This is a genomic window from Blautia parvula, from assembly GCF_020215665.1.
GTDB classification, from domain to species: domain Bacteria; phylum Bacillota; class Clostridia; order Lachnospirales; family Lachnospiraceae; genus Blautia; species Blautia celeris.
Window position 1 is genome coordinate 749,728 of sequence record NZ_CP084061.1, and the last position, 56,837, is coordinate 806,564.

Here is a 56,837-nt window from a genome sequence, read left to right on the forward strand (position 1 = left end):
TTGCGGCACTGGGCGTGGCCTTTTTTGCCGGTGTAAGGGCAGCGGCCCCGGATATGAATATGTCGGCAGACCTTCTGTATGACAAGAGCAATTTCATGGATATCCGCGTGCTGAGTGACCTGGGCCTGACGGAGAAGGACATAGATGCGATCCGGGATATAAAGGGTGTGGAGTCCGTGCGGGGCGGCTACAGCGCGGATGTGCTGTGCAGTACGGAAGAAGCACAGCTTGTTGTGCGCATGATGTCAGCCTATGAGGATATCAATAAGATAACAGTAAAGCAGGGCCGTATGCCCGAAAAAAAGGATGAATGCCTTGCGGATGAACGGTTCTTGAGTCTTTCCGGATATAAAATCGGAGATACGATCTCTGTGAAATCCGGTACAGATGATGACATAGCAGATACGCTTGCTGTCACAGAATACAAGATTGTGGGAAGCGGAACGACTGCCTATTATCTCAGCCTGGACAGGGGCACCAGCAAAATAGGAAACGGCGAGCTGAGCAGTTTCCTGGTCATTCCGGCAGAAAGCTTTTCCCTGGAGGTCTATACAGAGGCTGTGATACGGGTGGCGGGAGCAAAAGAGCTTTTATCAGGTTCAGATAAGTACGAGGATACCGTAAAAGAGGTGGAGGACCATCTGGATGCCATAGCGGACGGACGCTGTGATATCCGCTACGAGTCTGTCTATCGGGAAGGACAGGAAAAGCTGGATGATGCATCTGCAGAGATAGAGGAGAACCAGCAGAAGCTGGAGGATGCCAAAAAGGAATTGGATGACGGGGAAAAAGAACTTGCGGACGCCCAGCAAAAGCTTGACGATGCCAAAAAAGAGCTGCAGACAGCCAGGGATAAACTGACTGACGGGGAGGCTCAGCTTGCGGATGGGGAAGCACAGGCCGCAGACGGGGAGAACCAGCTTGCAGACGGCTGGAATACCTACTATGAAAATGCCTCCACACTGGAGGAGAAGAGCCGGGAGCTGGAGGAGGCAGAAGCCCAGACAGCGGACGGCGAGAATCAGATCGCAGAGGGATGGCAGGAGCTTGACGCACAGAAGGCAGCTCTTTCTGACGGTCGCAGCCAGTTGGAGGAAGGCAAAGCCCAGATCGCCCAGGGCAGGCAGCAGCTTACAGACGGCATTGCCCAGACGGAGGCAGGCATTGCCCAGGTAGAGCAGAAGATTCAGGAGATAGAGGCCGGACTCCCGGCTGTCCGGGACGGCATAGCAAAGGTTACGGACGGCATTCATCAGGCGGAAGCAGGGATCGCGGATCTGGAACAGAAGCAGGTGGTTGTTCAGGCAGGAATCGCCCAGTTGGAAGAGCAGCTTGCCGCTGTCCCCCCTGAGGCAGAGGATATCCGGCAGCAGTTGGAGGAGCAGTTAAATGAAGCCAGAGAGCAGGAAGCCCAGATTGAGGCAGGTATCTCTGCGGCCTCAGGACAGCTTGCGGATCTTCAGAATACCCTGCAGCAGTTAGAGGAGCAGAAAGCCCAGATGGACAATGCCTTACCTCAGTTAAAAGAGCAGCAGCAGACCTTGCCGGCTGCACTGGAGGAGCTGAAAAAGCAGCTCGACCAACTTGATGCCCAGGCGGAAACCCTGGCAGAAAAGGAGGCAGAGCTTGCAGACGGAGAGGACCAGATTGCCCAGGCAGAGGTACTGCTTACGGAAAAGGAAGCAGAACTTGCAGCGGGAAAGGCCCAGATAGAGGACGGGGCAGCTCAGCTTGCGGATGGAGAAAATCAGCTTGATGAGGCCAGGGAGCTTCTGGAATCCAAAGAGCAGGAGCTTGCGGACGCAAAGGCTCAGATCGCGCAGTCAAGAAAAGAGCTTGAGGATGGAAAGGCCCAGCTTGCGGACGGGGAGAAGGAGATCGCGGACGGGGAGTCTGAGATTGAAAAGAACCGGAAGAAGCTTGCGGACGGACGCAGGGAATATGAGGAAAAGAAGGCGGATGCGGATGAGAAGATTGCAGATGCCAGGCAGAAGGTGGCAGACGGGCAGAAGGATCTGGATGATTTGGAGGTGCCAAAATGGTATATTCTCAACCGTGATTTCATACAGACTTATGTGGAATACGAGCAGGATGCAGACAGGATAAAGGCCATAGGAGACGTATTTCCGGCGATCTTTTTCCTGGTCGCAGCCCTGATATGCCTTACCACCATGACAAGAATGGTGGAGGAGGAGAGAACCCAGATCGGAACGCTGAAAGCACTTGGATACAGCAAACTCTCCATCGCGGCAAAGTATCTGTGTTACGCGCTTCTGGCATCCCTCATTGGCAGTCTGGCGGGACTGGTGGCAGGGCAGAAGATACTGCCCCCTGTCATCATCAATGCCTATGGTATCCTCTACAACAATCTTCCTGAGGCGGTGGCACCGCTGCACGCGGGATATTCCATATCCTCCACTCTGCTGGCCATTGCCTGTACTACCGCGGCAGCCGGAATCGCCTGTTATAAGGAACTGATGTCCACACCGGCAACCCTGATGCGTCCCGCGGCTCCGAAGTCGGGGAAAAGAGTGCTGCTGGAACGTGTGGGAATCATTTGGAACCACCTGAGCTTTACCAACAAGTCCACGGTCCGGAACCTGTTCCGGTATAAAAAGCGGTTTTTCATGACGGTTCTGGGCATCGGCGGCTGTATGGGACTTTTGCTGGTGGGATTCGGCGTGAAGGATTCGGTCCGCTCCATCGGTACGATCCAGTACAATGACCTGTTGTCCTACCACGCAGAGATTGTATTAGAGGATAAAACCACACCGGAGGAAAAAGAGGAAGTGATGGACGCCATGGAAAAGGATAAGGATATCAAATCCTTTATGGCAGTTTACAAGACCTCCATGGATATCGAAAATGAGAAAGAGGATGTGACCAAAAGCGCCTATGTGATGGTGCCTGAGAATGCAAAGGAATTTAAAAAATATGCCGACCTGCGCAGCCGTACGACGAAGGAGCATTACGAGCTTTCCGATGACGGGATCATCATATCAGAGAAGCTGGCAAAGCTGCTGGATGTGAAGGAGGGCGACACTGTGGTTCTGAAGGAGGAGGAGACAGATCATTTTGAGGTGAAGGTTTCCCATATCACGGAGAACTATTTCCTCCATTACATCTACATCTCTCCTGAGCTGTACGGCAAAGTATTCGGGGAAACGCCGGAATTTGTGGACTATCTTACAATCAATACTTCCACGGACAGCGCATTTGAAGACAGCATGCAGGAGAAATATATGGCCTATGATCAGGTATCTGAGGTCTCATTTATTACAAAGACAGCGGACAGGATCGCCAATATGCTGAAAAGCCTGGATACGGTCATCTATGTGCTGGTCATCGCCGCGGGTCTTCTGGCATTTGTTGTTCTGTACAATCTGAATAATATTAATATCAGTGAGCGTATCAGGGAGCTGGCAACCCTGAAGGTTCTGGGTTTTTATGATATGGAGGTATCCAGATACGTGCTCAGGGAGAATGTGTGCCTGACTTTGATTGGTTGTTTTCTGGGAATTTTCTTCGGAAAAATCCTGCATCGGTTCGTGATTCTGACTGCCGAGACAGATATTATGATGTTCGGCAGAGACATAGAAATCATCAGTTTTGTGTACAGTATCCTGATCACTTTATTCTTTTCAGCAGTGGTAAATTTCTTCATGCATTTCCGTCTGAAAAAGGTGGATATGGTGGAGTCCATGAAAAGTGTAGAGTAAAAAACTTGAAATTTTCCCGGAAAAGGTATATGATTAACGGGAAAATCGAAATTTCAAAGGGTATGTAAAAGGAGGAGATTTATTATGCCTATTAAGAAATCAACGACAAAAGCAGCTGCGACAGAGGCTGTGAAGACAACGACCGAAGAGAAGAAGACAGAGGCAGCAAAAGCTGCAGAACCAGTAAAAGCTGCAAAAACACCAGAGAAAAAACAGCCTGTAAAACGTGCCGCTGCAAAGAAAGCCGTAGCTGAGAAAAAAGCAGCCGTAAAACCTGCCGCAAAAGCTGCGGAAGCAAAGAAATTTGTTTATGTTCAGTGCCTGGGCAACGAATACAAGGTTGAAGATATTGAAAACAGTGTAAAAAAAGCATGGATGGACGAGACCGGAAAAAAAGAGAGCGACATCAAAGAAATGCAGATTTACATCAAACCGGAAGAGAACGCCGCTTACTATGTGATCAACAATGAATACAAAGAAGGCGGAAATAAAGTGGATTTATAAGAACTTATTTTCAACGGGTTTTATGTAAAAGGAAAAGAGGGAGCTCCTTCATGCGGAAGAAGCGCCCTCTTTTTTGAATGAGTGATCATTCAACTTTTTTCTGAGAAAGTATGTTTCTCAGGCAGGACGAAGATTAAAGCTGAGTAGATCCGCTTGACATCTGTCTTTCCTGTGCTTCGATCATTTTCTTAACCATATAACCACCAACGGAACCGTTCTGTTTGGAAGTCAGGTTTCCGTTGTAACCGTCTGTAAGCGGTACACCTAACTCGTTGGCTACCTCATATTTGAAACGGTTTAATGCACTCTTTGCTTCGGGTACTGCTGCGCTGTTAGAAGAATTTGTGTTAGACATGTTTTTCTTCCTCCTTAAATGTTTTGTTTTTTTGTTACAATGGTAGTATGTGATTTATTACTTTTTTTACACCTAGAAGTTCTTTCAAGTTTTGACAAATTTTGTGAATTGTATTACAATAGTGATTCGGTGAATAAAACATTTAATTTGCGTAAGGGGATTTGTATAATTCTGTAAAATATGTATAAAATTTAAAATAATAATTGCAGTTAGTTGTTATATTTGCTATAATTGTTCTGATAAAAGAAAATGAGGATGATAGAATATGAATGTTGGTATTATAGCGCACAACAGTAAAAAACCTCTGATTGAAGATTTTTGTATTGCTTATAAGAATATTCTGGCAAAACACCAGGTCTATGCCACCGGAACCACAGGCAGAAGGATTGAAGAAGTGACCAATCTGCATGTGCATAAATTCCTTCCGGGAAGCATGGGCGGCGATAAGCAGTTTACGGAGATGATAGAACGCGGTGATATAGATATGGTGATCTTTTTCTATAACCCGGCTATGATCGATCAGAAAGAACCGGATGTCTACCAGATATCACGGTGCTGTGACCAGTACAATATCCCTATCGCTACAAACATCGCTACAGCGGAATCCCTGATACTGGGACTTGACCAGGGGGATCTGGACTGGCGTATGAATAAGTAGAGAAAAGGAATTACAACAAGATGAGAGTGATTGCAGGAAGTGCAAAGAGTATGCCCCTCAAGACAATCCCCGGTACGGACACCCGGCCGACCACCGACAGAATCAAGGAAACGCTGTTCAATATGCTGCAGCCGTATCTGTGTGACTGCCGGTTCCTGGATATATTTTCAGGCAGCGGTGCCATCGGGATTGAAGCATTGAGCAGAGGGGCATATTCGTGTGTCTTTATAGAAAAAAATAAAAAAGCGGCAGAGTGTATCCGGGAAAATCTGAAATTTACCCGGCTTGCTGACAGCGCAGAACTTTACTGCCAGGACGTATTTTCCGCCCTGGGTGTTCTGGAGGGCAGTGAGCCCTTCGGCTGTATTTTCATGGACCCTCCCTATAACAGGGAACTGGAAAAACAGGTGCTTTCGGTGCTTTCCAAAGCATCCTATGTGGATGAGGACACCCTGATTGTGGTGGAAGCCTCCTTAGAGACACCTTTTGATTATCTGGAAGAGTATGGCTTCACAATGGTAAAAGACAAGAGATACAAGACGAACCGGCACATTTTCCTGAGAAAGGCATGAGATACGAGCAATGGTGAGAGCAATTTATCCGGGCAGTTTTGACCCGGCAACTTTTGGACATCTGGACGTGATAAGGAGAGCAGCGGAACTTTTTGATGAGGTAATTGTTGGAGTTTTGATGAATTCTGAAAAAAGTCCGTTGTTTTCTGTGGAAGAACGTGTTAATATATTAAAGAAAGTGACGGCAGATATCCCGAACCTGAAGATAACATCCTTTTCAGGCTTGTCGGTGAATTTTGCCAGAAGCTGTGATGCCAAGGTGATTATCCGCGGTCTGCGGGCAATTACCGATTTTGAATATGAACTGCAGATGGCGCAGACCAACCGGGTGCTTGCCAGAGATGTGGATACCATGTTTCTGACTACCAGCCTGGAGTACGCTTATCTGAGTTCCACCACTGTAAAAGAAGCCGCCTATTTCGGCGCGGATATTTCCAAGTTCGCTCCGGAATACGTCGTTGAAAAAGTGAGAGAGAAATTCGCACAGAAGGAAAAAAAGTAAGAATACAATAAGGAGAATGATTATGAGTAGCAGAATTGAACAGATTATCGAAGAAATTGAAGAATATGTAGAGAGCTGCAAATATCAGCCATTGTCCACCACGAAAATCGTAGTGAACAAGGAAGAATTAGAAGAACTGCTTCGTGAACTGCGTATGAAGACTCCGGATGAAATCAAGAGATACCAGAAGATCATCAGCAATAAGGATGCCATCCTGGCTGATGCCCAGGCTAAGGCAGACGCTATCATCGCTGAGACAAAAGTGCAGGTACAGGAGATGGTAAAAGAGTCTGAGGTGATGCAGCAGGCATACGCGCAGGCCAATGAGACTGTGAATACTGCTAACCGTCAGGCACAGGATATCATTGACGCGGCAACAAACGATGCCAACAATCTGCGCCTCAGTGCAATTTCCTATACCGATGAAATGATGGCTAACATGGGTCAGATCATGGCGAATACTCTTGAGGATGCCGGTTCCAAATACAATGAGTTCGTACGTTCCCTGCAGGCTTCTCTGGATGTGATCAACAGAAACAGAAGCGAACTGCAGCCTCAGTTAGGAGGCGTTGCGCCGGTACAGGAGGCTGCACCGGAGACTGAGGGCGTTTCCCTGGATGACGATGATTTAGATGATTTCGACGAATAAGAATGCCAGAAGGCCTGTGAGCAGAAAGTTTGTAAGCTTTGCCCATACATAAGGCCCGAAGGACAGGTCTGTTCCCGCAAGCATGGACTTTGTCTGGGCTGCAACGCAGATGCCGCCGAAGGCGGTGATCCCCAGCAGCATGGGGTATAAAAAAGTAAGACTCCAGCCGGTGCCTGCCAGGGCAGTGATTCCGGTGGTCATTTCCGTGACACCGCACATGACATACATAACCGGCCCGAGAGGTGTAAATACTTTTTTGATGACACCCTGGAAGACAGAAAAGAGGATGATATATCCTCCCAGTTTTGTGATGGACTCAAATCCGTTCATAATAGAGGTATCCAGAATTTCTCCCAGTGGGGATTGGATGGATATCTCTTTTTCATTTCCTGCCGGGGGGCAGGTGTCAGCGGCAATGGCGCTGTGGTCTGCTTTCTTTCGGAAGAGAAGGCAGCACAGGTAGTTGGCAAGATAAATGATGCAGTAGGTGGGAAGGATCAGTGCTTTCTGTCCCAGCGCCTGCAGGCAGACATAGGAGGAGAGAAAGGACGGGCCAGGGTGATTGGCAAAGGTGAGAAGGTATTCTGCCTCTTTTTTGGAAATCCGGTTTTCCCGGTAGAGGTCAGCCGTCACCTTGGCGCCCATGGGATAGCCGCAGACAAATCCCAGAAGCAGTGCGTAGGCGCCGTCACAGGTAAGGGCAAAAAAGCGGTGCCACAGGCCTGACGGTATGCGGATCCATTTTTTCAGCAGGTCAGTCCGGATCAGCAGGTTTGAAATGATCATGAAGGGCAGCAGAGAAGGCAGCAGGGTCTCAAACCACAGCATCAGGCCGGAAGCTGCACAGGTAAATGAGGTGTCCGGGAATAGGAGGAGAAAGGATAGCATAATTAGGAAGGGGAGTAGGAATAGAAAACGTTTCATAGAGGGAGCTCCTGGGGTTTTTTTAATTATATGCGGGGGTATGAGGATGAATGCGGACGGAAGTGTATGGGAGGAGGATGTGTTTTGAAGGACTTACAGCGGGTGTAAGTTGCTTTGTTTTTGGTGCTTTTTGAATGTTTTACTATAGCTAAAAAGTTTATATGTTTTAGACTTCCGGAGAAAAGGAGCAGGGGTGGCGGGGGGAAGCTGTCTGTGTCAGTGAGGCTAAGTGGAGGAGGCTGTGAGATCCACCGATTACGGAGACTTAGGCGCGAAGCCTATGCTGAGCGTCTTAGCCGCAGTTATCGGTTAGCTCACTGCTTCCGGAACCTCGAGCGGACACAGACAGCTTCCCCCCGCCGCCCCGTCCGTGAGCCACCAAACTAAAACAGGTAAAAATCCCCCATCCCCTTGCCAAGCGGGGGAGAATGTGACAAAATAGAAGACAGCAGAGGAATAAAATTACAGGAGGAATCAATATGTCAGTATTAGAAAATCTGAAACCGGAAAGAGTGTTCCATTATTTTGAGGAGATCACAAAAATTCCTCATGGTTCCGGCAATACACAGCAGATCAGTGATTATCTTGCGGCTTTCGCCAAAGAACACAGCCTTCGCTATATACAGGATGAGAGAGGGAATGTGATCATTTTTAAGGATGCAGCCAGTGGATATGAGAATGCACCGGGAGTGATTCTGCAGGGGCATGTGGATATGGTGTGCGAGAAGCTTCCGGGCAGTACACATGATTTTACGAAGGATCCGCTCACACTTTTTGTGGAGGGCGATATTATACATGCGGACGGTACGACTCTGGGCGGGGATGACGGCATTGCCGTGGCCTATGAGCTGGCCATTCTGGAGGATGATAAACTGCAGCATCCGGCCATTGAGGCTGTGTTTACCGTGGATGAGGAAATCGGACTTCTGGGCGCATCCGCACTGGATACTGCCCCGTTAAAGGGAAAATACCTGATCAATCTGGACTCCGAGGAGGAGGGAATCCTCTGGGCAGGCTGTGCAGGCGGTATGACTAGTATCAGCGAGCTGCCTGTTAATTATCAGGAGAGGACAGGAATCCGCTATGATATCAAGGTGGATGGACTTCTGGGAGGGCATTCCGGAGCGGAGATTGATAAGATCCGGGCAAATGCCACACTGCTTCTGGCCAGATTTCTCCACGAATTCAGAGAGTTCGGAGAGTTTGGGCTGATTTCTTTGAGCGGCGGACAAAAGGACAATGCCATTCCGCGCCAGGCAGAGGCATCCGTGCTGACAGAACAGGAAGACGGGGAAAAGCTGGTGAGCTATGCGGCAGAGTTTACACAGATGCTGAGAAAAGAGTATACAGGTACAGATGAGGGTATCACAGTGACGGCTGTATGCCGGGGTGAGCAGACGGAACAGGTGCTTCATCCTGTAAGCCAGGAAAAAGTAATCTTCTTCCTTATGAATTATCCCAATGGTATTCAGAAAATGTGCGGTTTCATTGACGGGCTTGTGGAGACTTCCTGCAATGTGGGGGTTACAAGACTGGAAAGTGAGTGCCTGGCCTGCTCCACCAGCGTGAGAAGCTCCGCAGGTTCTGCCAAGAAGGCGCTGGCAGGAAAGATTCAGTACCTGACTGAATTTCTGGGAGGTGAGTACCATGTGGAAGGAGATTATCCGTCATGGGAGTACCGCCAGGATTCTGTCCTGCGTCCGCTGATGGTACAGGTATATAAAGAAATGTATAAGGAGGAGCCTGCTGTCCAGGTGATTCATGCAGGTCTGGAATGCGGTCTGTTCTATGAGAAGATCCCGGGGCTTGACTGTATCTCCATCGGACCGAATATGAAGGATATCCATACTTCTGAGGAGACACTTTCCATCTCCTCCACAGCAAGGGTCTATGAGTATCTGCTGGAAGTATTGAAAAGATTGAAATAATAGAAAGCACGCTCTGCGAATTTTCTATTGTCATAAATAATTGGAATATTTTCCCCTGTCTGTTCATAAAATGATATGTACGGGTAAGAGCCGATCTTTACAGGCTCTGGTACAGGCACAGCCGAATTTTATGTCAGATGGGGGAATTTTTGTGCGGAAATGGATACTGTTTTTTCTGATTTTGGTGTTTGCGGATGTTTTTGCCATCAGTTCCCTGAAAGAACATGTTTCCCTGGATACCCTGCGTGAGGCCGGTATTCCTGTGGAGGAGATGGAGAAAGCGGGAATGTCTCCAAGAGAAATGCGGCTATATCTGCCTTTCTGGCAGGATATGGAGTATTTTCCCCTTGCAGTCCGCCCTCAGGAAAGGGAAGATCCGTTTTCCTTTACGGATACCTGGATGGAGGAGCGGAATTATGGAGGAAAGCGGAAACATGAAGGCTGCGACATTTTCGGTAAAGCAATGCTTTCCGGGTATTACCCTGTCATCAGCATCACGGACGGAACCGTGGAGAAAGTGGGATGGCTCCCTTTGGGCGGCTGGAGGATTGGAATCCGAAGTCCGAAAGGCGGCTATTTTTACTATGCCCATCTGAGCGGTTACGGCAGAGAATTTTTGGAGGGGGAATCTGTGAAGGCGGGAGAGCTTCTGGGATTTTTAGGTGACAGCGGATATGGTGAGGAGGGGACCTGCGGAAAGTTTGCACCCCATTTACATATGGGATTATACACAAGATACGGTCAGGATGAGGAATATGCTCTGAACCCGTACCCTGTGCTTGTATACCTGAAGGATCATACAAAGGAGATAAGTTACTGAATTTCTATGGTGAGAGTTATAGAAATATGCTATACTTAAAATACCTTACGCGAAAACCGGGCCGTTATAGGGAAAACAAAGCGCGCGGCTCCGGATACCCACTTGGGCACCCCGCAGATTGTGCCGCAGCAGACGCGGCAATGATAAGGGATAGAAAAACAGGCGCACTGGTAAGGAGTAATGTCTTATGGAGATACATTTATGGCGTGAACTGCTGATTCCGTATGAACTTGCTGTCAAAGAGCTGGTTATTAAATTCAACCATCTGAAGAAGGAGCACAAAGAAAAGGACCTGTACTCCCCCATTGAACAAGTCAGCGGAAGAGTCAAAACGATCAACAGTATTCTGGAAAAAATGCAGAGAAAAAATATATCCTGGGCAGACCTGGAGGAGAAGGTGGAAGATATTGCCGGCATCCGGGTGATCTGCCAGTTTTATGAAGATATTGAAAAAGTGGCAGAGATCATAAGAAAGCGCCGGGATATGCAGGTGGTGGAGGAGAAGGATTATCTCACACACATGAAGGAGAGCGGCTACAGAAGCTATCATATGATCGTTCTGTATCATGTGGAGACTCTGGATGGCCCGAAAGACATCAGGGCTGAGATCCAGATCCGGACACTTGCCATGAATTTCTGGGCTACCATCGAACATTCCCTGCAATATAAGTATAAGGGAAATATGCCGCCTCACTTAAAGGCGCGGTTAAATCATGCAGCCCAGTCCATACTGCTTCTGGACGAGGAAATGTCTTCTGTCCGGAATGAGGTTATGGATGCCCAGAATTCCATGCTGCACCAGTCTAATCTGGTGTCAGGGATTCTGAATAATATTGAGAATCTATACCACTATTCCAACAAGAGGGAAGTGGCAAAAATACAGGATGAGTTTTACCGGATTTATGAGACTAAGGATTTATCCAGACTGGAACGGTTCCACCGGGAGCTGGATATTATCGCTGAGGGCTATCGGGCCCAGGCAGTAGCTACAGAAGAAATTATGTAAAAAGGACGAGACAATGAATCTGCCGAGTGATTATGAACAAGAGATGAAAGAATTGCTGGGCACGGAGCTGGAGGCCTATAAAAAGAGCCTTGACCTGCCGGTCATGCAGGGACTCCGTGTCAACACAGCAAAGATTACCTGCGAAGAATTTGAAGCCATCACCCCCTTTTCCATGGAGAAGATACCCTGGATACCAAACGGGTATTTTCTGAAGGAGGAGGAGCGGGCATCCAGGCATCCGTATTATTTTGCCGGATTATATTATCTGCAGGAGCCAAGCGCTATGACACCGGCCAGCAGGCTTCCTGTAGAACCGGGAGACTGCGTACTGGATCTGTGCGCGGCTCCGGGCGGTAAAGCCACGGAGCTGGGTGGACGGCTTATGGGACAAGGAATGCTTCTGGCCAACGACATCAGCAGCAGCCGGGCAAAGGCTCTGCTTAAGAATCTGGAGATGGCAGGCATTCCCAATGTCTATGTGACAAGCGAGGACCCGGAGGTTCTGGAGCGGAATTTTACAAGCTTTTTTGACAAGGTACTCATAGACGCTCCCTGTTCCGGGGAGGGAATGTTCCACCGGGAACCCAGAATGATGGAATACTGGAAGGAGAGAGGACCTGAGGCCTATGTGCCTGTACAGAAAAAGCTCATCCTCCAGGGTGCCCGCATGCTGCGCGGGGGAGGAATGCTTTTGTATTCCACCTGCACATTTTCAAGGAAAGAGGACGAGGAAGTGATTGAATATCTGCTGCAGGAGATGCCGGATATGCGTCTGAAGGAAATCCTTCCCTATGAAGGATTTGCAAAAGGCGCCGGACTTGAAAAATGTGTCAGGATCTTCCCTCACAGAATGCCGGGCGAAGGACATTTTCTGGCGCTGCTTGAAAAAAGCGGAGAGGACAGCAGACCGGGGCAGGAAAATCTGCGGACCGGGAAAAGAAAAGCACCCAAGCTGCCGGACTGTGCGGAGGAGTTCTTATCGCTTCTGTCATATCCTATAGACAGGGAGAACTTAAAACTGGACAGGGACAGACTTTACCTGCTCCCGGGCAGGGTGGAAGTGCCGAAGCTGCGCTTCCTGCGCACAGGACTCTATCTGGGTGATGTGAAGAAAAACAGATTTGAGCCTTCACAGGCACTGGCCATGGCTTTAAAGCCGGAGGAATTTGTCTCCTGTATCCGGCTGGAGCCTGAGGATGTGCGCACAGTCAAATATCTGAAAGGGGAAACTCTGGATGTATCGGATCTGCCGGTGGAAAAGCAGAAGGGATGGCAGCTTATATGTGTCAGGGACTATCCTCTGGGATTCGGCAAGCTGGCAGGCGGAATCCTGAAAAATAAATACTATGCCGGATGGAGATGGCAGTAATGGGAAAGATTCGATTAGATAAATATCTGGCGGATATGGGCCTTGGTACCAGAAGTGAGGTAAAGAAGCTTCTGAAATCCAAACAGGTCACCATAAACGGTGAGACCGCCACAAAGCCGGAGCTGAAAGTGGACCCGGAGACAGATGAGATTTTGTCTTCCGGAGAGCGTGTAGTATATGAAGATTTTGAGTATTATATGCTCAATAAACCCCAGGGCGTGGTCTCTGCTACAGAGGACAGCAGGGACAAAACCGTGCTGGACTGCATACCTTCCAAAAAGAGGAAAGATCTGTTTCCCGTAGGCAGGCTTGACAGGGATACAGAGGGGCTGCTTCTTATCACCAATGACGGGGCGCTGGCTCACAGGCTGCTCTCCCCGAAAAAGCATGTGGACAAGACATATTTTGTGCGCCTGAGGGACGAACTTTCCGAGGAGGACTGCAAAAAGCTGTGTGAAGGTGTGGACATCGGTGAAAAAAATCTTACCATGCCTGCAGAGATCACAGAGTATGAGCCGGAGGGCAGACAGTGCTTCATCACCATCAGAGAAGGGAAATTCCACCAGGTGAAGCGAATGTTTGCAGCCGTGGGCAATGAGGTGTTATACTTAAAAAGGCTTTCCATGGGAAGCCTTATTTTGGATGAAACGTTACAACCCGGACAATACCGGAAACTTTCAGAGGAAGAGATAGAAAGGTTAAAAAACAATGCTTGAAAATATCAATGCAGTATTATTTGATTTGGATGGAACCCTGGTGGATTCCATGTGGATGTGGAAGGCTGTGGACGAGGAATTTCTGGCCATGAAAGGGCTGGAAGTGCCGGAGAACCTGGAAGAGTTCCAGCAGGAGCTGGAGGGAATGGGGTTCACGGAGACCGCGGCATATTTTAAAGAACGCTTTGCCCTTCCGGATTCCCTGGAAGCCATCAAAAGTACCTGGGTGACCATGGCAGAACACAAATACTGCCATGAGATTCCCCTGAAGAAAGGGGCGCGTGAGTTTTTGGGCTATTTAAAAGAGCGAAAAATTCCTGCGGCCATCTGTTCCAGCAACAGTATCGAGCTGATCCGGATGGTGCTGAAAGCCCATTCCATAGAAGAATACTTTACGGACATTACCACCTGCTGTGACGTGCCGGCAGGCAAACCGGCCCCGGATGTGTACCTGAAGACAGCGGCGGGCTTACATAAAAAGCCGGAGGAGTGTCTTGTGTTTGAGGATGTCCCCATGGGAATCCTGGCCGGGAAAAATGCCGGTATGAAGGTCTGTGCCGTGGAGGACGCCTTCAGTGCACAACAGGCAGATAAGAAGAAAGATTTGGCAGATTATTATATTGATGATTATTTTCAGGTGATGAATCACACATATGAGGTGCTTTTATGACAACGGGATTTTTGCCGGTGACAAGGCAGGAGATGGAACAGAGGGGAATCACACAGCCGGATTTTGTTTATGTGAGCGGGGATGCCTATGTGGACCACCCCTCTTTCGGTACGGCTATCATTACCAGGCTTCTGGAATCTTACGGATACAGTGTGGGGATCATTGCACAGCCTGACTGGAAAGATGAGAAAAGCATCACTGTGTTCGGGGAACCGCGTCTGGCCTTTCTTGTGTCAGCAGGCAATATGGATTCCATGGTGAATCACTATACCGTATCAAAAAAGCACCGGAGTACAGACGCCTATTCTCCCGGAGGGAAAATGGGGCTTCGCCCTGACCGGGCAGTCATTGTGTACGGCAATCTGATCCGCAGGATTTATAAACACACACCCATGATCATTGGCGGTATTGAAGCATCCCTCAGAAGATTTGCCCATTACGACTATTGGTCTGACTCCCTGAAGCGCTCCGTGCTTCTGGACAGCGGGGCAGATATGATCTCCTACGGTATGGGGGAGAAGAGTATCCTTGCCATTGCCAGAGCTTTGAATGAGGGGATGTCCATCCGTGATATCCATGATATACCCGGTACGGTATATCGTACTATGGAACTGCCGGGAGGCGTGATCCTGCCCTCCTATGAGGAGCTTTGCAGGGACAAGAAAGCCTATGCCGAGAGTTTCCGCATTCAGTATGAGAATATGGACCCTTTTACCGGAAAGGTTTTGGCAGAACCATATGAAAAACAGGGGTATCTGGTGCAGAACCCGCCCTCCAAACCACTCACAACACAGGAGATGGATGAGGTGTATGGTCTGCCTTACACCCGTACCTATCATCCCATGTATGAGAAAATGGGGAAGATACCAGCAATTGAAGAAATCAAATTCAGCCTCACCAGCAACCGGGGATGTTTCGGAGGCTGTAATTTCTGTGCCCTTACCTTTCATCAGGGAAGGATCGTACAGGTAAGAAGCCACGCATCCATTCTGGATGAGGCTGTCATGTGTACAGAGGAGAAAGATTTTAAGGGGTATATCCACGATGTGGGCGGTCCTACCGCGGATTTCCGCCAGCCAGCCTGCAAAAAGCAGATGACAAAGGGTGTCTGCAAAAACCGTCAGTGCCTGTATCCGAAACCATGCAAAAATCTGGAGGCAGATCACAGGGACTACCTGGAGCTTCTGGCAAAACTCCGGGAGATTCCAGGGGTGAAGAAAGTTTTCATCCGTTCCGGGATCCGCTTTGATTATGTGGAGGCAGACAAGGACAGGGAATTTCTGGAGAAGCTTGCGCAGTATCATGTGAGCGGCCAGCTTCGGGTGGCGCCGGAGCACGTTTCCGACCAGGTGCTTACCTATATGGGCAAGCCGGAACATGCGGTGTATGAAAAATTTCTGAAAGATTTTGAAAAGGCCAATGCGCGCACCGGTAAAAAACAGTATGCAGTGCCATATTTCATGTCTTCCCATCCGGGATGCACCATGAAGGAGGCTGTCAAGCTTGCGGAATATGTGCGTGATATGGGATTTACGCCGGAACAGGTGCAGGATTTCTACCCCACACCCTCCACTATGTCCACCTGTATGTATTATACCGGCCTGGACCCGAGAACCATGGAGCCGGTATATATACCGAAAAATCCCCATGAAAAAGCCATGCAGCGGGCCCTCATCCAGTATAAGAACCCCGCGAACCGGGAACTTGTAAAAGAGGCCCTTATAACGGCGGGAAGGACTGACCTGATTGGGACAGACAGAAAATGTCTCATCCGTACAGGAAATGGCAGTGATACAAAGAGGAAGGAAGCCGAGCGCGGCAGCAAAATGAAAGACCGCAGAAATACACAGAAAAAGAAAACCATAAGAAATATCCACAAAAAGAAGAGTAGGTGATCGTTTGAAAATAGCAGTCATAACCGGTGCTTCCTCAGGTATGGGGAAAGAGTTTGTGCGCCAGATCGCCAGCCATTACGGCTGGCTGGATGAGATCTGGGCCATTGCCAGAAGAAGTGAGGCTCTGGAAGAACTTGGAAAGGAAATTGGTATCAAGGTCCGTGTGATTCCCATGGATATTACGGATCCCAAAAGCATCGGAAAGCTGAAAGAAATGCTGAGGGAATACAAACCCTATGTAAAATATCTGGTAAATGCAGCGGGCTGCGGAGTGCACAGGAGTGTGGAGGTAACCTCAGCCGGGGACTGTGCCGGAATGATAGATCTGAACTGCAGGGCCCTGACGGAGATTACCAGGCTTTTTCTGCCGTATATGAGGCAGAAGAGCCATATTGTCATGGTGGCATCCGCTGCCGCTTTTATCCCCCAGCCGGAATTTGCCGTGTACGCGGCCACAAAAGCGTATGTCCTCAGCTTTTCCCGGGCTCTTTTCCGGGAGCTGCGCGGCTACATTGCGGTGACGATTGTCTGCCCGGGGCCGGTAGATACGGAATTTCTCGAGCATATCGGTGGAAAGAAACGCATGCCTTCCTATAAGCGTAGATTTATTGCCCGTCCGGAGGCAGTGGTAAACCAGGCGATTTTGGATGCAGCGAGAAAAAAAGAAATCTCCATTTATGGATTTTCTATGAAATGTTTTTTTATCCTTTGCAAAATTGTTCCACATAGGGTATTATTAAAAATTGTAGAAGTTATTTCTAAATGACAGTTACTATTCACAGCCCTGCAAAAAGCGCAGTTCTGTGAACAGTAACACGCTTCGCGATGCACACACAATGCAATAAATTGCATTGTGGTGCTGGCCAACTCGGGATTTTGCTTCGCAAAACACCTCCCGGAACATTGGCCGTGAATAGTTACAAATGACATACAATGACACAAATGAGGAGACGGATTTTCAATGGAAAAAAAGAAGAAAATCAGAAAAGGTGATTTCGGATATATCTCTTCCCAGAAGAAAAAGAGAACGATGTATACCATTCTGGCCTTTATAGCCCCGCTTACAGTTTTTTTTACCGGTCTTATCATCAAGGGAAACAGAAATACGGTTTTTACGGTAGTGGCTGTTGTGGCCTGTCTGCCTGCCTGTAAATTTGCAGTGGGCATGATCATGATGTTTATGCAGAAACCAATGTCCGAGAAGGATTACCGGCAGATTGAAAAGCACAGACATGGCCTGGCTCTGGGATATGAGCTGGTGATATCTGCCTATGAAAAACAGACCTTTCTGGACTCAGTGGCTGTATGCGGCAATACGGTGGTGGGATATACCAGCCGTGAAAAATCCGACATACCTTTTGTGGAGAAGCATATTCAGTCCATCCTCAGACAGAATGGATACTATGTGAATGTAAAGATTTTCCGGAAACTGCCGGATTATTTAAACCGTCTGGAATCCATGTGGGAGCATCATGAATCCCTGGAAAAGGATATCCGTTTTACACCGGATGAGAAATATCCGGATTTGACCAGAAATGAACTGATCCTGCATACTATTTACGCGATTTCTCTCTAGAGCCTGTTTGAAAATTCATTCCGACAATCTGCACGCCCCACTTTGCGGGATATTTGCCCCAAATTCAGTCAGCGTAGCCCGCTACGCCTCCTTCATCGGGGTCAAATCTCCCACAAACTGTGACGCACAGCTTGCCGAAAGCAATTTTCAAACACGCTCTAGAATACCGCGAAACAAGGCTTACAGACAGGAGGAATACATGAGAGAACTGACAGTAAAAGCAGGGGAGAGCGGACAGCGTCTGGATAAATATCTTGCAAAATATCTGAAGGAGGCACCGAAAAGCTTCCTATATAAAATGCTCCGAAAGAAGAACATTACTCTGAACGGCAGAAAGGCTGACGGCAGTGAGAAGCTGCAGGCAGAGGACTGTGTCCGTCTTTTTTTGGCGGAGGAGACACTGGAAAAATTCATGGGGACTCAGACAGAGGCTCATACCTGCTCTTTGGATGTTATCTATGAGGATGACCATGTGTTGTTTATCAACAAACCTGTGGGAATGCTGTCCCAGAAGGCGGATAAGAAAGACATATCCCTGGTGGAATATCTGACAGGATATCTGCTGGAAAAGGGTGCACTGACAAGAGAAGATCTGCTGACTTTTCATCCGTCTGTCTGCAACCGTCTGGACCGCAACACCAGCGGCATTGTGGCAGCGGGCAAAACCATGGCCGGCCTGCAGACATTGTCCGGGGCATTTAAGGACAGAAGCCTGCACAAATATTATCTTGCGCTTGCGGCAGGGAGCGTGGAGCATCCGTCCTATATAAAAGGTTATCTGTGGAAGAATGAGCGGACCAATAAAGTCACTGTGACAAGGGAACCGAAAAAGGATGCCCTCCCTATTGAGACACGTATGCGGCCTCTGTCTTATTCCGGGACAGGAGACTGCACGCTGTTGGAGGTGGAGCTTCTGACAGGGCGTACCCATCAGATCAGAAGTCACCTGGCAAGCATTGGGCATCCCATCATTGGAGACGCAAAATACGGCAGCAGAGAAGTCAACGAAGCGTACAGGAAGAAATACCGGGTTACCTCTCAGCTGCTTCATGCATGGAGGATTGAGATGCCGTCTTTCGAGGGAGAGCTTAGTTACCTGTCGGGACTGAAGCTGACGGCAGAACTGCCTGCGTTATTTAAAAAAGTCATCAAAGGGGAGAAACTGTAATGAGCAAACAATATAACGGGCCCTCCATCATGGAGGAGCTCTGGGAATATATAAAAATGATTATTTTTGTGGTTGTTGTGGTTTTCATCGTCAACAATGTGCTTTTGATCAATGCCAAGATTCCGTCAGAATCCATGGAAGACACGATCATGACGGGAGATCGGATCTTCGGAAACCGACTGGCATACATAAATAAAGACCCACAGCGTTTTGACATTGTGATTTTCAAATACCCTGACGATGAGACACAGCTTTTCATTAAGCGTGTCATCGGACTGCCCGGGGAGACGGTGGAGATCAGGGACGGAAAGGTATATATCGACGGCGCCGAAACCCCATTGGATGACAGCTTTACACCGGAGCCGCCCCAGGGAAACTGGGGACCGGAGGTGGTTCCGGAGGGCAGCTATTTTATGCTGGGTGACAACAGGAACCGCTCAAAGGATTCCCGCTTCTGGACCAATACCTTTGTGAAAAAAGAAAAAATTCTGGGTAAGGCTGTCCTTCGCTACTTCCCGTCACCGAAGCTGATAAAATAAAGTGCAGGGAAAAATAAAAGAACAGCAGGAAAAGAGACAGCATAGAAGACAGAAGAAAGAGGAGGAATGGAGATGGCGACCTGGAATTCCAGAGGTCTGCGCGGTTCCGCACTGGAGGAGTTTATCAACGAGACCTGCGCGCGCTACAGGGAAAAGAATCTGGCCCTGATACAAAAAGTCCCCACCCCCATTACACCGGTCCGCATAGACAAGGAGAGCAGGCATATTACGCTGGCTTATTTTGAGAAGAAGAGTACAGTGGATTATATCGGCGTGGTTCAGGGAATTCCCATATGTTTTGACGCAAAAGAGTGCAATACAGATAACTTTCCCCTGCAGAATATCCATGCCCATCAGGTGGAATTCATGGGGGATTTTGAGAAACAGCAGGGAATCGCGTTTTTGATCCTTTTTTTCACCCACAGGGATGAACTCTACTATATGCCCTACCGGGAGATGTATCGCTTCTGGATGCGGGGACAGAACGGCGGCAGGAAACATTTTAAGTATGAGGAACTGAACCCGGAATGCTTTTTAAAGAGAAGCAAAAATTTTCTGGTGCCCTTTCTGGAAGGGGTTGCCTGGGATTTGGATAAAAGAGAAATATAAAAAAGTTGTATTTTTTCAACTTATGGTGTATACTGAATGAAAAGTATGTGTCCGTGAAGAAAGAAATTGAAGTATACAGGTAACAGCCCTATCTGTCTTTGATGACAGGTTCGGCTGTTTTTTGTTACATGGGAAAATTCTCCGAACTTCCTGACCGTAGGTGGCTGCGCTTTGGCGTGAAGGTCATATGGGCAGGATTCTATTTTAAGTAATTTGGGGACTGCATGAAGAAAGAGGTAAAATTTGAATAAAACAACAAAAAAACAAAACGACAAGGTTAAAATCATCCCACTTGGGGGACTGGACAAAATCGGTATGAATATTACTGCAGTTGAATATCATGACACGATCATTGTGATCGACTGCGGAATATCCTTTCCGGATGATGAGATGCTGGGTATTGACAAGGTCATTCCCGATGTGTCTTATCTGATTGAGAATAAGGAGAAGGTGAAAGGGTTTGTGATCACCCACGGACATGAAGACCATATCGGTGCGCTACCCTATATCCTTCCGCAGATCAATGTGCCGGTCTATGCCACCATGCTGACAATGGGACTCATAGAGCATAAGCTGGAGGAAGCAAAACTGCTGAAAAAGACGAAACGCAGAGTAGTGAAACAGGGAGGCCAGATCAATCTTGGCGAGATGCGAATCGAATTTATCAGAACAAACCACAGCATAGCGGGGGCATCCGCTCTGGCAATCCATACACCCGCAGGGATTGTTTTCCACACAGGGGATTTTAAAGTGGATTATACCCCTCTGTTCGGAGAGGCTATTGATCTGCAGAGAATGGGAGCTCTGGGGAAGAAAGGCGTGCTGGCAGTCATGTGCGACAGTACCAATGCCATCCGTCCCGGATTCACTCCGTCTGAGACAAAGGTTGCAAAGACTTTTGATACGCTTTTTGCAGAAAACAAGACAAACAGAATTATTGTGGCCACCTTTGCATCCAATGTGGACCGAGTCCAGCAGATCATGAATACCGCTTATAAATACGGAAGAAAAGTGATCCTGCAGGGCAGAAGTATGGAGACGGTCATCAAGATAGCGGAAGAACTGGGATATGTGACGATTCCTGAAAAAACTCTGATATCCGTAAATGAAATGAACCGTTATCCCGATGAAAAACTGGTATTCATCACAACAGGAAGCCAGGGAGAGGAAATGGCCGCATTGTCGAGAATGGCGGATTCGACACATAAAAAGGTAGTCATCAAACCAAAGGACGCAATCATATTCAGTTCAACTCCCATACCGGGAAATGAGAAAGCTGTCTCCAGAATCGTCAATGAACTGGCAAGGAAAGGCGCAAATGTTATTTTCCAGGACACCCACGTGTCAGGCCATGCCTGTCAGGAGGAAATCAAGCTGATCTATTCCCTGCTGAAGCCCGAATATGCCATTCCGGTGCATGGAGAGTACCGCCATCTCATAGCCGGCGGCAATCTGGCAAAGGAATTGGGGATGGATGATGACCATGTATTTATACTGGAGGCAGGTGACGTGCTGGAACTCTCCGAAGAGACCGGAAAGGTAGTGTCAAAAGTCACCGCAAGAGGTATCTATGTGGACGGCCTGGGCGTGGGAGATGTGGGAAATATCGTACTCAGGGACAGGCAGAGCCTTTCGGAAAACGGTGTCATCATTGTGTCATTGGCTTTGGAGCGGAAAACAGGCAAGCTTATGTCAGGTCCGGATATTATTTCCAGAGGATTTGTCTATGTAAGAGAATCCGAAGAGCTTATGCGCGAACTGAAGAAAGTGGCATCAAAAGCCATTGAAAAATGTGAAAAACAGAATCACAGGGAATGGGGACAGATAAAGACAGAGATCAGAGACAGCCTGGATGATTATTTATGGAAAAAGATCAAGAGAAGTCCTGTTATACTTCCTGTCATTATGGAAGTTTAAAATGTTTCTAAGCCTGGTTGAAGGTTTTTCGGCCCTCCTTTTTGGGGGGCTGTTTTTTATATCGGTCGCAAAGAATATAGAAGTGTGGGCAGCAGATATGATATACTGATCATACAGAAACAGAGTTATGGGCAGGACACATGAGGAACGGTATTTGGCAGGGAAAGGAGATGGTTTTATGTGGAAAAGGGCAGAACTGAAAAGAAGAGGAAGGGAAAAACTAAAGCGGAATTATTGGCCTGCTGTGGCGGTTTCACTGGTTCTCGCTGTCATGATGACAGATATTAGCGGACCGTTTTTGCTGCATGGGAAGAAGTATAACCTGGTGTCGATTCTCTGGACAGACTTCCTGATTCCCTGGAAATTCAGCGGAACTATCATAAAGACCATTATCCGTGATATTTTCTATGTTTTTATTTTTGCCATAATAGAAGTGGGCGGAGCTGCATTTTTTATCAGGAACAGAAAGGAAAAGGCAGGGGCAGCCCTGGTATTTTCCGGCTTTTTTGATGGAAATTATAAGAAGTATATGAAGGGGATGTTCCTGGTGCATCTGGAACTGTTTTTCTGGTATCTGATGCTTCTGGTACCGGGAATCATACAATCCTATGCATTCCGCATGGCCCCTTACATTCTGGCGGAAAACCCGGATGCCGGGTTTGAGGAGATTCTGCATACCAGTGAGGATATGATGCGCGGACAGAAGTGGAGGGCATTTCTTCTGGACTTATCCTTTCTTGGATGGCGGGTACTGACCATTCTGACCTTTGGCGTGCTGGGAATCTTTTTTACAGGAGCATACATAGAGGCAGTGAATGCGGAGCTGTATGCTGTTCTGAAGGAGGAGCGTATGAGACGGTTAGATGCAGACAATCACGGTATCTCATCCCGCCCGTCATGAATAAGAAAACTCTCCAATCCGGCTTTGATAAAAGAATCAATGGTCTTTTGAATCTTCTTCCAGTCTCCACACTGGTTGCGGATCGTCAGTTTATTGATCGTCAGGCATCCGTTCATCTGGAAATAAAATACAGCCTCAGCCTGTTCAAATGTGAGCAGGCTGTGAGACATCAGCCAGGTGACATAGCCTTCCTTATACACATCTGCTATTTTGTCAATGATCCTGGAGGAAATAATATCGTCCAGAAATAGTACCTGATATCTGGGAGTATTGTGTACCTTGTGGCAGAAGGGAAAAGTGCAGTTGGAGGCAGCGCGGCCGGGGCACATGAGATGTTCCTCCAGGCTTTTGGTGTCCTTCAGCATTTCTGTCAGGATATCATCCAATACATCGTCCATATCATAATAGTGCAGATAAAAGGTTCCCCTGTTGATCTCAGCCAGCTTACAGATCTCCGTGACGGTGATTTTTGAAAAGTTTTTTTTCTCCAGCAGGGCAAGGAAGGTATCTTTGATTGCCTGCCGGGTGTATTTAGTGCGGCGGTCTTCTTTTCTTTCTTTGGTCTCCATATGTTTCCTCCTTAAACGATTCATATCAACAATTTTTTTAATTTGTTGATAAAATGAACAGATTGAAAAAATTGATGATTGTAATTTTCATAATTACAATTATAATCAATTATAGAAAGAAATCAACAGGTTGTTCAGAAATTTGGAGGTAAATATATGGGACATGTTATAGCAGTGGCCGGAAAAGGCGGCGTAGGCAAGACAACTTTATGCGGTCTGCTGATTCAGTATTTATGCGAGAGCGGGAAGAAGCCGGTTCTGGCAGTGGACGCAGATGCGAATTCCAATTTAAATGAAGTTCTGGGAGTTGAGACAGAGATTACATTGGGCGAACTGCGTGAGGAAATAGAGCGTGCGGGCATTGACAGCAGATATCAGATTCCTGCAGGTGTGACAAAGCAGGATTATCTGGAAATGAGGCTGGCGGATGCCATCACGGAAGAGGATGATTATGACCTTATGGTAATGGGGCGTACCCAGGGACAGGGATGCTACTGTTTCGTGAATGGCCTGGTGCAGACACAGATACAGAGACTCCAGAGCCATTATCCCTACATTGTAGTGGACAATGAGGCGGGCATGGAGCACATCAGCCGCGGCATTCTGCCCACCATGCAGACAGCCATCCTGGTAAGCGACTGTTCCAGAAGAGGGGTACAGGCGGCAGGGAGAATCGCCCGTCTGGTGGAGGAACTGAATTTCAAACCACAGAAAATGGGACTGATCGTAAACCGTGCGCCGGAGGGCAGATTAGACGCAGGAACCATGGAAGAAATTGAAAAGCAGAAGCTGAATCTTTTAGGAGTTGTTCCCCATGATGACATGGTATACCGCTTTGACTGTGACGGAAAGCCGACGATACAGCTTCCGGCAGATTCTCCGGTGCGGGCAGCCCTGAAAGGGATTGTGGAGAAATTAGGGCTGTAAAGGAAAAATAAAATCAGATATAAGGAAGACAGAGAATACAGGGGAGCAGGCAAAACAAAGCCTGCCCCTGTTTTTTTATTTTACCTTGTATCTAACATTTCTGTAAGATTCCCGGAAACGCTGGGAGATAGAAAAAAAATAAGTTATAATGATAGCACCAAACAAGGATCAAAACCGATACACAAGACAGAGAAAAGGAGCAGAATATTATGAAGATCATGATTGTGGAAGACGAATTGTCCCTTGCCAGAGAAATTTGCCTCCTCTGCAGAAAATGGGAGTTTGATACAGAATATATAAGAACCTTTGACCATGTGGATGAGGAGTTTATGCGCATCAAGCCGGATTTTGTTCTTCTGGACATTAATCTGCCTTATCATGACGGCTTTTACTGGTGTGAAAGAATCAGAACCATGTCCAATGTGCCCATCCTTTTTTTATCCAGCCGTGAGTTAAACGCGGATAAGATCATGGCTATGGCATCCGGCGGGGATGATTACATGGAAAAACCCTTTGATTCGGAGCTGCTGCTTGTGAAAATCCGTTCCATGCTGAGGCGTGCCTATGAATACCGGAAAAATGACAGGGAATATCTGACGGACGGAGGATATTATGACAGCGCGGAGGGGATCTTTACCTATGGGGAACAGTCGGTGGAGCTGACCAAGTCGGAGAATAAAATCATGAGTGCCCTGGTAGAATGCAGAGGAAAAGTAGTGGAGAGAGAAAAGCTGATGCAGCATCTATGGAATACGGATGAATTTGTCACGGACGCCTCCCTGACTGTTCTGGTGTCAAGGCTCAGAAGCAAGCTTCGGGATATATCCGGCGGGAAAGAGATCATAGGCACGAAAAAAGGAAGGGGATATTATATCATATGAAAAAGTATCTGGCTGATCGGGGCCATGCCATACTGCTTTTTTTGATATCACTGCTGTTTGTCAATTTGTATTTCGGTTTCATCTGCGCTACCCGAGTCAATCCGGGGGATTTGTATTACCTGGATGCAGCAGCGGGCGCGCTGGCGCTGTTTCTTCTGGCACTGGACTACAGAAAACAGAGCAGGATCTGCAGAACACTCACAGAGGAGAAAGAGATTTCAAAAGAGGAGATGAGAAAGCTGCTGGGCCGCCGTCAGTATGAAATATGGTACCGGGAGAAAGAGGAAGATGAGGAAAAAATACAAAATCTGTATAATGAGATCCTGGAACTGAGCGACTATATTACCCTGTGGGCCCATGAAGTGAAGCTGCCTCTATCTGCCCTGCGGCTTATGAATGAGAGAAATAAGGACAGGGCACTGCAGGAAGAAATGCAGGATTCCCTGGAGCGGATACAGCAGTATCTGAATACCATGATGATGAGCAGTAAGCTGAAAAAGCCGGAAAATGACGTGAAGCTGGAAAAGGTCAGTTTAAGGGAAGCGGCAGCGGAGGCTGTAAAAAACCACTCCTATTTTCTGATACGCGATCATTTTGCCATAGAGATGCATTTAAAAGACGAGGCTGTTTACAGCGACCGCAGATGGCTGGTCTATATGCTGGACCAGATCATCGGCAACGCGGTGAAATACCGGGGAGAAAACCCCACACTCACCTTCGGAGCTGACATTTCCTCTGCATGCGGAACAGAGTTTTGGGTTGAGGACAACGGTACCGGCATAGCCCAGGCGGAACTGCCCTATATATTTGATAAAGGCTATATCGGAAGCTGTCAGAGAAACGGCGGCTACCGCTCCACGGGAATGGGCCTGTATTTTGTAAAGCAGACTGCAGACAGGCTGGGCATTGGAGTCAGGGCTTCCTCCGGGGAAAACAATACAAGATTTACATTTACATTTCAAGATCACGCAGATTATTTTTTCCTGGATAAGCCACACCAAACCTTGCAGAAATGTTAGAAACAGGCGGAAGGTGTTAGAAAGATGTAAGGATTTCCCGCTCCTGTTTTGCTACACTTAAACTGTAAAGAAAACAGTTGAATTTGCCGTAAAAGGAGTTAAGGAAATGAAAAAAATTGTGGAGATCAAAAATCTGACAAAGACCTATGGACGCAAAGGATATGAGTCGGTAGTCCTGAAAGATGTCACCATGGATATTTATGAACATGATTTTATTGCCATCATGGGGCCAAGCGGAGCCGGTAAATCCACCCTTTTAAACCTGCTGTCCACGCTTGACAAGCCCTCCCGGGGGCAGATCATTTTGGACGGGGAGGATGTGACAAGGGTGGGAAACCGACAGCTCTCCGTGATCCGCAGGGATAAGATCGGATTCATTTTCCAGGAATACAATCTTCTGGACAATATGACCCTTCAGGACAACATAGCCCTTCCTCTTTCCCTGAACGGTAAGAAGAGCCGGGAAATTCTGGAGAAGGTGGATAAAATGGCAGATATGTTCGGGCTGTCTGCGCATCTGAACAAATACCCTTACCAGCTTTCCGGAGGACAGAAACAGCGCGGAGCCAGTGCCAGGGCACTGATCACAGAACCCCGGATCCTCTTTGCCGATGAGCCCACAGGAGCTCTGGATTCCCGTTCCAGCCGGGATCTGCTTTTGAGCCTGAAGGCAGCCAATGAGAAAGGAAAAGCCACGATTCTTATGGTGACGCATGATGCCTACACAGCCAGCTATGCAAAGCAGGTATACTTTTTAAGCGACGGGCAGATTCAGTGCAGACTGAACAATAAGGAGGACAGAAAGTTATTTTACGATGAGATTCTGAAGCTCCTGGCATCCATGGGAGGTGAGAGGGAATGAGTCTGATCCGGCTTACAATGTCCAATTTTAAACGGAATCTGAGAAATTATATGTCATTGGTTCTGGCGCTGGCCTTCTCTGTGTTTATCTTTTTCAATTTTCAGTGTGTCCTGTATTCGGATTCCATGGAAGTGCTGAACAATTACAATAAAGACTATATAGATTTGATCGTGCATGCGCTGTCTGTTGTCTTTGGCGTATTTTTGTTTTTCTTTATCTGGTATGCTACCAATGTGTTTTTAAACCAGCGGAAAAAGGAAATCGGCATCTACATTTTCATGGGACTGGACAACAAAAGAATCGGGAAAATGTACGCTTTGGAAGCTTTATTTTCCGGCCTCTTTTCCCTGGCAGCAGGTCTGGCGGCGGGAGTAGTTTTTTCAAAGCTGTTCCAGATGGTGCTGCTGCGCATTTCGGAGATCAGCGTGGATATAAAATTTTCCTTTTCCCTGAAGCCGGTGCTGATAACCGCGTGTGTTTTCATGGCGATTTACGGGCTGATGGTGGTGAAGGGGTATGTCTCTCTTGTCAGAAGCAGCGTGCTGGATATGCTTTCCGGTGCAAAACAAAAAGAGATGAAAGCGGAACCGGCATTTCTGACAGCCATTAAGATCATGCTTGGCGTCAGTGTACTTGGGGCAGGATATTACTGTGCCGTCAGGACAGGTGATATTGACAGTCTTGCCTATGCCCTGGCTGCGGTGATCCTGGTCATAGCAGGCACTTATTTTATCTACGGCGGCCTGATTCCATGGCTGATCAGAAAGCTTACGGAGAATAAACAATATCTCTATCAAAAGCAGAGAAATCTTTGGGTGAACAACCTGGCCTTCCGTCTGAAGCGGAACTACAGGACCTATGCTATCGTGACCGTGCTCATGATCTGCTCCGTCACAGTGCTTGGAACCTCCATAGCCCTGAAGCAGAGATATGAAAGGTCAGAGCATTTCAGGACCACATATACCTGTCAGGTGGTAACGAAAACGGAAGTGGACGCAGATGAGATACAAAAAGGGATTGAGAAGGAGAATAAAGTAAAATACAGAAGCAGCATTCCCCTTTTATCGCTTGACCCGGATAAGCTGCATTCGAAATACAAGAGTGCCAATTATGCTATTACTTCAGAATCGGCCGTAAAAGCTGCCGCCGAAGAAGCCGGGCTTCCCTATGAGAGTGGATCGCTTAGGGACAATGAGTGTGTTCATCTGACCCATATTATGCTCATGAGCTTTGTTCCGGAAGACAATGAGCCGGTTACCATAGGGGATCAGGTATTTCAGCAGATCGCAGAGAGCAATGTGCCATATCTGGGGGATCTGCAGAATGGGATGAGTGTATATGTGGTGAATGACACACAGTATAAAAAGTTGCAGCTACTGGGGGAAGTTCTGTATCTGTACAACTATAAATTTGAGGACCCCGAAAATCTGGATGCTTCGGTTCCCTATCTCAGGTCTCTTGCGAAAGAGGATCCGGACCGTTTTGTGGGTGTGAATCTGATTCGTACGGAGGATAAAGAAGGGGCTTGGGTCCGTGTCATGTATTCCCTCTGTGTATTCATGTTCGCAACCCTGATCCTGGCCTGCGGAAGTATTATCTTCATCAAATTAAACAATGAAGCTGTGGAGGATATGGAGCGCTACAGGGTATTGCAGAAAATAGGAATCCAGAGATCCACACTTTATAAATCCATGAAAAATGAGATTCGCTTTACTTATTACTGTCCTTTTGTTCTCATGGTCCTGACTTCCTATTTTTCTATCCACGCAGTGGGAACGGTTATGAAAGAAGATCTGCTTCGGATCAATGTGTTCAGCGCGGCAGCCATACTGCTGTTATTCAGCATCATTTACCTGATATCCGTCCGCGCATTCAGGAAAAAAGTTTTGGATTAAAAAAGAAACAGATTAGTGCGGCGTCCCGGGAAAACATCCGGGGCGCCGCACTTTTTTTAGTATTTTCCGTACATGTCAACAGCTTCCAAAAGCGCTTCCATATTTTCCTGGGGACAGTCCTCCAGGGAATATCCGGTGGTGAAAAGATAACCGCCTCCCGGTGCCATGATCTCCAGATGCTGTTTCACTTCTTCCCGGATTCTCTCAGGCGTGCCGTACCGCACTGAGTATACCGGGAATCCGCCCATAAGGCAGGCTGTGTCTCCCAGTTCTTTCTTTGCAAGCTTCAGGTCTACGTTCTCAAAGTGGTATACCACTTTATTCTTCGGCACTTCCTTCAGGTATTTCAGCCTGGTATTATAGGCGCCCTCTGTGTACACAACCGGTGTGATATTGTGTTCGATCAGCGCAAGAATCCATTTCTGCAGATAAGGCCAGTACAGTTCCCTGTAATCCTCCTCACTGATGAAATTATCAAAGCCCTTGTGCAGCATAACCCATGCGTAGCGGCTGCCGGTTGCCTGGCAGAATCCCAGACTCTGTTTGATATGCAGGTCTGCGAAGATATCCAGTGCATGCTTTACATTGTCCCGCTCTTCAATCAAATCCGGCATCATGCCAAAGGTTCCCCGGAGTGTATCCCCAAGCATATCAAAGGCCGTTGCAGAGCCTCCGCCCATAATGGAATAATAGCCAAGGGCGCGGAGCTTTTTGTCGTACTCCTGTATCACAGCGTTCATTTTCTGGGCTTCCTCCGCAGCAGCCAGCAGGCGTTTGTAGACAGGGATGGCCTGCGGTGAGGTCAGCATATGCTGAGCACCGCCCACGATCATATCATAGTAATCCAGGTCAGAAAGCGGTTCAAAGATTTCCATGGTGCGGGGCAGATGTTTGGTCAGCCAGAAGCCTGCCGGATCCCGGAAGAATTCATCGTATTCCCCGTCTTCCAGCGTTGGATATTCAATGAACTGATAGGTATTGTTCTCGTCCAGGCCCTTGGGGTCTCCGGGCCAGCGGGCATTTTTCATGCCCAGATTTTCCAGAACTTTAGCTGCGGGGGTGAAATTACTGATGCTTCCCGTATCTGTGTAAGAGTATTTTTCATAAAAAGCCAGCATGGCACGGCAGGCTTTTTCATGGTCAACCATACTCTCAGCCATAGTGATTCCGGCCTTGTGAAGAGGGTAGGTGCCGACTAAAAGGGTATTCGGAACCCTGTCCGGCTCCTGGTTTAAGACGGCAGTTTCCACGCGTTTTTTTCTTTCCTCATAAAGTTTTTCATAATCCGCCATAGGTATTTCCTCCTTTCCCATAGGGAACAGACATTGATTCATGATATAAAAAGTATACCACTGTGCTGCGGCGGCTTCTACAGCCCGGCATCACAAGTCTTTTCTTTTGTCGGGTGCGTTTTTTGTATTGAACGTACATGTGCCAAGAGATATGAGATATCTGCATAACCACAGGAAATCTGCAGAAAATGTAAGTATAACCCAGCAGAAAATATAAAAATCGGAACGGAGTTTATCATGGACAGAGAAGAAAGTATCAATGAGATTCTTTCCTATTACAGCGGCAGGAAAGATAAAAAAGAGCAGGAAACAGTGGCTGCAATGTTAAGGGAACTGCAGGAAGTCTGCGGCGGAATCAGTCCGAAACTCCAGGAGAGGGCAGCACAGGCGGCAGGCATAAAGGTTTCTGTGATTCAGTATCTGGTGCGTATGTACTCTGATCTAAAAGAAACACCGTATGAGCATACCGTCACGGTCTGCACGGGGATAAGATGCAGAAATAAGGGCGGAGCAGCCGTTTCCCAGGCTGTGAGAAAAGCGCTGGGCATTAAAAAGGAAGGTCTGTCCGCTGACGGAAATGTATATCTGCATGTGCGCGGCTGCCTGAGAAACTGCGGGACATCGCCGAATCTTCTCATTGACGGGAAACTGTTTTCCAAAGTCAAGCCGGAGCAGGTACCTGATATTCTGGAAAAAACGTGCGGACAGCCATATGGCAGACAGGAATAAAACATAAATTACCATTTGTCTACCAACATGATTTTTTGCATAATCTGGGCAGAATACACAAAAGATAGCAAGAGGATGTTTGAAAATGCATGCCCGCAGGACTGCCTGTAAATTGTGCCGCACATATCTTGCGGCAGGTAATTTTCGAACACAAGCTAAACGAGGAATGGAATCGAAAGGACGAGAGATTATGGAAGAGTTCGGGATAAAAACATCCATACATTTTGGGAAAAATGCATTGGAATATTTAAAAAAACTGCAGGGTGCCGGGATATTTATTGTCACAGATCCTTTTATGGTGGAGTCCGGCCTTGTGGAGCGTATCATCGGATATCTGGAAAAAGACCGCTGTACGATCTTCAGCAATGTGGTTCCTGACCCGCCCCTGGAACTGGTGATCGAAGGTGTCAAAGAGGTGATAAAACACAGACCGGATACCCTCATTGCCCTGGGCGGAGGGTCTGCCATTGATGAGGCCAAGGCCATCATGCATTTTTCCAGACAGATCGGAAACCTGCCGGATATGGAATTTATTGCGGTTCCCACCACCAGCGGAACCGGCTCGGAAGTCACATCCTTTGCCGTGATCACAGACCGGGAAAAGGGAATCAAATATCCCCTGGTGGACCAGTCTCTTCTTCCGGATACGGCGATCCTGGATGCCAGCCTTGTAAAAAGTGTTCCCAAAACCGTGGTGGCGGACACGGGCATGGATGTGCTGACACACGCACTGGAGGCTTATGTCTCCACAAAAGCCAATGCCTTTACAGATGCCCTGGCGGAGAAAGCCGCTGTGACGGTTCTGCGGTATCTGCTCCGTTCCTATACCAGCCAGGAGGATTTTAGAGCCAGGGAGGAGATGCACAATGCATCCTGTATGGCAGGACTGGCCTTTGACAGAACGTCCCTGGGAGTGAACCACGCCATTGCCCACAACATCGGAGGTAAGTTCAAAGTGCCTCACGGCAGGACCAATGCGGTTCTGCTCCCCTATGTGGTGGAATTTAACGCGGATATGAAGGAATTTAATCCCCGTGCATATACCCGGGCAGCAGAAAAATATGCGGCGATCGCCCAGCTTGCGGGAATCGGCGGCGGCAATGTGCGGGCAGGGGTAAAGAACCTGGTCAGGGAGATTCGGAAAATGCAGGAACAGATGAAAATGCCTTTTGGATTTAAGGAGTGCGGCATTTTGCCTGAGGAATACCAGAAACAGAAGGATGCTGTGGCGCAGGGAGCGCTGGCGGATGCCTGTATCAGGACAAACCCCAGAGAAGTATCCCGGGAGGATATTCTGGAACTATTGAAACGTGCTTATCAGGGAATCCGCTGATACCGTCCGGGAGGAATCAGATATGGAAGTGAAAGAAAAACAGAGGATCATACAGGAATTTGTCCCGGGAAAACAGATTACGCTGGCCCATGTCATAGCCGGTCCCGACCCGGCGATCTATGTGAAACTGGGACTGGAGCCGGAGCAGATGGACGCCATAGGCATTCTGACCATAACACCCAGTGAGGGGGCGATCATAGCGGCTGATATAGCCACTAAAGCTTCTGACATCACCCTGGGGTTTATCGACAGGTTCAGCGGCGCGCTGGTGTTTACCGGTGACATCAGTTCAGTGGAGGCTGCAGTGAAGGAGATTCTGGAAACCATGGAAGAACATCTGGGATTTGCAAAGGCGCCGGTGACGAGAACATGAAGAAAGTGATATTTATAGGACAGAGCGGCTGCGGCAAGACAACCCTGTGCCAGAAGTTAAACGAAGAAGAGATCCGCTATAAAAAGACCCAGGCTGTGGAACGGTACGGGGAATCCATAGACACACCGGGTGAGTACCTGGAGAACCGCCATTTTTACAATGCTCTGATCATGAGTGCAGTGGACGCGGGCATCATCGCCCTGGTGGCTGACCCTACATCGGAATACCGGGCGATTCCTCCCGGGTTTGCCGGCATTTTCGGGAAAAAGGTAATCGGTATTATAACGAAGATACATGAGGCTGGCCCGGAACAGGTGAAGAGGGCCCAGACGCAGTTAAAAGAGGCAGGCGTAAACCGGATCTTTCGAGTGGATACACCAAAGGGGACAGGAATTGCCGAGCTGTCTGAATTTCTGAACCGGGAAAGGGGGAAAAAATGAAAGAAGAACTTTTGAGTGTGGGAATTGATCTTGGTACCAGTACCACGCAGCTTATTTTTTCCAGGCTGACAGTGGAGAACATGGCGACCAGTTATACAGTTCCCCGGATGGTGATCACCAGAAAAGAGATTCAGTACAAAAGCGATATTTATTTTACACCCCTCCTTGACCAGACCAGGATCGATTTTGGTAAAGTACGGGAAATCATAGAGCGGGAATATGAGAAGGCAGGTATCCAAAAGGATGAGATTGACACAGGCGCTGTCATCATCACAGGTGAGACGGCCGGAAAAGAAAATGCCAGGGAGGTTATTCACGCCCTGAGCGGTTTTGCGGGGGATTTTGTAGTGGCCACAGCAGGGCCGGATCTGGAGAGTGTCATCTCCGGAAAAGGTGCCGGTACGGATCTATATTCCAAAGAGCACCATCTCACAGCCGTCAATATAGATATCGGCGGGGGGACCAGCAATCTGGCGGTATTTTGTCGGGGCGACACTGTGGATACAGGCTGTCTGGATATCGGAGGAAGGCTTGTAAAACTGGACAGAGAGACCGGACGGATCACTTATATTGCGCCGAAGATACAGAAGATCATTGAGTCTGAGGGCTGGGAGATCAGCGTCGGAACCATTGCAGATGAGGCGCTTCTCAAACCGCTGCTTGTACAGATGACAGAGGTACTGGAGCAGAGTGTGGGACTGCGCAGAGACAATCCTTATTATGAAAAGATGATCACGAACCAGGGAATCCATCTGTCACAGGAGATTTCCTGCATCAGCTTCTCAGGCGGCGTGGCGGATGTGGTCTATCATCCCGAAAAATTTACGGACCCTTTTCTATTCGGGGATATAGGTGTGCTGCTGGGGAGGACCATACGGGAGTCTGCACTGTTTCGGAATCTGCAGGTGATCGAAAGCGCAGAGACTATACGCGCCACAGTGGTGGGAGCGGGAAGCCATACTACGGAAATAAGCGGCAGCACCATTACCTACACAAAGGAAGTGTTTCCGATAAAGAATCTTCCCGTTCTGAAACTCAGTGAGGAGGAGAGCGAACCTGCAGCCATGGGGGATGCCATCAGGAAAAAGTTGGAGTGGTTCACCGTGGAGGGCAGCATACAGCAGACAGCCGTTGCCTTTACCGGAGAGGATAATCCGAGCTTTTTAAGGGTACAGGAATATGCAGAAGCCCTTCTGGACGGCATGGAACCCTTGCTCCGCGCGGGACTGCCGTTGATCGTAGTGGTGGAAAATGATATGGCAAAAGTCCTGGGACAGACCATGTATCACCTTCTGGAATGGAAAAGAGAGGTCATCTGCCTGGACGGCATCCATCTGGCAGAGGGCGAATATATCGATATCGGAAAGCCCATTGCAGAAGGATGTGTACTGCCGGTGGTGGTCAAAACCCTTGTTTTTAGTAAATAAATGTAACTGTTCAGTGCCCTCACAGTTACGATCAAAAATCCATGTAAAATCGCCTTTGGCGATGGGATTTTTGCCCGGCTGCTGAACTTTTTCTTACGGTCAGCGCAGTAAATGCGCAGACCTGCTGAATTGTAACAAATCAATGCCAACGAAAGGAAAAAGCCATGATTTTAAAAACAAAATTATTTGGACATGTGTATGCTTTTCAGTCATTAAAAGAAGTGATGGCAAAAGCCAATGAAGAAAAATCCGGAGATAAACTGGCCGGCCTTGCGGCAGAGTCAGCGGAGGAGCGGGTGGCAGCCAAAATCGTGCTGTCCCAGATAACTCTGGAAGACTTGAGAAACCATCCGGCAGTGCCTTATGAGACGGACGAGGTGACCAGGATCATCCAGGATGATATCAATGAACCTATTTACAGGGAAATTAAGGGAATGACGGTCTCTGACCTCCGTGAATGGATTCTGGATGAGGAGACAACAGGGGAGATGATCCGCCGGGTATCAAGAGGGCTCACCTCAGAGATGGTGGCAGCCGTGGCAAAGATCATGTCCAATCTGGATCTGGTATACGGAGCCAGAAAAATCCGTGTCACAGCACACTGCAATACCACCATCGGAGAGGAGGGGACTCTGTCCTCACGTCTTCAGCCAAACCATCCCACTGATGACCCGGATGGTATTATGGCCTCCCTTCTGGAGGGCCTTACCTATGGAGCCGGGGATGCCCTTCTGGGATTAAACCCTGTGGATGACTCCGCTGAGAGTGTTGCCAGGGTCCTGCACAGGTTTGAGGAAGTGAAGCAGAAACATCAGATTCCCACGCAGACCTGTGTTCTGGCACATGTGACAACTCAGATGGAGGCCATCAGAAAAGGCGCTCCGGCGGACCTGATCTTTCAGTCCATTGCAGGCTCTGAAATGGGAAATACGGCCTTTGGATTTAATGCGGCAACCATTGAGGAGGCGCGGCAGCTTGCGCTGACAAAGGGAACTGCCCAGGGACCAAATGTCATGTACTTTGAGACAGGCCAGGGATCAGAGCTGTCATCAGAAGCGCATCATGAGACAGACCAGGTGACCATGGAGGCAAGGTGTTATGGATTTGCCCGCCATTTTTCACCGTTTCTGGTCAATACGGTTGTGGGATTCATCGGCCCGGAATACCTGTATGACGGGCGGCAGGTGAACCGCGCCGGTCTGGAGGACCATTTCATGGGGAAACTCTCGGGTATTCCCATGGGATGTGATGCCTGCTATACCAACCATATGAAAGCAGACCAGAATACCATAGAGGATCTGTCTGTCCTGCTGACAGCTGCGGGCTGTAATTACTTTATGGGAATTCCTCACGGAGATGATGTAATGCTGAACTATCAGACAACAGGCTTTCATGAGACAGCAGCCCTGCGTGAGATCTTCGGCCTGACAGCCATCAAACCATTCCACAACTGGCTGATGAAAATGGGATATGTGGATGACAGAGGACATCTGACCGCCAGGGCGGGAGATGCCTCCACCCTGTTTTAGCGGATAGAGGCAGCATGTATAAGGAATTAGAAGGAGGACATATCAAGTGAGAGATGAGGAAATTAGATCCATGGTGGAGAAAATCCTGGATCAGATGTTAAATACTTCCACGGCCCCTGAGCCTAAGCGTTCCGAGGTGATACAGACCACTGCGGAAGCGCTGAAAAAGAAGGAGATACCCGCCGAATCCGGGGAATGCCTGGAGGACATCACAAAGACAGACCTGCGGCGGCAGCTTCTTGTAAAAAATCCTGCGGATGCGGATGGATATCTGGACATGAAAGCAAAGACCCCGGCCAGACTGGGAATCGGCAAAGCAGGTGCCAGATACCGGACCGCCACCATGCTTCGCGTCCGGGCAGACCATGCGGCGGCACAGGATGCGGTGTTCAGTGACGTGTCGGAGGATTTTATTAAAAAATGCGGTTTTGTCTTTGTGAAGACACTTTGTAAGGATAAAGATGAATATCTGACCCGCCCTGACCTGGGAAGGCGCTTTCCCGCAGATGAGCTTGAAGTCATCCGCAAGACCTGCGGCAGTCATCCGAAAGTGCTTGTGATCGTGGGGGACGGCCTTTCCTCCTCCGCCATAGAGGCAAATGTGGAGGATATGATCCCCGCTATACGACAGGGTCTGCAGATGCACCAGATCACGCTCCCCCCTGTGCTCTTTATCAAATACGCCAGGGTGGGAGCCATGGACGCTGTAGGTGAAGTGACGGATGCGGATGTTATCTGTATGCTGGTAGGAGAACGCCCGGGCCTTGTGACCGCGGAATCCATGTCCGCTTATATTGCGTACAAACCAAGGCACGGCCTTGCGGAGGCAAAGCGTACCGTGATCAGTAATATCCACAAGGGTGGGACCACTGCTGTGGAGGCAGGTGCCCATGCGGCGGAACTGATCGTAAAAATGCTGGAGAAAAAGGCATCGGGAATCGACTTGAAATAAAACACAGAGCTATTGGAGGAATACTATGAAACATGATGAACTGCGTCCCGCGATACTGGGAATCCGCATGATTTCCAATGTCAGTGAGGATTTGGCAAAAGCGCTGGAGCTGGGGCCAAGGCATAAAAGCCTTGGAATCGTAACAGCGGATACGGACGATGTGCTCTACACTGCCCTTGATGAAGCCACAAAAGATGCAGATGTGGAGGTCGTCTACGCGAGATCCATGTATGCCGGTGCGGCCAATGCGTCCACGAAGCTGGCAGGTGAGGTCATTGGTATCATAGGCGGCCCGAGTCCGGCAGAGATACGGAGCGGACTGAATTCCATACGGAATTTTATGGAATCCGGCCCCTGCTTTGTAAGCGCCAATGAGGATGATTCCATTGTCTACTATGCCCACACCGTATCCCGGACAGGTTCCTACCTGTCAAAGACAGCAGGGATACCGGAAGGTGAGGCCCTGGCCTATCTGATCGCACCGCCTCTGGAGGCAGTCTATGGCCTGGACGCTGCCATGAAAGCTGCGGACGTGTCAATGGTATCTTTTTACGGCCCGCCCTCAGAGACGAATTTTGGCGGAGGCCTTCTTACAGGAAGCCAGTCCGCATGCAAGGCAGCCTGCTCTGCGTTTGCCCAGGCAGTACAGGCAGTGGCAGACTATCCAAAAGATTTTGAATAAGGGAAAAGGAGAGTGAACAATGGAATTAAAGGATAAAGACCTGATTTCCGTGCAGGAGACAAGGAACCTGCTCATAGAGGCAGAAAAGGCCCAGCGGGAACTGTCACGTATGGACCAGACACAGATTGACCGCATCGTAAAAGCCATCAGCGATGCCGGAGCCGCCCACGCGGTACCGCTTGCAAAAGCGGCCCAGCAGGAGACCGGTTTCGGCAGATGGCAGGATAAGGTGATCAAAAACATGTTTGCAGCCAGAGTGGTTTACGATGCTGTGAAGAATGAAAAGACAGTGGGAATTCTCCATGAGGACAGGGAGAGAAAGGTGTGGGATATCGGCACACCTGTGGGGGTGATCGCGGGAATCGTCCCCTCCACTAACCCCACATCCACAGTCATTTACAAGGCCATGATCGCCTTAAAGGGCGGCAATGCCATTGTATTTTCCCCACATCCGGGCGCAAAGAAATGCATACTGGAAACCGTGCAGGTCATCTCCAAAGCGGCATGCCAGGCAGGATGCCCCAAAGGAGCCATATCGGCGATCAGTGTGCCAACCATGGAGGCAACACAAGCCCTGATGAAAAACGACAGAACAGCCCTCATCCTGGCAACGGGAGGAGGCGCCATGGTAAAATCCGCCTATTCCTCAGGAACACCCGCTATCGGCGTGGGGGCAGGCAACGGCCCTGCATTTATTGACAGGAGTGCTGATGTAAAGCGGGCTGTGAAGCAGATCCTGGATTCCAAAACCTTTGACAACGGAACCATCTGTGCTTCTGAGCAGTCCATTATTGTGGAGCGAAGCATGGAGGAAAAGGTGGTGGAGGAGCTGAAGGCCCAGGGCGCCTTTGTGCTGACACAGGAACAGTCCAGACAGCTTGGCAGATTCATTCTGCGGGCAAACGGCACCATGAACCCCATGATCGTGGGAAAGACATGTGCCCAGATCGCGGAGTACGCGGGGCTCTGCGGTGTTCCGTCATCTGCCAGAGTGCTGGTGGGAAGAGAGACAAAGGTGGGAGCAGATGCACCTTACTCCAGGGAAAAACTGGCCCCCATCCTGGGACTTTTTGTGGAAGAAAATACGGACAGAGTCCTGGAGAGAAGCATTGAGATCCTTCATATGGAAGGTGCGGGACACACTTTTTCCATGCATGCGGAGGATGAGGCGCTGGTGAGAAAATTCGCGCTGCAGATTCCGGCATCCCGTTTTCTGGTCAACACGCCCGGAGCTCTTGGCGGTATCGGAGCAACCACAGGTCTGTTCCCGGCCCTGACACTTGGATGCGGTGCGGTGGGAGGAAGTTCCTCCTCCAACAACATCGGTCCGCTGGATTTGATCAATATCAAACGTGTGGCATTCGGCACAAAAGAACTGGAAGAGATTCGCAGGGAAAGCGAGACAGCACAGAACAGCACAACATCATCCTGCAGCGGCCGGATAAGCCAGGAACTCATAAATACCATTGTAGATAAAATCGTAAAAGAATTCGTCTGAATGAATTCAGCTAAATGTAGAATACTAACAGAGAAAGAACAGCTTTGGAAAATGGAAAAGATTTGGAGGTAATCATTATGGCAAATACAAATGCATTAGGAATGATTGAAACAAAAGGTCTTGTGGGAGCAATTGAAGCAGCGGATGCCATGGTCAAGGCAGCCAATGTGGCTCTGGTTGGAAAAGAGAGCATCGGTGCCGGATTAGTCACAGTTATGGTGCGCGGCGATGTGGGCGCAGTCAAGGCAGCGACCGATGCAGGTGCATCTGCAGCAGAGCGTGTGGGAGAGCTGGTGTCCGTACACGTGATCCCCCGCCCTCACACAGAAGTGGATGTGATTCTGCCCCACCAGCTTGAAAAAGGAACCGGAGCTTCCTACACAGACGAGAACTCTCCGGTATAAAGGAGCGGCAGAATGGAAGAACAGGAAAAAATCCGCCGTATCGTGGCGGAGGCGATTCAGGAAACCCTGGAGAAAAAACAGGAAAAACCGGAACACATGACCCATCTGCGCGGAGACCATCTGGTGTATAAAGACCACCCAAGAATTGCCTTCCGGGGAGCCGTTGACTCCCTGGAGGCAGAGATCATCGTTTTACAGACGATCACGGAAAAGCAGCATCTCCACACGCTCACAGAGGACCTGGAGGAGATCATCAAAACCATCCGCTGGCTTCTGCGCTGTGAGGTATCCGGGGAGCCTGTGGGCGAGATCACCATGCAGGGGCTGGACACGGACGCCATGCGTGCCCATTCTCACCACCCCAGCCGGTATTACGGGATGAAACATTTTCTGCCCACGTACTGCCACAGTGAGATCGTGGCATATTTAAACAGGCTGAGGACAAAGGCCAGAGAGACAGAGCTGACTGCCTACCGGGCTTTTAAGACAGAGACCGGGGATGTGGAGCGGGAAGATATCATACGTGTCCTGAACAGGCTCTCCTCCCTATTCTGGATCATGATGTTCAAGTTTTTGACTGGTAAATATGGAGGAACTTATGAATGTTGAGGTAGAGGCAGTAGTAGAGGCTGTTGTCAGGGAACTGAAGGACAGGATGATGGTGGAGGTGGAGGCCTCCGGCAGACATGTGCATCTGTGCAGGGAAGATGTGGAGCGTCTGTTCGGCAGAGGATACCGGCTTACAAAAGTAAGGGATCTGTCCCAGCCGGGACAGTATGTATGTAAGGAGAGAGTTGCCCTGACCGGGCCAAAAGGGACCATTCACAATGTGGTCATCCTGGGACCGGAGAGGAAGGAGACCCAGGCAGAGATTTCCATGACAGATTCCCTTGTGCTCGGCATACGCCCCCCTGTGCGGTTAAGCGGTGATATTGCAGGCACGCCGGGAATCACCATCACAAACGGCGACAGACAGATTGTCACAGATAAAGGCGTGATCATAGCCAAACGTCACATGCACATCACACCGGAGGACGCAGCAAGGCTTCATGTAAAAGATAAGGAAGCATTGAAAATCAAAGTTTACGGAAGCCGTCCGGTGATCTTTGAGGATACCATTGCCCGGGTGAGCAGCGAATTCCAGACCTATGTGCACATTGACTATGATGAGGCAAACGCCTGTGGATTTGAAAAAGGTACCTTCTGCCGCATTGTACGGTAAAACCGGGGAAAGGAGGTTGTGCGGTGAATATAGGGAAGTCGGAAGTGACGGACAGTCTGATTGATGATATCATAGAGGAAGTTAAGGCCCGTATGGACAGAATGCAGGAGGAAACCTGCGGATGCTCCCGCACCGGAAAAGTTCTGGTACTTGGGGCGCTTGAGCCGGCAGAGGAAAACATTCTGAGATCCTTTGCAGAGATTCAAACTCTTCAGGAAGCAGGGACATATGATTTCGTTGTGGCAGCACAAGTCTCCATGGGTTTACTGGCTTATACTGCTCTTGGGATTCCCGGACAGCCGGAGGCACAGTGTATTCTGGAGGCCCTGCTAAGCGGCAGGAAGGTCTATATCCTGGAAAAAGGTCTGGAATACCGGAGATACCGGGAGTCTTCCTACAAGGCCTTATATCAGAAATATCAGGAATATGAGGAGGAGATCAGGCGCTTCGGCGGTGAGATCGTCTCGGGCGTACAGGAGGCAGCAGAACTTGCAGTGCGGGTTTGGAAAAAAGATTGTGCACCGGCAGATGACAGTACAGCCTTTGATTTGACCGGCCTTAAGCTGCTTGGGGAATCCGACCTGGGAAAAATGCGCGGGACTGGTTACAGAACCGTATTGATTGGCAGAAAGACGATCATAACACCTCTGGCGAAGGACTATATTTCCAATCATAATCTGACAGTCAGAAGACAGCAGTGAGGTATAGGAATGGAAATCGGAACAGTAATCGGAAGTGTTTGGGCCACGAAAAAAGACGAGGCTATCAACGGACAGAAGCTCCTGGTAATTGATGTGATGAAACGGTACAGACAGGAAAAGGAATCCCTGCTGGTCGCCGCGGATGTCATCGGAGCCGGGGTTGGGGATATGGTCCTGGTCTGCCGGGGAAATTCCGCAAGGATGGTTGTGGGAAATGGAAAAACACCGGTGGATGCAGCTATTGTGGGGATCATAGATACTCTGGATGTAGCGATTAAGTAGGTCCGCACATGTACCGCGGACTGGATATACATGAGGAGGGATGACGGTTGAGCATCAATGAGATAATTATTTACATTATGGTAATATTTGCGGCCCTGGGTGCGCTGGACAGAATATTCGGCAGCCGTTTTGGACTGGGAGAAAAGTTTGAAGAGGGAATCATGGCAATCGGAGCGCTGTCAATCTCCATGGTGGGAATCATTGCCCTGGCTCCGGTGATCGCCAATCTTTTAAAGCCTGTCATTGTGCCTGTGTTCGGCCTTTTGGGGGCTGACCCGGCCATGTTTGCAGGTTCTATTCTGGCGAACGATATGGGCGGCGCGCCTCTGGCACAGGCACTGGCATTAAATGAGGATGCCGGCAATTTCGGTGGACTTATTGTGGGAGCCATGTTGGGGCCGACCATTGTATTCACCATTCCGGTAGCTCTCGGGATCATCAGAGAGGAGGACCGGAAATATCTGGCAACTGGTGTTCTTGCCGGTGTCATCACCATACCCATCGGTTCTCTGGCAGGCGGTCTGGCAGCAGGGTATTCGTTCACTATGGTACTCAAAAATCTGATTCCCATCATTATTTTTGCAGTGCTCATTGCCCTTGGCCTGTGGAAATTTGAGAGTGCTATGGTAAAGGGATTCACGTATTTTGGAAAGTTTGTAGTGGCAGTGATCACCCTCGGACTCGGCGTGGGTATCATAGAACAGCTCACCGGTATTGTCCTGATTCCGGGCATGAATCCCATTGGCGAGGGATTCGAGGTGGTAGCGGATATTGCCATTGTCCTGGCCGGCGCATTTCCGCTGGTATATGTGATCACAAAGGTATTTAAAAAGCCCCTTATGGGACTGGGAAAAGTTTTAGGCATGAATGAGGTGGCAGCGGCAGGACTGGTAGCCAGTCTTGCAAACAGTATCCCCATGTTCGGTATGATGAAGGATATGGATGACAGAGGAAAAGTGCTGAATGTGGCTTTTGCAGTGTCAGCAGCCTTTGTATTCGGAGACCATCTGGGATTTACGGCAGGATTTAACCAGGATATGATCTTCCCCATGATCGTGGGAAAACTGGTGGGCGGAATCACGGCAGTATTTGCCGCGTTGATTCTGGTACGGAATAAAAAGATTTCAAAAGAAGCATAAGAAGGAAAAACGTAACAGTTCAGCTTGTCTGAACTGTTACGGAAAGACAGGTGAAGAAATGGAAATCAGCAGAGAAGCTATTGAACAGATCATTACACAGATATTGACAGAGAAAATAGGAACTTCCGGCTGTCCGAAAAATGACGTACACAGACAGGAGATTGCAGGCGTCATCAAGATGGAAGTTCCGAAGATCCATGTGACAGAGACAGACCGGCTGGATACCGGAAACAGGAATGACAGGGTATACACACATGATCTGTTTACCCTGTCAGAGAGTCCGCGGCTTGGATGCGGAATCATGGAAATGGAGAAGACCACATTTGACTGGACTCTGGACTATGATGAGATTGATTATGTCATAGAAGGTTCGCTTACTATCATAAAGGATAAAATGCAGGTGACCGCAGGCCCTGGGGAGATCATTCTGATTCCGAAAGGTTCCAAAATACAGTTTTCTGTCCCCCAAAGCGCCCGTTTTATCTATGTGACATATCCGGCAGACTGGGCAAATTAATGCTTTTCCTCATCCTCTTGTTCGGCTGTGAAGGTGAATAATTCTTCCACAGTAGTGTGAAAGACATGGGAGATGTCCATGGCTAACTGAAGGGATGGATTATACGCGCCTTTTTCCAGCCGGATAATGGTCTCACGCCGTACACCTGTGAGGTCAGCCAGTTCCTGCTGGCTCATATTGTTTTGTATACGGTATTCCCGGATGGTTGTTGTCAGTTTCTTTTTCATAAGTCAGTCTTTCTACTCTGTGATGTGAGAGTCAAAATACAGAAATGCTCCCGTCTGTACCAGTTTGATCGATCCGTAATAAAAGAGAATATGGCTGGCACTGATCGTTACCCGCAGATGCCCGATGATGCAGAGGACCGTCCAGATCAGCAAAGTCAATTCCACAAACAGCAATGTGAGCCGTCTGGCCTTCGCGTAATTTTCAACCGTTAACTCGTCCCATGGCTCATTTTTTACTTTACGCCGGTAATAATATGCGCCGGCATATAGGAATACGATAACAGCAAATGAAATACATGCCAGTGAATCTTTATCGGCAAAAAAATTGAGCACAGAAAATAAAATACCTGCAAGTCCCACCAGCCCGTTGGTCAGCAGTTCCTCTTTTCGCACACTCAGCATATTCTGCACCTCCCTGTTTGTATGTGATATATTTGTAACTGATACAAATATATCACATATTTCTGTTTTGTCAATAGTCTGAAAAGAATTCGATAAAATAGCAAAAATATTGCAGCAGCCGTGAGGGCGCTGTCATGAACGTAAGAATCCCTCTATGATCTTTTCCTCTGCCTCCGCCTCTGTAAGGCCCAGGGTACGAAGTTTTATGATCTGTTCCCCGGCGATTTTGCCGATGGCTGCTTCGTGAATCAGTGCAGCGTCCATACAGCCTGCGAACAACTCCGGGGCAGCATTTACCGTGCCCCGGTCAGCCAGGATCGCGTCACATTCGGAATGTCCGCTGCAGCGGCAGTTTCCCATGATGCGGGAGTGGTATTCCTGGCGTGAGGCGCCTTTTGCCACAGAGCGTGAGATGAGGTCAACAGCGGAATCTTCTCCATCCATGGAGACTGTAAAATATGTTTTGGCAGTCTCTTCCTTTTCTGTCAGGATCCTTTCATGAACGGTCAGTCTGGCCCTTGCGGCCAGCCGGGCTGTTGTCTTTCTCAGCGTGCTGTCCACACCTCCGATCTGTTTGGTGTCAATTTCCAGAAAGGAGTCTTCCAACAGGACAGCATCCGTAACAGAGTCTATGTGTTTTTTGCCGTTTTCCGGTCCTGTGCCTATATGCCTCTCTTTGTAGAGAACATGTGCGCCCTTTTCCAGAAAGAAACTGTGGATTCCGTTATGCCGCGCCGTTTCCCCGCTGCCTGTGTGGACGCCGCATCCGGCTATGATGGTGACATCAGCCCCTGCGCCTACATAAAAATCATTGTAGACAAGGTCGTCAACCCCTCCGTGGGTTACGCAGGCAGGGATATAAACCGTCTCTTTCTGTGCTTCGGAGCTTATATGTATTACGAGACCGGGAGCACCTTCTTTTGTCTCAATGCGTATATTCGGAGTGGAACGGCGGCCCGCACATTCCCCGTTTTCACGGATATTGAACGCACCGCGGAATTCATCGGTAAAATCAGTGATAATCTGCAGGAGTTTTTTTGAGATTTTATTCATAAAGAATCTTACCTTTTTTTCTCCGGCGGTCAGCAGTTTTGTTTTCCGCTGCCGTCCGGGACGGTCTTAACTCTAACATATGAATGCTCCGCAGCATTTTATACTCTTGTGAATAAAGGAACTTTGTCAGGCTGTTTATGTTTTTAGGTACGGTCCGGAACAACAGCCGGGATGTTACCGTTATGACCGGAATAACTGTTAACAGCGAAAAAATGAAAGAAGATAAAACAGGCCTTGCAATAAATAGTCAAAGGGATATGCTGTATATAGATTTATGTTTATCACGAGGAATACCAGAAGAAATGAGCACTGGGTGAAAAGCCGGCAGCGAATTTATTTGGTAAAATACCCATATCAAATAAAGGAGGTGCACAAAAATGCACGCATGGGAAGCCATACAAAATACAGTAGACTATATAGAAGCGCATATTAAGGAGGACATCAGTGCAGAACGCCTGTCCGAGATAGCAGGGCTGTCTCCCTTTTATTTTCAGAGACTTTTTAAGCGTCTGGTAAACAGAACGGTCCAGGAATATGTAAAACTGCGCCGCCTGGCCCTGGTGATCGCAGAACTGGAAAAAGACCAACAGAGGATACTGGACATTGCCCTGGATTACGGGTTTTCCAGCCATGCCAATTTCACCAGAGCATTCAAATCCACCTACGGACTGACGCCGGAGGAATACAGAGATAGGCGTCCGCTTTTGAATACTTTTCTAAAACCTGAGATATCCATGAGTTATACCATGATCGACGAAGGAGTTCCGCTGCTTGCAGGAAATATTGTTCTGGAGATCAACAGAAAAACACTCAATGAACCGGAGACATATTTGGGGTTTGAGACAAAAGTGAAGATAGAAGACCAGATCCCGGCAGGCGAGAGTACAGGAGTAGATATACCGGGACAGCTTTGGAAGCAATACCACAAGGAAAAAGAGAGGTTTGCGGAGTATCTGAATCCGGATGTGGAACTGGGAATGTCCTACAGGCCTGATCCGCAGAGGGGAGAGTTTACCTATTTTGCAGGAGGGCTGGCAAGCCAAAAGGAGATACCGGAAGGAATGGTAAAAGAGGTACTGCCGCCGGGAGAATACGTTGTCTGCGGCATTGAAGCGGAAAGCTTTGAAGAGCTTGTGACAAAAGCACTGTATCAGGCGGGAAAATACCTCTTCGGCACCTGGCTTCCGAACCATAAGCTGGTGACCCAGCCGTTTTCCGCTGAGAAATATTTTAAAAATATGGATGGAATCTATTATATGGAGGTTTGGGTGATTCCGGCAGCGATAGAATAACCTGTACCTGTGAAAGCAGAAATAGATTGATAAAACAAATTATGAAATATTATTATTTGATTTAGATGGAACATGAGGACAAAAAAGAATTAAGATTGCAAACACCGCCCAAAAATGGGAGGTGTTTGCATATGTGATTCAAAAATACGGAATCAAAGACATTACATATATAGCAGCTACATTACAGGATTTAGCGGCTCTTTTATTGCCATAGTATAATTCAGAAGATAAAAAAACGTTGGCTGTCCGCAATTGTTTTTATTCTCTGATTCACAATTTGAGAAAATGGACGGCAGATACGAAAGGCAAGGTGATTACTTAATACCGTGTTTGACCCTACGAAAGGAGTCATAGAATTGAGTACACAAACAAATATGACAAAAGGAAGTCCTTTAAAATTACTTTTATGTTTTGCCATTCCACTTATGTTTGGAACAATATTTCAACAGTCATTTATTATTGCGGACAGGATAATTGTAGGGCATCTGATAGGTGCAGACGCATTTTCATCCGTAGGTGCAACGGGTTCTGTATCTATGGTGTTTACATCTCTCTGTCTTGGAATTGCGATTGGTTCAGGAATTGTTGTTTCGCAATTTTATGGGGCAAAGGATGAAGAGGGGACGGCTTTGGCAATCAGAAATGGCACAATGATAACAATACTTAGTACCTTGATGATTTCCATTTTAGCATTGCTGGTCACAAAACCGATTCTTTTATTGCTGAATACGCCTGCTTCTTTGTTGGAAGATTCCATCAATTATATGTCAATATCACTAGGCGGTCTGGTGGTTGTAATCTTATATTACATACCGTTTAGCGTATTACGTTCGTTAGGTGATGCGAAAACACCAATTATTTTTTTGGTGGTTTGCAGTATATTGAATATTGCATTTGATTTGGTATTTATCTTGATATTTCATACGGGTGTTGAGGGGACAGCAATCGCCTCATTGTCGGCGCAAGGAATAGCAGGGATTTTATGTTTTATTTATGCCATAAGAAAATATTCTTGTTTTGAAACGGCATTAAAGAAGGTAAAGTTTGATAAAGCTATGGCAAAGCAAATCTTTAGGATATGCATACCAATGGGATTCCAGTACTCGTTTATTTACTTATCAACAACGATTTTGCAGTGGGTAATAAATGGATATGGAACGAGTATGATAGGGGCTTTTACGGCGACAAGCCAGATAGAAAGTTTAATCCAGCAGCCATTTACTGCATTGGGCACAGCAATAGCAACTTATACAGGGCAGAATATCGGGGCAGGAAATACAGAAAGGATCAGACAGGGATTGGTTGCTGCTTTGAAAATCTGTTTGGTATATTCTCTTATTCTTGTTTTGGTATTCCGGGGCTTTGGGAGAATAGTCATGAATATTTTTGTATCAGATACGTGTATTATTGATAATGCTGTGAAAGGGATTCACATTACCAGTACATTTTTTTTGGCACTCGGCATGGGACAGATACTGCGCTATCTCTTAAATGGTGCAGGAGATTCTGCTTATTCAATGGTAAATGGAATCGTTGAAATTGTCTGCCGTTTAGTATTTGTTTTCTTATTGACGAACATCTCATTTATAGGTCAATGGGGGATTTGGTGGACAACGGCATTTACTTGGAGCTGCACGGCATTATTTGGAATATGCCGGTTTATAGGAGGAAAATGGAAAGATAAAGGCATAGTTTAAAAATGGAAAAGAAGTATTGGATATTGTGTCCTGCCTGTCATAGCAAGACCTGCATGAAAATAAGAATTGCTTTTGACAGGCTGTATGTCACGATTCGATGTACACTTAGACTGGTCAGTCATGTACCAGCCAGGTCTTGGCCTCCTCCATATCGGTACAGAAATAAAGCTGTCCGCTATTTAACGCAGCCTTTTTATGCAAGGCTTTCTGTAGTTTCCTCAGACTTCTTTTCTCCGTGGTAATTGCCAGCTTAACAATTCGGGGCCTTATTTTTTCAATATGTTCTGCAAGCGTTTCTGTCAGTTCCTTTGTCAAGTCAGTCTCATATAAATCAATTAATATGCGGCGCTTTTGAGGGGATTTTAATATAAATGCCTCTTCTCTGCCTATCATGGACAGCAGACCTTCGGAATCATCAAAATAACTTCCATAATGAATACCGTGAAAGCTGCCGCCTTTATAGTAGTAAGGGCTCAGCGCCCCGCTTGGGGATTTTGTTATCATAGTATTACCTTTCCCTTTCCAACAGATCTGTCAGCGGTTTCTGCATACGGATATGACGACACCAGCGGATGGTTTCCTCCGTAATGCAGATTCCGTAATAAAGAGTGGAGAGTTTATAATAAAAGCATTCTTTATTATCCAGTTCCGTAAATCCTTTTTCCAGCTCCCTGAGCTTTTTCAGATAATTTCTGTTATTGATCTCATATTCCAGAAGCTGCTGACTGCGAATTTCAGCCTCCAGATGGTCGAAGAAGTAAACCTTTGCCAAATGGGTATTGGTGCCTTCAAAAATATCCATGGGGGAGGAGAGCCAGTGGAAAAATTGGTTCCGTCCCTCCTCTGTTATGTGGTAAAAAATTTTCTTTCTGCTGCCCTGCGGTTTATCCCTGGTTGTCAGATATCCCTTTTCCGTTAATCTTTTTAATGCGGGGTACAGGCTTCCGAAACTTGCCTTATAGAAGACACCGATTCCGTTTTCTATGAACTTTTTTATATCATAGCCTGTCAGGTCCTTTTCCAGCAGCATGCCGAGTGCAATGGATTCCAGCATAATAGTCTCCTCTCATATATATCTATTAGATATATTATAACGCTATATATAGAGGTTGTAAAGCACTGTTTCTCGGTGGTAATGTTTCTATGTGAAATGTGAAAGCACATCCGTTGACTTTAGTGCACTGAGGTAATATAATGCTTTTTATAGACTGTTTTTCAGGCTATAGTACATAAAGAGAGGTACAGTTTAGATGAAAGCGCAATTGGTGACGGACATACAGAAGTATTCTATTCATGATGGGGAAGGAATACGAACTACCATATTTTTTAAGGGATGTCCGCTTTCCTGTGTCTGGTGTCACAACCCGGAGACACAGGAGTACCGTCAGCAGTTTATGTGGAATCAGGAAAAATGTACAGGATGCGGGGAGTGTGCCGCGGCCTGTCCCGGCGGCGCTGTTTTTATGGAGGGGCCAAGACCGGTGACGGATCCAGAAAAGTGCAGTGTATGCCATACGTGTGAAGAATACTGTCTGCAAAATGCCAGGGAATTTGCAGGCAGAGAATATACGGTCGAGGAGCTGGTTAGGGAGGCATTAAAAGACCAGCCTTTTTACGAGCAGTCCCATGGCGGGGTCACCCTCTCGGGAGGAGAGGTACTGGCCCGGGATAAGGAATTTCTGGAACAGCTCATGCGCGGTCTGACAGAGCGGGGAATACGTGTGAATGTGGATACCTGCGGTTATGTCCCATGGGAAAATATAGAGAGTGTGATTCCTTATACGGATACTTTTTTATACGATATAAAGCTCATGGACTCCGGTCTGCACGAGAAAATGACAGGAGCGGGAAATGAGAGGATCCTGGATAATCTCGTAAAACTGTCAAAAAGCGGAGCCGCTGTCTGGATACGGATTCCGGTTGTGGGCGGTGTCAATGATACGGACAGGAACATGAAAGAGACACTGGACTTTCTTGATGCCCATTCCATAGGGCAAAAATGGATTCACCTGCTTCCCTATCACAACACAGGGAGTGGAAAATATTCAAGGCTGGGACAGGAATACAGGGGCAGAGATTTTACGACTCCTTCTAAGGAACGCATGCAGGAGCTGTTGGATATGTGTCTGAAACGGGGATTTCAGGCCAGGATAGGAGGTTGATACAGATGGAACGGGGAATGAACGAGAGAATCCGCAGGCTTCGCAGGGAAAGCCTGGAGACAGAAGCGCATATAGATATGGAGCGGGCAAAAATAGAAACCGAAGTATACCGCAGATATGAGGGCACTGTATCTGTACCGGAATTACGGGCACTGGTTTTAAAACACTATTTTGCCGAGAAGACGCTGTACATAGGGGAAGGCGAGCTGTTGGTGGGAGAGAAGGGAAACGGGCCGCAGGCAGCACCCACCTTTCCGGAATTATGCTGCCATACAGTACAGGATCTCCATGTGATGAATGACAGGGAGCTGATCAGCTTCAAGGTACGTGAAGAGGACTATGGGTTTCAGGAAAAGGAAATGATCTCTTTCTGGGAGAGACGTTCCATCCGGCACCGGATACTGGAAAAAATGACTCCGGAGTGGAAGAAAGCCTATAGATGTGGTATTTTTACTGAATTTATGGAACAGAGAGGTCCGGGGCATACCGTGGGTTCCGAAAACATTTATAAGCGGGGGCTTCTGGACTATAAGGAGAAGATACGGGAAGCGCTTGGACATCTGGACTACAGCCGGGACCCGGAGGCGCTGGATAAAGAGAATGAGCTTCGTGCCATGGATATTGCTTGTGATGCGGTGATCCTTCTGGGAAAACGGTATCATGACTATGCCCTTAAGCTTGCCCAAAAAGAAGAAAATCCGGTACGCAGAGAGGAACTTCTGCAGATTGCCGAAAACTGCAAGGTTGTGCCGGCACATAAGCCGGAGACATACTGGCAGGCACTTCAGATGTATTGGTTTGTGCATCTGGCTGTGACAAGTGAGTTAAACCCGTGGGATGCCTACAGCCCCGGAAGACTGGATCAGCATCTGATATCTTTTTACAGACACGATGTCAAGGAAGGGATTCTTAACCGGGAGCAGGCAAAAGAACTGCTGGAGTGTCTGTGGGTAAAATTCAACAATCAGCCGGCACCTCCAAAGGTGGGGATTACACTGAAGGAAAGCGGCACATACACAGACTTTGCCAACATCAATACCGGCGGAGTGACACCGGAGGGACATGACGGTGTCAATGAGGTGAGCTATCTGATCCTGGAGTGTATGGATGAAATGAAACTTCTGCAGCCCAGCTCAAATGTGCAGATTAGTAAAAAGACTCCTCAGGAGTTTCTCATAAAAGCCTGCGAGATATCCAGAAAGGGATGGGGACAGCCTGCTTTTTACAACACAGAGAGTATAATTCAGCAGCTTTTAAACGCAGGGAAATCCATTGCAGATGCAAGAAAAGGCGGCACCAGTGGATGTGTGGAGACGGGCGCTTTTGGAAACGAGGCATATATACTGACCGGTTATTTTAATCTGCCAAAAATCCTTGAGATCACCCTTCACAACGGATATGACCCGGCCGCCGGGGAACCGCTTGGCCTGGCGCTTGGAAAAGCGGAGGATTTTAAATCTTATGAGGAGCTTTTTGAAGCCTATAAAAAGCAGATTTTGTATTTCCTGGATATCAAAATGCGCGGCAATCATGTCATTGAGGGGATTTATGCCCGCTATATGCCGGTACCGTTACTCTCCGTGATCACCAATGACTGTATTGCCAAGGGAAAGGACTACAATGCCGGGGGAGCCAGATATAACACCAACTATCTGCAGGGCGTGGGAATCGGAACCATTACAGACAGTCTTGCTGCCATAAAATACAATGTTTTTGACAAACAGAAATTTACCATGTCTGAGCTGATGCAGGCGCTGAATGACAATTTTGAGGGACATGGGCGAATCTGGAATCTTGTCAGCAATAAGACGCCGAAATACGGCAATGACGATGACTATGCAGATGATATTATGAAGGATGTATTTTCATTCTACTATGAGAGCGTGACCGGACGGCCGAATATGAAAGGCGGAAAGTACCGCATCAATATGCTGCCAACCACCTGTCATGTCTATTTCGGGGAAGTGATGATGGCAAGCCCCAACGGACGTCTGGCCCATAAGCCTGTATCCGAAGGGATATCCCCGGAGAAAGGGGCAGATGTGCACGGCCCTACAGCGGTAGTGAAATCCTGCTCCAAGATGGATCATCTGAATACAGGGGGAACTCTGCTGAACCAGAAGTTTACGCCTCAGGTGGTATCCGGTGAAAACGGACTGATACAGATGGCAAATCTGGTCCGGACATATTTTAACCTGGACGGGCACCACATTCAGTTTAATGTGATTGACCGCCAGACACTTTTAGACGCGCAGGCACGTCCCGAGGAATACAAGGATTTGATCGTGCGTGTGGCTGGATACAGCGACCATTTCCGCAATTTAAGCAAAGCGCTGCAAGATGAGATCATCGATAGAACAGAGCAGTCCTTTGGATGATTTTGAACGCCCCCAAAGGGCAGGAACGGTATAGTTTCTGCCCTTTGGGGGCGGATTTTTGTCTGTCCTGGCGTTTTCGCACCTTTTGGCTGAAAACACCTGGGGAAACAGTGGCATATGGACGGCAGAGGATAAATTCAAAAAACATAAAACTTTTATAAAGTCATTGCATCTGCCGGAAAATAAGAATATAATAAGTCTGCATTTGTTGTTTACATGTAACGATTCAGTGAATACCTGTTGCTGGTACTCTTATGCTCGGTCAGCGAAGCAAATGCGCCGACTTAATTGAACAGTTACATTTACATTTCTAAATACAAGTTTCTATTTATCAATGGCGTTTCAGCCAAAAGTTCAGTGTGAAACATATGGAAGGCAGATAGGAAAAACAGAATTGAAATGCAATGTTATATATTGTATAATAAAAGAAAAAAACTGCATGATTTTCGCCGTGTCATATCAGCACAAAAACTGTCTGCTTTCCTGAAGGAGGCCGGATGGAAAAACAAAGGTTAGCTGCATCAGTATTAAATGCAAAAGATGAAGATGTTTACAACTGTCTGTCAGATAATGAAGTATTTGCGGATTTGTTTAACGGTGCAGTCTTTCAGGGAGAGCAGGTGATCAAACCTGAATATCTGGAAGAAATGAATGAGAAAAAACAAATGAAAGTACCGGGGAAAGACGGACAGCCGGCAGTGATCAAAAAGCTGCGCGATGTACAAAAAGGAAGCGGACTGGAAGAGAGCATTCTCGGTATTGAGCTTGCTGTTGAAGGGCAGCGAAAGGTCCATTATGGAATGCCAGTCAGACATATGCTCTATGATGCGGTTGATTACACGAAACAAATACAAAACCTGGAGAAAAAGCACAGAAGCAGCAGGGATTTGTCACCCGGCGCGGAATTTCTGTCAGGATTAAAAAAGGAAGACAAGCTGCGCCCCATAATAACACTGGGATTATTCTACGGAGAAGATCAGTTGTGGGACGGCCCTATGTGCCTTCATGATATGCTGGAATTTCCCAAGGTATTGGAACCCTGGAAACATTACATTCCAAATTATCCGCTGAATCTGGTGTACAGCGGAAATGTCAATCCCGGGAACTTTAGAACCGGTCTGCAGGAAGTCTTCGAGCTGCTGCGGGTGGCAAAAGATAAAAATGCCATGGAGGAATTCCTTAAGAAAAACCAGGAGCATTACAAAAACTTAGAGTGGAAAAGGGGCAGGCTGGTCGGGAATTTTTTGAATATTCCATTGATCAAAGAAAATGCAGATGTCATACGAACAGAAGAAGGAGGGATAAATATGTGTACAGCGTTTCAGCAGATGCGTATGGAAGGAATCATTGAAGGGGAACGAAGAGGCAGAAATTTTGGAGAAGAAAAATTAACAAGGTTAATACAGCTTCTTTTTCATGATAACAGAATAGATGATTTACAGAGGGCTTCTTTTGATACAGAATACAGAGAAAAGTTATATAAAGAGTATGGACTGGAAAATGAGAATTTATAACCGTTCAGAAAAGCTGAACCGTTACGAGAATTTGCTGAATCAGGACATAAAAATGCAAGATAAAGTATACAAATATTCCTTCCTGCGTTATGATATAAAGGTTAAGAATAAATGAGAAAAGGAATATGATGTAACAATGAAGAAGGATCTGACAACAGGAAATATTATTAAAACCATGCTCATATTTGCAGGCCCCATGATTATAGGAAACCTCCTGCAGCAATTTTACAATATAGCGGATACGCTGATCGTGGGCAGATTTGTAGGAGCCGATGCCATGGCATCTGTGGGGGCGGCCTATACACTTATGACATTTCTGACTTCTATCCTGATCGGATTATGTATGGGCAGCGGTTCTCTGGTTTCCTTTTATTTCGGAAAACAGGATAAGGAAAAGATGGAAGTATGTGTGCAGGGATCTTTTCTGCTGATAGGGGGAGTTACGGTAGTCATAAATGTTCTGGTGTTTGTATTTATAAATCAGATTTTACGGATACTGCAGATACCGGCAGAAATATTAGAGATGTCACATGAGTATGTAAAAATAATATTTGCCGGAATATTTTTTGTATTCTTATATAATTATTATGCCTATCTTTTGAGGTCTATCGGAAATTCTGTGATACCGCTGGTCTTTTTGGGAACAACATCCATTCTGAATGTTGTGCTTGATATTATTTTTGTTGTGACTTTTGGCTGGGGTATCGGCGGCGCAGCGCAGGCCACTGTCATATCCCAGGCTATATCCGGGGTTGGTATATCCATCTATGTGTGGATCAAGGAACCCGTATTCAGGCTCCGGCTGTTCGGAAAGAACCGGATATTCCTGACTGGGGAATCTATGCAGGAAATAACAAGATTTTCATTTGCAGCATCTATACAGCAGTCTGTAATGAATCTGGGTATCCTCATGATTCAGGGGCTGGTAAACAGCTTTGGCGTTGCCGTTATGGCTGCCTTTACAGCCGCAGTCAAGATTGATTCTTTTGCCTATATGCCTGCACAGGAATTCGGCAATGCCTTTTCCCTGTTTATTTCCCAAAATCACGGTGCCGGAAAAGAAAACAGGATCCAGAAAGGAACAAGACAGGCGTTTGTGGTTTCGGCACTGTTTTGCGGAGTGATTTCTGTGTTGGTATTTTTGCTTGCGAAAAATCTTATGCTGTTTTTTGTATCTTCCTCTGATACGGAAATCATACAGATCGGTGCGGGATATCTGCGGATTGAGGGCGCATTCTACATAGGTATCGGCATTTTGTTTTTATTGTACGGTTATTACAGGGGAATAAATATTCCTGAGATGTCCCTGGTTTTAACCATCATTTCCCTGGGTACCAGAGTGATTCTGGCTTATATACTGGCACCGATAGAAGCAGTCGGTGTTGTGGGAATCTGGTGGGCGATACCCATCGGATGGTTTTTAGCAGATATTACGGGGATTATTTATATGCGGCACAGAGAACGTAAAAAACTTCTGAACTGAGGATGGAAATCCTGGGGTTAGTTATACAGTTGCGTAAATCAGACACAGAACAAAAACAGGCACACCAATTTATCCATCAATGGTGTGCCTGTCCAAGTTAACCTTTGACCCGTTTAAAACATACACTTCCCTTAGCCTTTTCTCCCGTTATCGTTATGTTATAAATTCCGCTTTCTTCAATAGGAACCTGAAACGTAGTGGAGAGATCAATCTTTTCTTTTTCATATATGGGTGTTTCATCATCTTTTTGTATTTTGACAGAAAGCCTGCCGGAATCACACACGATTTCGGCGTCAATGACATCCCCTTTTTCAAGTTTCAGCGGCTGTGAATCCGTAGTATTGAATATGCGGTATTCCATAATGAGATGATTCTCATTTCCGAGTCTGCTGCCTTCATAAGCCGAGCCAGTACAGGATGTTAAAGCAAAAGTACATAACAGTGTGAAAAAAACGATTATAATTTTTTTCATATCCTCACCCCCATTATGAAAGCATATCCTGATTTCTTAAAGAACCGCATTATATAAATCTAAAGTTTTCCTAAAGAAAGACAGTAAAATTGAATATTTATTAAAATACACAAAAACAATGTTTTTGTGAGAAAAAATATGATTTCTGCAATAATTTTATGGACATCGGAAAATATAATGTTATAATTAATACAAGAAAATGAATGAAAATGCATGGCTTATTCAGAAATGGGGTGTAATTGGAATATGGCAGAATACAGGAATGATATAATGAAAAACGATGATTTTATTTGCCGCTATAAATCTGATGACTTCGCTTACTGGAATTGCAATTACATCTGCAGGGAAGCCTTCCTTTCAAGACAGCAGGCTTTTTTACTTACCCAGCTTCAGGAAACGAAATGGCTGCCGGTATTTCGCCTTGTAGTTTTGTATGAGACAAGCCATATACATGTGCAGGAATATAAAAATGTTTTTTATATGTCCA

General features: G+C 47.5%; 58 protein-coding genes and 3 pseudogenes (2 of these 61 only partly in view). 50 read left to right on the top strand and 11 right to left on the bottom strand.

Annotated features, from left to right (window positions below; genetic code table 11):
• On the top strand, positions 1-3,719 hold the 3' portion of the coding sequence (locus LC508_RS03585; RefSeq protein ID WP_033141732.1) for an FtsX-like permease family protein. 79 nt of this gene lie to the left of the window's left edge; the window shows 3,719 of its 3,798 coding nt (coding positions 80-3,798); its start codon lies off the left edge, out of view; the stop codon is at positions 3,717-3,719.
• 84 nt (positions 3,720-3,803) lie between these two features.
• The gene (locus tag LC508_RS03590; RefSeq protein ID WP_033141731.1) at positions 3,804-4,223 is read left to right on the top strand and encodes a DUF6465 family protein; all 420 of its coding nucleotides are present in this window, start codon (positions 3,804-3,806) and stop codon (positions 4,221-4,223) included.
• 133 nt (positions 4,224-4,356) lie between these two features.
• Here the strand turns inward: LC508_RS03590 and LC508_RS03595 are convergent, their stop codons facing one another.
• Entirely contained in the window at positions 4,357-4,578 is a 222-nt protein-coding gene (locus LC508_RS03595; protein ID WP_033141730.1) for an alpha/beta-type small acid-soluble spore protein, read from the bottom strand.
• A 265-nt stretch (positions 4,579-4,843) separates the two neighbouring features.
• On the opposite strand from LC508_RS03595, the gene LC508_RS03600 reads away from it, so the two are divergent.
• From LC508_RS03600 to LC508_RS03615, 4 genes and pseudogenes are all read left to right on the top strand, one after another.
• Positions 4,844-5,236, top strand: coding sequence for a methylglyoxal synthase (locus LC508_RS03600; protein ID WP_033141729.1), 393 nt, complete (start codon positions 4,844-4,846; stop codon positions 5,234-5,236).
• A 14-nt stretch (positions 5,237-5,250) separates the two neighbouring features.
• Positions 5,251-5,808: pseudogene (gene rsmD / locus LC508_RS03605) on the top strand (16S rRNA (guanine(966)-N(2))-methyltransferase RsmD); the annotation flags it as partial.
• A gap of 10 nt (positions 5,809-5,818) precedes the next feature.
• Entirely contained in the window at positions 5,819-6,310 is a 492-nt protein-coding gene (coaD, locus tag LC508_RS03610) for a pantetheine-phosphate adenylyltransferase (RefSeq protein WP_033141727.1), read from the top strand.
• Between the two features lie 22 nt (positions 6,311-6,332).
• Positions 6,333-6,959, top strand: a complete 627-nt coding sequence (locus LC508_RS03615) for a hypothetical protein (protein ID WP_033141726.1) — start codon at positions 6,333-6,335, stop codon at positions 6,957-6,959.
• On the opposite strand, the gene LC508_RS03620 is transcribed toward LC508_RS03615, so the two are convergent.
• Entirely contained in the window at positions 6,939-7,883 is a 945-nt protein-coding gene (locus tag LC508_RS03620; RefSeq protein WP_033141725.1) for a sporulation protein, read from the bottom strand. The two genes, LC508_RS03615 and LC508_RS03620, sit on opposite strands and share 21 nt — an antisense overlap.
• 479 nt (positions 7,884-8,362) lie before the next feature.
• Between LC508_RS03620 and LC508_RS03625 the strand changes: the two genes are divergently transcribed.
• From LC508_RS03625 to LC508_RS03665, 9 genes are all read left to right on the top strand, one after another.
• Complete coding sequence (locus tag LC508_RS03625) at positions 8,363-9,811, top strand: aminoacyl-histidine dipeptidase (RefSeq protein ID WP_054351298.1); 1,449 nt, start codon at positions 8,363-8,365, stop codon at positions 9,809-9,811.
• Positions 9,812-9,962: 151 nt separating this feature from the next.
• Complete coding sequence (locus tag LC508_RS03630) at positions 9,963-10,631, top strand: M23 family metallopeptidase (protein WP_225305309.1); 669 nt, start codon at positions 9,963-9,965, stop codon at positions 10,629-10,631.
• Positions 10,632-10,818: 187 nt separating this feature from the next.
• Positions 10,819-11,637, top strand: coding sequence for a GTP pyrophosphokinase (locus LC508_RS03635; protein WP_033139453.1), 819 nt, complete (start codon positions 10,819-10,821; stop codon positions 11,635-11,637).
• 13 nt (positions 11,638-11,650) lie between these two features.
• Positions 11,651-13,006 carry an RsmF rRNA methyltransferase first C-terminal domain-containing protein gene (locus LC508_RS03640; protein ID WP_103732194.1) on the top strand — a complete coding sequence of 452 codons (1,356 nt, stop codon included), beginning with the start codon at positions 11,651-11,653 and terminating at the stop codon, positions 13,004-13,006.
• Entirely contained in the window at positions 13,006-13,722 is a 717-nt protein-coding gene (locus LC508_RS03645; protein ID WP_103732195.1) for a pseudouridine synthase, read from the top strand. Before LC508_RS03640 ends, LC508_RS03645 begins: the two co-directional genes overlap by 1 nt.
• Positions 13,715-14,392, top strand: coding sequence for an HAD family hydrolase (locus LC508_RS03650; protein WP_033139456.1), 678 nt, complete (start codon positions 13,715-13,717; stop codon positions 14,390-14,392). The genes LC508_RS03645 and LC508_RS03650 overlap by 8 nt, the downstream gene beginning before the upstream one ends.
• Positions 14,389-16,287: a YgiQ family radical SAM protein gene (locus LC508_RS03655; RefSeq protein WP_033139457.1), complete on the top strand. Its 1,899-nt coding sequence runs from the start codon at positions 14,389-14,391 to the stop codon at positions 16,285-16,287. Before LC508_RS03650 ends, LC508_RS03655 begins: the two co-directional genes overlap by 4 nt.
• 4 nt (positions 16,288-16,291) lie before the next feature.
• Positions 16,292-17,053 carry an SDR family NAD(P)-dependent oxidoreductase gene (locus tag LC508_RS03660; protein ID WP_054351299.1) on the top strand — a complete coding sequence of 254 codons (762 nt, stop codon included), beginning with the start codon at positions 16,292-16,294 and terminating at the stop codon, positions 17,051-17,053.
• 195 nt (positions 17,054-17,248) lie between these two features.
• Positions 17,249-17,863: a hypothetical protein gene (locus LC508_RS03665; protein ID WP_033139459.1), complete on the top strand. Its 615-nt coding sequence runs from the start codon at positions 17,249-17,251 to the stop codon at positions 17,861-17,863.
• Here the strand turns inward: LC508_RS03665 and LC508_RS28695 are convergent.
• Positions 17,841-17,954, bottom strand: a pseudogene (locus LC508_RS28695) (DUF6783 domain-containing protein); the annotation flags it as partial. The gene LC508_RS03665 and the pseudogene LC508_RS28695 sit on opposite strands and share 23 nt — an antisense overlap.
• On the opposite strand from LC508_RS28695, the pseudogene LC508_RS28700 reads away from it, so the two are divergent.
• The 6 genes and pseudogenes from LC508_RS28700 to LC508_RS03690 all read left to right on the top strand — a co-directional run.
• Positions 17,931-17,981 (top strand): annotated as a pseudogene (locus LC508_RS28700) (hypothetical protein); the annotation flags it as partial. The pseudogenes LC508_RS28695 and LC508_RS28700 overlap by 24 nt on opposite strands.
• 81 nt (positions 17,982-18,062) lie before the next feature.
• Positions 18,063-19,031, top strand: coding sequence for an RluA family pseudouridine synthase (locus LC508_RS03670; protein WP_103733197.1), 969 nt, complete (start codon positions 18,063-18,065; stop codon positions 19,029-19,031).
• Positions 19,031-19,570, top strand: coding sequence for a signal peptidase I (gene lepB / locus LC508_RS03675; protein ID WP_033139461.1), 540 nt, complete (start codon positions 19,031-19,033; stop codon positions 19,568-19,570). The genes LC508_RS03670 and lepB overlap by 1 nt, the downstream gene beginning before the upstream one ends.
• A 72-nt stretch (positions 19,571-19,642) precedes the next feature.
• Positions 19,643-20,179: a Holliday junction resolvase RecU gene (locus LC508_RS03680; RefSeq protein ID WP_033139462.1), complete on the top strand. Its 537-nt coding sequence runs from the start codon at positions 19,643-19,645 to the stop codon at positions 20,177-20,179.
• A gap of 243 nt (positions 20,180-20,422) precedes the next feature.
• On the top strand, positions 20,423-22,096 hold the full coding sequence (locus LC508_RS03685; protein WP_033139463.1) for a ribonuclease J: 1,674 nt from the start codon (positions 20,423-20,425) through the stop codon (positions 22,094-22,096).
• A gap of 178 nt (positions 22,097-22,274) precedes the next feature.
• Positions 22,275-22,997: a DUF975 family protein gene (locus LC508_RS03690; RefSeq protein WP_158587288.1), complete on the top strand. Its 723-nt coding sequence runs from the start codon at positions 22,275-22,277 to the stop codon at positions 22,995-22,997.
• Here LC508_RS03690 and LC508_RS03695 read toward each other — a convergent pair.
• The gene (locus LC508_RS03695) at positions 22,970-23,566 is read right to left on the bottom strand and encodes a TetR/AcrR family transcriptional regulator (RefSeq protein ID WP_054351301.1); all 597 of its coding nucleotides are present in this window, start codon (positions 23,564-23,566) and stop codon (positions 22,970-22,972) included. The genes LC508_RS03690 and LC508_RS03695 overlap by 28 nt on opposite strands.
• A 156-nt stretch (positions 23,567-23,722) precedes the next feature.
• On the opposite strand from LC508_RS03695, the gene LC508_RS03700 reads away from it, so the two are divergent.
• The 5 genes from LC508_RS03700 to LC508_RS03720 all read left to right on the top strand — a co-directional run bounded on the left by LC508_RS03700 (position 23,723) and on the right by LC508_RS03720 (position 29,150).
• Positions 23,723-24,493: an ATP-binding protein gene (locus LC508_RS03700; protein WP_103732179.1), complete on the top strand. Its 771-nt coding sequence runs from the start codon at positions 23,723-23,725 to the stop codon at positions 24,491-24,493.
• 209 nt (positions 24,494-24,702) lie between these two features.
• Entirely contained in the window at positions 24,703-25,374 is a 672-nt protein-coding gene (locus LC508_RS03705; RefSeq protein WP_103732178.1) for a response regulator transcription factor, read from the top strand.
• Positions 25,371-26,393 (top strand): sensor histidine kinase, encoded by a 1,023-nt coding sequence (locus LC508_RS03710; RefSeq protein ID WP_103732177.1) that lies wholly within the window; start codon positions 25,371-25,373, stop codon positions 26,391-26,393. The genes LC508_RS03705 and LC508_RS03710 overlap by 4 nt, the downstream gene beginning before the upstream one ends.
• A gap of 106 nt (positions 26,394-26,499) precedes the next feature.
• Positions 26,500-27,255 (top strand): ABC transporter ATP-binding protein, encoded by a 756-nt coding sequence (locus LC508_RS03715; protein WP_033139468.1) that lies wholly within the window; start codon positions 26,500-26,502, stop codon positions 27,253-27,255.
• Positions 27,252-29,150, top strand: coding sequence for an ABC transporter permease (locus tag LC508_RS03720; RefSeq protein WP_103732176.1), 1,899 nt, complete (start codon positions 27,252-27,254; stop codon positions 29,148-29,150). Before LC508_RS03715 ends, LC508_RS03720 begins: the two co-directional genes overlap by 4 nt.
• Positions 29,151-29,206: 56 nt before the next feature.
• On the opposite strand, the gene LC508_RS03725 is transcribed toward LC508_RS03720, so the two are convergent.
• A complete protein-coding gene (locus tag LC508_RS03725) occupies positions 29,207-30,442 on the bottom strand; it encodes a uroporphyrinogen decarboxylase family protein (protein ID WP_033139470.1) in 1,236 nt (411 codons plus the stop codon).
• Between the two features lie 237 nt (positions 30,443-30,679).
• On the opposite strand from LC508_RS03725, the gene LC508_RS03730 reads away from it, so the two are divergent.
• From LC508_RS03730 to LC508_RS03805, 16 genes are all read left to right on the top strand, one after another.
• Positions 30,680-31,171: an NADH-quinone oxidoreductase subunit NuoE family protein gene (locus LC508_RS03730; protein WP_054351307.1), complete on the top strand. Its 492-nt coding sequence runs from the start codon at positions 30,680-30,682 to the stop codon at positions 31,169-31,171.
• A gap of 190 nt (positions 31,172-31,361) precedes the next feature.
• Positions 31,362-32,504 (top strand): 1-propanol dehydrogenase PduQ, encoded by a 1,143-nt coding sequence (locus tag LC508_RS03735; RefSeq protein ID WP_103732175.1) that lies wholly within the window; start codon positions 31,362-31,364, stop codon positions 32,502-32,504.
• Positions 32,505-32,526: 22 nt separating this feature from the next.
• On the top strand, positions 32,527-32,877 hold the full coding sequence (locus LC508_RS03740) for a BMC domain-containing protein (RefSeq protein ID WP_181014471.1): 351 nt from the start codon (positions 32,527-32,529) through the stop codon (positions 32,875-32,877).
• On the top strand, positions 32,874-33,317 hold the full coding sequence (locus LC508_RS03745) for a EutP/PduV family microcompartment system protein (RefSeq protein ID WP_054351308.1): 444 nt from the start codon (positions 32,874-32,876) through the stop codon (positions 33,315-33,317). Before LC508_RS03740 ends, LC508_RS03745 begins: the two co-directional genes overlap by 4 nt.
• Positions 33,314-34,744, top strand: coding sequence for an ethanolamine ammonia-lyase reactivating factor EutA (gene eutA / locus LC508_RS03750; protein ID WP_033139474.1), 1,431 nt, complete (start codon positions 33,314-33,316; stop codon positions 34,742-34,744). The genes LC508_RS03745 and eutA overlap by 4 nt, the downstream gene beginning before the upstream one ends.
• 164 nt (positions 34,745-34,908) lie before the next feature.
• Positions 34,909-36,273 (top strand): ethanolamine ammonia-lyase subunit EutB, encoded by a 1,365-nt coding sequence (locus tag LC508_RS03755; protein ID WP_033139475.1) that lies wholly within the window; start codon positions 34,909-34,911, stop codon positions 36,271-36,273.
• A 46-nt stretch (positions 36,274-36,319) separates the two neighbouring features.
• On the top strand, positions 36,320-37,225 hold the full coding sequence (gene eutC, locus LC508_RS03760) for an ethanolamine ammonia-lyase subunit EutC (protein WP_103732309.1): 906 nt from the start codon (positions 36,320-36,322) through the stop codon (positions 37,223-37,225).
• Between the two features lie 25 nt (positions 37,226-37,250).
• Complete coding sequence (gene eutL / locus LC508_RS03765) at positions 37,251-37,907, top strand: ethanolamine utilization microcompartment protein EutL (protein WP_033139477.1); 657 nt, start codon at positions 37,251-37,253, stop codon at positions 37,905-37,907.
• A 19-nt stretch (positions 37,908-37,926) separates the two neighbouring features.
• Positions 37,927-39,405 carry an acetaldehyde dehydrogenase (acetylating) gene (locus tag LC508_RS03770; RefSeq protein ID WP_103732310.1) on the top strand — a complete coding sequence of 493 codons (1,479 nt, stop codon included), beginning with the start codon at positions 37,927-37,929 and terminating at the stop codon, positions 39,403-39,405.
• Positions 39,406-39,482: 77 nt separating this feature from the next.
• Positions 39,483-39,809 carry a BMC domain-containing protein gene (locus LC508_RS03775; RefSeq protein ID WP_033139478.1) on the top strand — a complete coding sequence of 109 codons (327 nt, stop codon included), beginning with the start codon at positions 39,483-39,485 and terminating at the stop codon, positions 39,807-39,809.
• Between the two features lie 12 nt (positions 39,810-39,821).
• Complete coding sequence (locus LC508_RS03780; RefSeq protein ID WP_054351311.1) at positions 39,822-40,418, top strand: hypothetical protein; 597 nt, start codon at positions 39,822-39,824, stop codon at positions 40,416-40,418.
• Positions 40,408-41,031, top strand: coding sequence for an ethanolamine utilization phosphate acetyltransferase EutD (eutD, locus tag LC508_RS03785; RefSeq protein ID WP_054351312.1), 624 nt, complete (start codon positions 40,408-40,410; stop codon positions 41,029-41,031). Before LC508_RS03780 ends, eutD begins: the two co-directional genes overlap by 11 nt.
• Positions 41,032-41,054: 23 nt before the next feature.
• Complete coding sequence (locus LC508_RS03790; RefSeq protein ID WP_054351313.1) at positions 41,055-41,732, top strand: hypothetical protein; 678 nt, start codon at positions 41,055-41,057, stop codon at positions 41,730-41,732.
• Positions 41,733-41,741: 9 nt separating this feature from the next.
• Positions 41,742-42,014 (top strand): EutN/CcmL family microcompartment protein, encoded by a 273-nt coding sequence (locus tag LC508_RS03795; RefSeq protein WP_054351314.1) that lies wholly within the window; start codon positions 41,742-41,744, stop codon positions 42,012-42,014.
• A 47-nt stretch (positions 42,015-42,061) separates the two neighbouring features.
• Complete coding sequence (gene eutH, locus LC508_RS03800) at positions 42,062-43,153, top strand: ethanolamine utilization protein EutH (RefSeq protein WP_033139481.1); 1,092 nt, start codon at positions 42,062-42,064, stop codon at positions 43,151-43,153.
• Between the two features lie 58 nt (positions 43,154-43,211).
• Positions 43,212-43,670, top strand: coding sequence for a cupin domain-containing protein (locus tag LC508_RS03805; protein WP_054351315.1), 459 nt, complete (start codon positions 43,212-43,214; stop codon positions 43,668-43,670).
• Here the strand turns inward: LC508_RS03805 and LC508_RS03810 are convergent.
• From LC508_RS03810 to LC508_RS03820, 3 genes are all read right to left on the bottom strand, one after another.
• Positions 43,667-43,897, bottom strand: coding sequence for a helix-turn-helix transcriptional regulator (locus LC508_RS03810; protein ID WP_033139483.1), 231 nt, complete (start codon positions 43,895-43,897; stop codon positions 43,667-43,669). The two genes, LC508_RS03805 and LC508_RS03810, sit on opposite strands and share 4 nt — an antisense overlap.
• 12 nt (positions 43,898-43,909) lie before the next feature.
• Entirely contained in the window at positions 43,910-44,299 is a 390-nt protein-coding gene (locus LC508_RS03815) for a hypothetical protein (RefSeq protein ID WP_033139484.1), read from the bottom strand.
• A 132-nt stretch (positions 44,300-44,431) separates the two neighbouring features.
• A complete protein-coding gene (locus LC508_RS03820) occupies positions 44,432-45,352 on the bottom strand; it encodes a SufB/SufD family protein (protein ID WP_103732311.1) in 921 nt (306 codons plus the stop codon).
• A gap of 182 nt (positions 45,353-45,534) precedes the next feature.
• Between LC508_RS03820 and LC508_RS28215 the strand changes: the two genes are divergently transcribed.
• The 3 genes from LC508_RS28215 (at position 45,535) to LC508_RS03830 (ending at position 48,341) form a co-directional block, all read left to right on the top strand.
• Positions 45,535-45,669 (top strand): hypothetical protein, encoded by a 135-nt coding sequence (locus tag LC508_RS28215; protein WP_255611233.1) that lies wholly within the window; start codon positions 45,535-45,537, stop codon positions 45,667-45,669.
• A gap of 60 nt (positions 45,670-45,729) precedes the next feature.
• Positions 45,730-46,644, top strand: a complete 915-nt coding sequence (locus tag LC508_RS03825; RefSeq protein WP_103732572.1) for an AraC family transcriptional regulator — start codon at positions 45,730-45,732, stop codon at positions 46,642-46,644.
• A gap of 356 nt (positions 46,645-47,000) precedes the next feature.
• The gene (locus LC508_RS03830) at positions 47,001-48,341 is read left to right on the top strand and encodes an MATE family efflux transporter (RefSeq protein WP_103732573.1); all 1,341 of its coding nucleotides are present in this window, start codon (positions 47,001-47,003) and stop codon (positions 48,339-48,341) included.
• 114 nt (positions 48,342-48,455) lie between these two features.
• Here LC508_RS03830 and LC508_RS03835 read toward each other — a convergent pair whose 3' ends face one another.
• Together LC508_RS03835 and LC508_RS03840 are read right to left on the bottom strand one after the other, a co-directional pair.
• On the bottom strand, positions 48,456-48,845 hold the full coding sequence (locus LC508_RS03835; RefSeq protein ID WP_054351318.1) for a hypothetical protein: 390 nt from the start codon (positions 48,843-48,845) through the stop codon (positions 48,456-48,458).
• A 4-nt stretch (positions 48,846-48,849) separates the two neighbouring features.
• Positions 48,850-49,395, bottom strand: a complete 546-nt coding sequence (locus LC508_RS03840) for a PadR family transcriptional regulator (RefSeq protein ID WP_054351319.1) — start codon at positions 49,393-49,395, stop codon at positions 48,850-48,852.
• Positions 49,396-49,591: 196 nt separating this feature from the next.
• On the opposite strand from LC508_RS03840, the gene LC508_RS03845 reads away from it, so the two are divergent.
• The 4 genes from LC508_RS03845 to LC508_RS03860 all read left to right on the top strand — a co-directional run bounded on the left by LC508_RS03845 (position 49,592) and on the right by LC508_RS03860 (position 55,878).
• Positions 49,592-50,503 carry a glycyl-radical enzyme activating protein gene (locus LC508_RS03845; protein WP_103732574.1) on the top strand — a complete coding sequence of 304 codons (912 nt, stop codon included), beginning with the start codon at positions 49,592-49,594 and terminating at the stop codon, positions 50,501-50,503.
• Between the two features lie 5 nt (positions 50,504-50,508).
• Positions 50,509-52,881: a trans-4-hydroxy-L-proline dehydratase gene (gene hypD / locus LC508_RS03850; protein WP_103732575.1), complete on the top strand. Its 2,373-nt coding sequence runs from the start codon at positions 50,509-50,511 to the stop codon at positions 52,879-52,881.
• 497 nt (positions 52,882-53,378) lie between these two features.
• Positions 53,379-54,395, top strand: coding sequence for a hypothetical protein (locus tag LC508_RS03855; protein WP_103733089.1), 1,017 nt, complete (start codon positions 53,379-53,381; stop codon positions 54,393-54,395).
• A gap of 136 nt (positions 54,396-54,531) precedes the next feature.
• Positions 54,532-55,878, top strand: coding sequence for an MATE family efflux transporter (locus tag LC508_RS03860; protein ID WP_103733090.1), 1,347 nt, complete (start codon positions 54,532-54,534; stop codon positions 55,876-55,878).
• 97 nt (positions 55,879-55,975) lie between these two features.
• Here LC508_RS03860 and LC508_RS03865 read toward each other — a convergent pair whose 3' ends face one another.
• Positions 55,976-56,350: a hypothetical protein gene (locus LC508_RS03865; protein WP_033139492.1), complete on the bottom strand. Its 375-nt coding sequence runs from the start codon at positions 56,348-56,350 to the stop codon at positions 55,976-55,978.
• 246 nt (positions 56,351-56,596) lie between these two features.
• Here LC508_RS03865 and LC508_RS03870 point away from each other — a divergent pair, with 246 nt between their 5' ends.
• Positions 56,597-56,837 carry the beginning of a hypothetical protein gene (locus LC508_RS03870; protein WP_033139493.1) on the top strand. It continues 254 nt past the right edge of the window, so the window shows 241 of its 495 coding nt (coding positions 1-241); its start codon is at positions 56,597-56,599; the stop codon falls past the right edge of the window.

What these genes read in the sequence shown, in the direction of transcription:
- LC508_RS03775 (WP_033139478.1), top strand. Translation starts at nt 39,483, where the DNA reads ATGGCAAATACAAATGCATTAGGAATGATTGAAACAAAAGGTCTTGTG.
- LC508_RS03795 (WP_054351314.1), top strand. Translation starts at nt 41,742, where the DNA reads ATGGAAATCGGAACAGTAATCGGAAGTGTTTGGGCCACGAAAAAAGAC.
- eutA (WP_033139474.1), top strand. Translation starts at nt 33,314, where the DNA reads ATGAAAGAAGAACTTTTGAGTGTGGGAATTGATCTTGGTACCAGTACC.
- LC508_RS28215 (WP_255611233.1), top strand. Translation starts at nt 45,535, where the DNA reads ATGACCGGAATAACTGTTAACAGCGAAAAAATGAAAGAAGATAAAACA.
- LC508_RS03860 (WP_103733090.1), top strand. Translation starts at nt 54,532, where the DNA reads ATGAAGAAGGATCTGACAACAGGAAATATTATTAAAACCATGCTCATA.
- LC508_RS03840 (WP_054351319.1), bottom strand. Translation starts at nt 49,395, where the DNA reads ATGCTGGAATCCATTGCACTCGGCATGCTGCTGGAAAAGGACCTGACA.
- LC508_RS03665 (WP_033139459.1), top strand. Translation starts at nt 17,249, where the DNA reads ATGGAAAAAAAGAAGAAAATCAGAAAAGGTGATTTCGGATATATCTCT.
- LC508_RS03635 (WP_033139453.1), top strand. Translation starts at nt 10,819, where the DNA reads ATGGAGATACATTTATGGCGTGAACTGCTGATTCCGTATGAACTTGCT.
- LC508_RS03730 (WP_054351307.1), top strand. Translation starts at nt 30,680, where the DNA reads ATGGACAGAGAAGAAAGTATCAATGAGATTCTTTCCTATTACAGCGGC.
- LC508_RS03745 (WP_054351308.1), top strand. Translation starts at nt 32,874, where the DNA reads ATGAAGAAAGTGATATTTATAGGACAGAGCGGCTGCGGCAAGACAACC.
- LC508_RS03640 (WP_103732194.1), top strand. Translation starts at nt 11,651, where the DNA reads ATGAATCTGCCGAGTGATTATGAACAAGAGATGAAAGAATTGCTGGGC.
- LC508_RS03680 (WP_033139462.1), top strand. Translation starts at nt 19,643, where the DNA reads ATGGCGACCTGGAATTCCAGAGGTCTGCGCGGTTCCGCACTGGAGGAG.
- LC508_RS03710 (WP_103732177.1), top strand. Translation starts at nt 25,371, where the DNA reads ATGAAAAAGTATCTGGCTGATCGGGGCCATGCCATACTGCTTTTTTTG.
- LC508_RS03735 (WP_103732175.1), top strand. Translation starts at nt 31,362, where the DNA reads ATGGAAGAGTTCGGGATAAAAACATCCATACATTTTGGGAAAAATGCA.
- LC508_RS03645 (WP_103732195.1), top strand. Translation starts at nt 13,006, where the DNA reads ATGGGAAAGATTCGATTAGATAAATATCTGGCGGATATGGGCCTTGGT.
- LC508_RS03695 (WP_054351301.1), bottom strand. Translation starts at nt 23,566, where the DNA reads ATGGAGACCAAAGAAAGAAAAGAAGACCGCCGCACTAAATACACCCGG.
- LC508_RS03715 (WP_033139468.1), top strand. Translation starts at nt 26,500, where the DNA reads ATGAAAAAAATTGTGGAGATCAAAAATCTGACAAAGACCTATGGACGC.
- LC508_RS03755 (WP_033139475.1), top strand. Translation starts at nt 34,909, where the DNA reads ATGATTTTAAAAACAAAATTATTTGGACATGTGTATGCTTTTCAGTCA.
- LC508_RS03855 (WP_103733089.1), top strand. Translation starts at nt 53,379, where the DNA reads ATGGAAAAACAAAGGTTAGCTGCATCAGTATTAAATGCAAAAGATGAA.
- LC508_RS03740 (WP_181014471.1), top strand. Translation starts at nt 32,527, where the DNA reads ATGGAAGTGAAAGAAAAACAGAGGATCATACAGGAATTTGTCCCGGGA.
- LC508_RS03600 (WP_033141729.1), top strand. Translation starts at nt 4,844, where the DNA reads ATGAATGTTGGTATTATAGCGCACAACAGTAAAAAACCTCTGATTGAA.
- LC508_RS03780 (WP_054351311.1), top strand. Translation starts at nt 39,822, where the DNA reads ATGGAAGAACAGGAAAAAATCCGCCGTATCGTGGCGGAGGCGATTCAG.
- LC508_RS03700 (WP_103732179.1), top strand. Translation starts at nt 23,723, where the DNA reads ATGGGACATGTTATAGCAGTGGCCGGAAAAGGCGGCGTAGGCAAGACA.
- LC508_RS03705 (WP_103732178.1), top strand. Translation starts at nt 24,703, where the DNA reads ATGAAGATCATGATTGTGGAAGACGAATTGTCCCTTGCCAGAGAAATT.
- LC508_RS03725 (WP_033139470.1), bottom strand. Translation starts at nt 30,442, where the DNA reads ATGGCGGATTATGAAAAACTTTATGAGGAAAGAAAAAAACGCGTGGAA.
- LC508_RS03815 (WP_033139484.1), bottom strand. Translation starts at nt 44,299, where the DNA reads ATGCTGAGTGTGCGAAAAGAGGAACTGCTGACCAACGGGCTGGTGGGA.
- hypD (WP_103732575.1), top strand. Translation starts at nt 50,509, where the DNA reads ATGGAACGGGGAATGAACGAGAGAATCCGCAGGCTTCGCAGGGAAAGC.
- LC508_RS03720 (WP_103732176.1), top strand. Translation starts at nt 27,252, where the DNA reads ATGAGTCTGATCCGGCTTACAATGTCCAATTTTAAACGGAATCTGAGA.
- LC508_RS03865 (WP_033139492.1), bottom strand. Translation starts at nt 56,350, where the DNA reads ATGAAAAAAATTATAATCGTTTTTTTCACACTGTTATGTACTTTTGCT.
- LC508_RS03650 (WP_033139456.1), top strand. Translation starts at nt 13,715, where the DNA reads ATGCTTGAAAATATCAATGCAGTATTATTTGATTTGGATGGAACCCTG.
- LC508_RS03835 (WP_054351318.1), bottom strand. Translation starts at nt 48,845, where the DNA reads ATGATAACAAAATCCCCAAGCGGGGCGCTGAGCCCTTACTACTATAAA.
- coaD (WP_033141727.1), top strand. Translation starts at nt 5,819, where the DNA reads ATGGTGAGAGCAATTTATCCGGGCAGTTTTGACCCGGCAACTTTTGGA.
- LC508_RS03845 (WP_103732574.1), top strand. Translation starts at nt 49,592, where the DNA reads ATGAAAGCGCAATTGGTGACGGACATACAGAAGTATTCTATTCATGAT.
- LC508_RS03620 (WP_033141725.1), bottom strand. Translation starts at nt 7,883, where the DNA reads ATGAAACGTTTTCTATTCCTACTCCCCTTCCTAATTATGCTATCCTTT.
- LC508_RS03590 (WP_033141731.1), top strand. Translation starts at nt 3,804, where the DNA reads ATGCCTATTAAGAAATCAACGACAAAAGCAGCTGCGACAGAGGCTGTG.
- LC508_RS03625 (WP_054351298.1), top strand. Translation starts at nt 8,363, where the DNA reads ATGTCAGTATTAGAAAATCTGAAACCGGAAAGAGTGTTCCATTATTTT.
- eutL (WP_033139477.1), top strand. Translation starts at nt 37,251, where the DNA reads ATGAAACATGATGAACTGCGTCCCGCGATACTGGGAATCCGCATGATT.
- LC508_RS03670 (WP_103733197.1), top strand. Translation starts at nt 18,063, where the DNA reads ATGAGAGAACTGACAGTAAAAGCAGGGGAGAGCGGACAGCGTCTGGAT.
- LC508_RS03810 (WP_033139483.1), bottom strand. Translation starts at nt 43,897, where the DNA reads ATGAAAAAGAAACTGACAACAACCATCCGGGAATACCGTATACAAAAC.
- lepB (WP_033139461.1), top strand. Translation starts at nt 19,031, where the DNA reads ATGAGCAAACAATATAACGGGCCCTCCATCATGGAGGAGCTCTGGGAA.
- eutD (WP_054351312.1), top strand. Translation starts at nt 40,408, where the DNA reads ATGAATGTTGAGGTAGAGGCAGTAGTAGAGGCTGTTGTCAGGGAACTG.
- LC508_RS03825 (WP_103732572.1), top strand. Translation starts at nt 45,730, where the DNA reads ATGCACGCATGGGAAGCCATACAAAATACAGTAGACTATATAGAAGCG.
- LC508_RS03655 (WP_033139457.1), top strand. Translation starts at nt 14,389, where the DNA reads ATGACAACGGGATTTTTGCCGGTGACAAGGCAGGAGATGGAACAGAGG.
- LC508_RS03770 (WP_103732310.1), top strand. Translation starts at nt 37,927, where the DNA reads ATGGAATTAAAGGATAAAGACCTGATTTCCGTGCAGGAGACAAGGAAC.
- LC508_RS03805 (WP_054351315.1), top strand. Translation starts at nt 43,212, where the DNA reads ATGGAAATCAGCAGAGAAGCTATTGAACAGATCATTACACAGATATTG.
- LC508_RS03690 (WP_158587288.1), top strand. Translation starts at nt 22,275, where the DNA reads ATGTGGAAAAGGGCAGAACTGAAAAGAAGAGGAAGGGAAAAACTAAAG.
- LC508_RS03615 (WP_033141726.1), top strand. Translation starts at nt 6,333, where the DNA reads ATGAGTAGCAGAATTGAACAGATTATCGAAGAAATTGAAGAATATGTA.
- LC508_RS03595 (WP_033141730.1), bottom strand. Translation starts at nt 4,578, where the DNA reads ATGTCTAACACAAATTCTTCTAACAGCGCAGCAGTACCCGAAGCAAAG.
- LC508_RS03820 (WP_103732311.1), bottom strand. Translation starts at nt 45,352, where the DNA reads ATGAATAAAATCTCAAAAAAACTCCTGCAGATTATCACTGATTTTACC.